At 41.6% G+C, this 56,757-nt stretch carries 63 protein-coding genes and 1 pseudogene (1 of these 64 only partly in view); 44 read left to right on the forward strand and 20 right to left on the reverse strand.

The features are described from left to right. The first annotated feature begins 587 nt into the window (after positions 1-587). A complete protein-coding gene (locus GJU40_RS05285; protein WP_154306843.1) occupies positions 588-2,018 on the forward strand; it encodes an MDR family MFS transporter in 1,431 nt (476 codons plus the stop codon). A gap of 60 nt (positions 2,019-2,078) precedes the next feature. Then, positions 2,079-2,300: a hypothetical protein gene (locus GJU40_RS05290; protein WP_154306716.1), complete on the forward strand. Its 222-nt coding sequence runs from the start codon at positions 2,079-2,081 to the stop codon at positions 2,298-2,300. A gap of 54 nt (positions 2,301-2,354) precedes the next feature. Here the strand turns inward: GJU40_RS05290 and GJU40_RS05295 are convergent, their stop codons facing one another. Beyond that, positions 2,355-3,080: a sulfite exporter TauE/SafE family protein gene (locus GJU40_RS05295; protein ID WP_170289335.1), complete on the reverse strand. Its 726-nt coding sequence runs from the start codon at positions 3,078-3,080 to the stop codon at positions 2,355-2,357. A gap of 129 nt (positions 3,081-3,209) precedes the next feature. On the opposite strand from GJU40_RS05295, the gene ccpC reads away from it, so the two are divergent. The 4 genes from ccpC to GJU40_RS05315 all read left to right on the forward strand — a co-directional run bounded on the left by ccpC (position 3,210) and on the right by GJU40_RS05315 (position 6,498). Then, a complete protein-coding gene (gene ccpC, locus GJU40_RS05300) occupies positions 3,210-4,085 on the forward strand; it encodes a transcriptional regulator CcpC (protein ID WP_154306718.1) in 876 nt (291 codons plus the stop codon). Positions 4,086-4,168: 83 nt separating this feature from the next. After that, positions 4,169-4,879: a 2,3,4,5-tetrahydropyridine-2,6-dicarboxylate N-acetyltransferase gene (dapD, locus tag GJU40_RS05305; RefSeq protein WP_154306719.1), complete on the forward strand. Its 711-nt coding sequence runs from the start codon at positions 4,169-4,171 to the stop codon at positions 4,877-4,879. Positions 4,880-5,074: 195 nt separating this feature from the next. Continuing rightward, positions 5,075-6,196, forward strand: coding sequence for an N-acetyldiaminopimelate deacetylase (locus tag GJU40_RS05310; protein ID WP_154306720.1), 1,122 nt, complete (start codon positions 5,075-5,077; stop codon positions 6,194-6,196). 56 nt (positions 6,197-6,252) lie between these two features. Further along, positions 6,253-6,498 (forward strand): YkuS family protein, encoded by a 246-nt coding sequence (locus GJU40_RS05315; RefSeq protein ID WP_154306721.1) that lies wholly within the window; start codon positions 6,253-6,255, stop codon positions 6,496-6,498. Between the two features lie 52 nt (positions 6,499-6,550). Here GJU40_RS05315 and GJU40_RS05320 read toward each other — a convergent pair whose 3' ends face one another. Then, entirely contained in the window at positions 6,551-7,396 is an 846-nt protein-coding gene (locus tag GJU40_RS05320; protein WP_425481201.1) for a mechanosensitive ion channel family protein, read from the reverse strand. 313 nt (positions 7,397-7,709) lie between these two features. Between GJU40_RS05320 and GJU40_RS05325 the strand changes: the two genes are divergently transcribed. Together GJU40_RS05325 and GJU40_RS05330 are read left to right on the forward strand one after the other, a co-directional pair. Further along, entirely contained in the window at positions 7,710-8,252 is a 543-nt protein-coding gene (locus GJU40_RS05325) for a peroxiredoxin (protein ID WP_154306723.1), read from the forward strand. Positions 8,253-8,450: 198 nt separating this feature from the next. Further along, complete coding sequence (locus GJU40_RS05330; RefSeq protein WP_154306724.1) at positions 8,451-8,906, forward strand: TlpA family protein disulfide reductase; 456 nt, start codon at positions 8,451-8,453, stop codon at positions 8,904-8,906. 151 nt (positions 8,907-9,057) lie between these two features. Here GJU40_RS05330 and GJU40_RS05335 read toward each other — a convergent pair whose 3' ends face one another. Together GJU40_RS05335 and GJU40_RS05340 are read right to left on the reverse strand one after the other, a co-directional pair. After that, positions 9,058-10,071 carry a sodium-dependent bicarbonate transport family permease gene (locus GJU40_RS05335; RefSeq protein WP_154306725.1) on the reverse strand — a complete coding sequence of 338 codons (1,014 nt, stop codon included), beginning with the start codon at positions 10,069-10,071 and terminating at the stop codon, positions 9,058-9,060. A 135-nt stretch (positions 10,072-10,206) separates the two neighbouring features. Further along, positions 10,207-10,572 (reverse strand): Na-translocating system protein MpsC family protein, encoded by a 366-nt coding sequence (locus tag GJU40_RS05340; protein WP_154306726.1) that lies wholly within the window; start codon positions 10,570-10,572, stop codon positions 10,207-10,209. A gap of 311 nt (positions 10,573-10,883) precedes the next feature. On the opposite strand from GJU40_RS05340, the gene GJU40_RS05345 reads away from it, so the two are divergent. The 5 genes from GJU40_RS05345 (at position 10,884) to GJU40_RS05365 (ending at position 14,842) form a co-directional block, all read left to right on the forward strand. Next, positions 10,884-11,654 carry a glucose 1-dehydrogenase gene (locus GJU40_RS05345; RefSeq protein WP_154306727.1) on the forward strand — a complete coding sequence of 257 codons (771 nt, stop codon included), beginning with the start codon at positions 10,884-10,886 and terminating at the stop codon, positions 11,652-11,654. 18 nt (positions 11,655-11,672) lie between these two features. Next, a complete protein-coding gene (locus GJU40_RS05350; protein WP_154306728.1) occupies positions 11,673-12,377 on the forward strand; it encodes a hypothetical protein in 705 nt (234 codons plus the stop codon). A 10-nt stretch (positions 12,378-12,387) separates the two neighbouring features. Beyond that, the gene (locus tag GJU40_RS05355; RefSeq protein ID WP_154306729.1) at positions 12,388-13,419 is read left to right on the forward strand and encodes an alpha/beta fold hydrolase; all 1,032 of its coding nucleotides are present in this window, start codon (positions 12,388-12,390) and stop codon (positions 13,417-13,419) included. A gap of 1 nt (position 13,420) precedes the next feature. After that, positions 13,421-14,191 carry a LysM peptidoglycan-binding domain-containing protein gene (locus GJU40_RS05360; protein WP_170289336.1) on the forward strand — a complete coding sequence of 257 codons (771 nt, stop codon included), beginning with the start codon at positions 13,421-13,423 and terminating at the stop codon, positions 14,189-14,191. A 450-nt stretch (positions 14,192-14,641) separates the two neighbouring features. Then, positions 14,642-14,842: a cold-shock protein gene (locus GJU40_RS05365; protein WP_154306731.1), complete on the forward strand. Its 201-nt coding sequence runs from the start codon at positions 14,642-14,644 to the stop codon at positions 14,840-14,842. A 91-nt stretch (positions 14,843-14,933) separates the two neighbouring features. Here the strand turns inward: GJU40_RS05365 and GJU40_RS05370 are convergent, their stop codons facing one another. Further along, the gene (locus tag GJU40_RS05370) at positions 14,934-15,113 is read right to left on the reverse strand and encodes an H-type small acid-soluble spore protein (RefSeq protein WP_154306732.1); all 180 of its coding nucleotides are present in this window, start codon (positions 15,111-15,113) and stop codon (positions 14,934-14,936) included. Positions 15,114-15,248: 135 nt separating this feature from the next. Between GJU40_RS05370 and GJU40_RS05375 the strand changes: the two genes are divergently transcribed. Beyond that, positions 15,249-15,647: a cytosolic protein gene (locus GJU40_RS05375; protein ID WP_154306733.1), complete on the forward strand. Its 399-nt coding sequence runs from the start codon at positions 15,249-15,251 to the stop codon at positions 15,645-15,647. Between the two features lie 111 nt (positions 15,648-15,758). Here GJU40_RS05375 and GJU40_RS05380 read toward each other — a convergent pair whose 3' ends face one another. After that, positions 15,759-16,049: a DUF6509 family protein gene (locus tag GJU40_RS05380; protein ID WP_154306734.1), complete on the reverse strand. Its 291-nt coding sequence runs from the start codon at positions 16,047-16,049 to the stop codon at positions 15,759-15,761. Between the two features lie 100 nt (positions 16,050-16,149). Here GJU40_RS05380 and GJU40_RS05385 point away from each other — a divergent pair, with 100 nt between their 5' ends. Next, positions 16,150-16,650: a metallophosphoesterase family protein gene (locus GJU40_RS05385; protein ID WP_154306735.1), complete on the forward strand. Its 501-nt coding sequence runs from the start codon at positions 16,150-16,152 to the stop codon at positions 16,648-16,650. A 44-nt stretch (positions 16,651-16,694) separates the two neighbouring features. Here the strand turns inward: GJU40_RS05385 and chbG are convergent, their stop codons facing one another. The 5 genes from chbG to GJU40_RS05410 are packed head-to-tail and all read right to left on the reverse strand — an operon-like array spanning position 16,695 to position 20,750. Then, positions 16,695-17,399 (reverse strand): chitin disaccharide deacetylase, encoded by a 705-nt coding sequence (gene chbG / locus GJU40_RS05390; RefSeq protein ID WP_154306736.1) that lies wholly within the window; start codon positions 17,397-17,399, stop codon positions 16,695-16,697. A gap of 38 nt (positions 17,400-17,437) precedes the next feature. After that, positions 17,438-18,769, reverse strand: a complete 1,332-nt coding sequence (locus GJU40_RS05395; protein ID WP_154306737.1) for a 6-phospho-beta-glucosidase — start codon at positions 18,767-18,769, stop codon at positions 17,438-17,440. Further along, entirely contained in the window at positions 18,769-19,101 is a 333-nt protein-coding gene (locus GJU40_RS05400) for a PTS sugar transporter subunit IIA (protein ID WP_154306738.1), read from the reverse strand. Before GJU40_RS05400 ends, GJU40_RS05395 begins: the two co-directional genes overlap by 1 nt. Before the next feature lie 9 nt (positions 19,102-19,110). Further along, positions 19,111-20,430, reverse strand: coding sequence for a PTS cellobiose transporter subunit IIC (gene celB / locus GJU40_RS05405; protein WP_154306739.1), 1,320 nt, complete (start codon positions 20,428-20,430; stop codon positions 19,111-19,113). 5 nt (positions 20,431-20,435) lie between these two features. Then, positions 20,436-20,750, reverse strand: a complete 315-nt coding sequence (locus GJU40_RS05410) for a PTS sugar transporter subunit IIB (RefSeq protein ID WP_343031413.1) — start codon at positions 20,748-20,750, stop codon at positions 20,436-20,438. A 169-nt stretch (positions 20,751-20,919) separates the two neighbouring features. Between GJU40_RS05410 and GJU40_RS05415 the strand changes: the two genes are divergently transcribed. The 3 genes from GJU40_RS05415 to GJU40_RS05425 all read left to right on the forward strand — a co-directional run bounded on the left by GJU40_RS05415 (position 20,920) and on the right by GJU40_RS05425 (position 22,855). After that, positions 20,920-21,708, forward strand: coding sequence for a type II toxin-antitoxin system SpoIISA family toxin (locus GJU40_RS05415; protein WP_170289337.1), 789 nt, complete (start codon positions 20,920-20,922; stop codon positions 21,706-21,708). Between the two features lie 48 nt (positions 21,709-21,756). Next, a complete protein-coding gene (locus GJU40_RS05420; protein WP_154306741.1) occupies positions 21,757-21,939 on the forward strand; it encodes a hypothetical protein in 183 nt (60 codons plus the stop codon). 769 nt (positions 21,940-22,708) lie between these two features. Beyond that, positions 22,709-22,855: a hypothetical protein gene (locus tag GJU40_RS05425; RefSeq protein WP_154306742.1), complete on the forward strand. Its 147-nt coding sequence runs from the start codon at positions 22,709-22,711 to the stop codon at positions 22,853-22,855. 81 nt (positions 22,856-22,936) lie between these two features. On the opposite strand, the gene GJU40_RS05430 is transcribed toward GJU40_RS05425, so the two are convergent. Next, positions 22,937-23,995, reverse strand: coding sequence for a DUF3900 domain-containing protein (locus tag GJU40_RS05430; RefSeq protein ID WP_154306845.1), 1,059 nt, complete (start codon positions 23,993-23,995; stop codon positions 22,937-22,939). Positions 23,996-24,154: 159 nt separating this feature from the next. On the opposite strand from GJU40_RS05430, the gene GJU40_RS05435 reads away from it, so the two are divergent. Continuing rightward, on the forward strand, positions 24,155-25,342 hold the full coding sequence (locus tag GJU40_RS05435) for a two-component system sensor histidine kinase NtrB (protein WP_154306743.1): 1,188 nt from the start codon (positions 24,155-24,157) through the stop codon (positions 25,340-25,342). Between the two features lie 267 nt (positions 25,343-25,609). Beyond that, positions 25,610-26,974: an amino acid permease gene (locus GJU40_RS05440; RefSeq protein ID WP_154306744.1), complete on the forward strand. Its 1,365-nt coding sequence runs from the start codon at positions 25,610-25,612 to the stop codon at positions 26,972-26,974. Here GJU40_RS05440 and GJU40_RS05445 read toward each other — a convergent pair. From GJU40_RS05445 to GJU40_RS05455, 3 genes are all read right to left on the reverse strand, one after another. Continuing rightward, positions 26,971-27,723, reverse strand: coding sequence for a YqcI/YcgG family protein (locus GJU40_RS05445; RefSeq protein ID WP_154306745.1), 753 nt, complete (start codon positions 27,721-27,723; stop codon positions 26,971-26,973). The two genes, GJU40_RS05440 and GJU40_RS05445, sit on opposite strands and share 4 nt — an antisense overlap. Before the next feature lie 63 nt (positions 27,724-27,786). Beyond that, a complete protein-coding gene (locus GJU40_RS05450) occupies positions 27,787-28,413 on the reverse strand; it encodes a LysE family transporter (protein WP_343031414.1) in 627 nt (208 codons plus the stop codon). A gap of 432 nt (positions 28,414-28,845) precedes the next feature. Then, positions 28,846-30,201, reverse strand: coding sequence for a M28 family metallopeptidase (locus GJU40_RS05455; protein WP_154306746.1), 1,356 nt, complete (start codon positions 30,199-30,201; stop codon positions 28,846-28,848). Positions 30,202-30,497: 296 nt separating this feature from the next. Between GJU40_RS05455 and GJU40_RS21195 the strand changes: the two are divergent. The 14 genes and pseudogenes from GJU40_RS21195 to GJU40_RS05525 all read left to right on the forward strand — a co-directional run. Continuing rightward, positions 30,498-31,715: pseudogene (locus GJU40_RS21195) on the forward strand (molybdopterin molybdotransferase MoeA); the annotation flags it as partial. Further along, on the forward strand, positions 31,695-32,219 hold the full coding sequence (locus GJU40_RS21490) for a molybdenum cofactor biosynthesis protein MoaE (protein ID WP_484502501.1): 525 nt from the start codon (positions 31,695-31,697) through the stop codon (positions 32,217-32,219). The pseudogene GJU40_RS21195 and the gene GJU40_RS21490, both read left to right, overlap by 21 nt. Continuing rightward, positions 32,212-32,445, forward strand: a complete 234-nt coding sequence (gene moaD / locus GJU40_RS05470) for a molybdopterin converting factor subunit 1 (protein WP_154306747.1) — start codon at positions 32,212-32,214, stop codon at positions 32,443-32,445. The genes GJU40_RS21490 and moaD overlap by 8 nt, the downstream gene beginning before the upstream one ends. Next, the gene (gene modA, locus GJU40_RS05475; protein WP_154306748.1) at positions 32,442-33,218 is read left to right on the forward strand and encodes a molybdate ABC transporter substrate-binding protein; all 777 of its coding nucleotides are present in this window, start codon (positions 32,442-32,444) and stop codon (positions 33,216-33,218) included. Before moaD ends, modA begins: the two co-directional genes overlap by 4 nt. Then, positions 33,211-33,846, forward strand: a complete 636-nt coding sequence (modB, locus tag GJU40_RS05480; RefSeq protein ID WP_343031415.1) for a molybdate ABC transporter permease subunit — start codon at positions 33,211-33,213, stop codon at positions 33,844-33,846. Before modA ends, modB begins: the two co-directional genes overlap by 8 nt. Before the next feature lie 22 nt (positions 33,847-33,868). Further along, positions 33,869-35,344 carry a glycoside hydrolase family 32 protein gene (locus tag GJU40_RS05485; protein WP_154306750.1) on the forward strand — a complete coding sequence of 492 codons (1,476 nt, stop codon included), beginning with the start codon at positions 33,869-33,871 and terminating at the stop codon, positions 35,342-35,344. Positions 35,345-35,397: 53 nt separating this feature from the next. Then, positions 35,398-35,979 carry a GrpB family protein gene (locus tag GJU40_RS05490; protein ID WP_154306751.1) on the forward strand — a complete coding sequence of 194 codons (582 nt, stop codon included), beginning with the start codon at positions 35,398-35,400 and terminating at the stop codon, positions 35,977-35,979. A gap of 1 nt (position 35,980) precedes the next feature. After that, complete coding sequence (locus tag GJU40_RS05495) at positions 35,981-36,514, forward strand: flavodoxin family protein (protein WP_343031424.1); 534 nt, start codon at positions 35,981-35,983, stop codon at positions 36,512-36,514. A gap of 141 nt (positions 36,515-36,655) precedes the next feature. Beyond that, positions 36,656-38,410, forward strand: coding sequence for an ABC transporter ATP-binding protein (locus GJU40_RS05500; protein WP_154306753.1), 1,755 nt, complete (start codon positions 36,656-36,658; stop codon positions 38,408-38,410). Then, complete coding sequence (locus GJU40_RS05505; protein WP_425481199.1) at positions 38,407-40,215, forward strand: ABC transporter ATP-binding protein; 1,809 nt, start codon at positions 38,407-38,409, stop codon at positions 40,213-40,215. Before GJU40_RS05500 ends, GJU40_RS05505 begins: the two co-directional genes overlap by 4 nt. A gap of 205 nt (positions 40,216-40,420) precedes the next feature. Next, entirely contained in the window at positions 40,421-41,107 is a 687-nt protein-coding gene (gene yknW / locus GJU40_RS05510) for a YknW family membrane protein (RefSeq protein ID WP_154306754.1), read from the forward strand. A 1-nt stretch (position 41,108) separates the two neighbouring features. Next, a complete protein-coding gene (locus GJU40_RS05515; RefSeq protein ID WP_154306755.1) occupies positions 41,109-42,236 on the forward strand; it encodes an efflux RND transporter periplasmic adaptor subunit in 1,128 nt (375 codons plus the stop codon). Further along, on the forward strand, positions 42,229-42,921 hold the full coding sequence (locus GJU40_RS05520) for an ABC transporter ATP-binding protein (RefSeq protein WP_154306756.1): 693 nt from the start codon (positions 42,229-42,231) through the stop codon (positions 42,919-42,921). Before GJU40_RS05515 ends, GJU40_RS05520 begins: the two co-directional genes overlap by 8 nt. Continuing rightward, entirely contained in the window at positions 42,918-44,111 is a 1,194-nt protein-coding gene (locus GJU40_RS05525) for an ABC transporter permease (RefSeq protein WP_154306757.1), read from the forward strand. Before GJU40_RS05520 ends, GJU40_RS05525 begins: the two co-directional genes overlap by 4 nt. 184 nt (positions 44,112-44,295) lie before the next feature. On the opposite strand, the gene rodA is transcribed toward GJU40_RS05525, so the two are convergent. Beyond that, the gene (gene rodA, locus GJU40_RS05530; protein WP_154306758.1) at positions 44,296-45,471 is read right to left on the reverse strand and encodes a rod shape-determining protein RodA; all 1,176 of its coding nucleotides are present in this window, start codon (positions 45,469-45,471) and stop codon (positions 44,296-44,298) included. A gap of 236 nt (positions 45,472-45,707) precedes the next feature. Here rodA and GJU40_RS05535 point away from each other — a divergent pair, with 236 nt between their 5' ends. Beyond that, positions 45,708-46,100 (forward strand): DUF2512 family protein, encoded by a 393-nt coding sequence (locus GJU40_RS05535; RefSeq protein WP_154306759.1) that lies wholly within the window; start codon positions 45,708-45,710, stop codon positions 46,098-46,100. A 146-nt stretch (positions 46,101-46,246) separates the two neighbouring features. Here GJU40_RS05535 and GJU40_RS05540 read toward each other — a convergent pair whose 3' ends face one another. Beyond that, the gene (locus GJU40_RS05540) at positions 46,247-47,023 is read right to left on the reverse strand and encodes an alpha/beta fold hydrolase (protein ID WP_154306760.1); all 777 of its coding nucleotides are present in this window, start codon (positions 47,021-47,023) and stop codon (positions 46,247-46,249) included. A 273-nt stretch (positions 47,024-47,296) separates the two neighbouring features. On the opposite strand from GJU40_RS05540, the gene lepB reads away from it, so the two are divergent. Continuing rightward, positions 47,297-47,851: a signal peptidase I gene (lepB, locus tag GJU40_RS05545; RefSeq protein ID WP_343031416.1), complete on the forward strand. Its 555-nt coding sequence runs from the start codon at positions 47,297-47,299 to the stop codon at positions 47,849-47,851. 88 nt (positions 47,852-47,939) lie between these two features. On the opposite strand, the gene GJU40_RS05550 is transcribed toward lepB, so the two are convergent. Further along, complete coding sequence (locus GJU40_RS05550; protein ID WP_154306761.1) at positions 47,940-48,818, reverse strand: ComEC/Rec2 family competence protein; 879 nt, start codon at positions 48,816-48,818, stop codon at positions 47,940-47,942. A 202-nt stretch (positions 48,819-49,020) separates the two neighbouring features. On the opposite strand from GJU40_RS05550, the gene GJU40_RS05555 reads away from it, so the two are divergent. From GJU40_RS05555 to GJU40_RS05575, 5 genes are all read left to right on the forward strand, one after another. Continuing rightward, the gene (locus GJU40_RS05555) at positions 49,021-49,242 is read left to right on the forward strand and encodes a DUF3006 domain-containing protein (protein ID WP_154306762.1); all 222 of its coding nucleotides are present in this window, start codon (positions 49,021-49,023) and stop codon (positions 49,240-49,242) included. A 72-nt stretch (positions 49,243-49,314) separates the two neighbouring features. Further along, positions 49,315-49,620, forward strand: a complete 306-nt coding sequence (locus GJU40_RS05560) for a hypothetical protein (RefSeq protein WP_212029796.1) — start codon at positions 49,315-49,317, stop codon at positions 49,618-49,620. Positions 49,621-49,750: 130 nt separating this feature from the next. Then, positions 49,751-50,146, forward strand: coding sequence for a hypothetical protein (locus GJU40_RS05565; RefSeq protein WP_154306763.1), 396 nt, complete (start codon positions 49,751-49,753; stop codon positions 50,144-50,146). Beyond that, a complete protein-coding gene (yidC, locus tag GJU40_RS05570; protein WP_154306764.1) occupies positions 50,068-50,892 on the forward strand; it encodes a membrane protein insertase YidC in 825 nt (274 codons plus the stop codon). Before GJU40_RS05565 ends, yidC begins: the two co-directional genes overlap by 79 nt. Before the next feature lie 186 nt (positions 50,893-51,078). After that, complete coding sequence (locus GJU40_RS05575) at positions 51,079-51,939, forward strand: DUF4349 domain-containing protein (protein ID WP_154306765.1); 861 nt, start codon at positions 51,079-51,081, stop codon at positions 51,937-51,939. 92 nt (positions 51,940-52,031) lie between these two features. Here the strand turns inward: GJU40_RS05575 and GJU40_RS05580 are convergent, their stop codons facing one another. Beyond that, positions 52,032-53,474: a carbon starvation CstA family protein gene (locus GJU40_RS05580; RefSeq protein WP_154306766.1), complete on the reverse strand. Its 1,443-nt coding sequence runs from the start codon at positions 53,472-53,474 to the stop codon at positions 52,032-52,034. Between the two features lie 218 nt (positions 53,475-53,692). Here GJU40_RS05580 and GJU40_RS05585 point away from each other — a divergent pair, with 218 nt between their 5' ends. After that, entirely contained in the window at positions 53,693-54,469 is a 777-nt protein-coding gene (locus GJU40_RS05585; protein ID WP_154306767.1) for an aminoglycoside adenylyltransferase domain-containing protein, read from the forward strand. Positions 54,470-54,490: 21 nt separating this feature from the next. On the opposite strand, the gene GJU40_RS05590 is transcribed toward GJU40_RS05585, so the two are convergent. Continuing rightward, on the reverse strand, positions 54,491-55,369 hold the full coding sequence (locus tag GJU40_RS05590; protein ID WP_170289338.1) for a glycine betaine ABC transporter substrate-binding protein: 879 nt from the start codon (positions 55,367-55,369) through the stop codon (positions 54,491-54,493). A 161-nt stretch (positions 55,370-55,530) separates the two neighbouring features. Here GJU40_RS05590 and GJU40_RS05595 point away from each other — a divergent pair, with 161 nt between their 5' ends. Next, the gene (locus GJU40_RS05595; protein WP_343031417.1) at positions 55,531-56,724 is read left to right on the forward strand and encodes a quaternary amine ABC transporter ATP-binding protein; all 1,194 of its coding nucleotides are present in this window, start codon (positions 55,531-55,533) and stop codon (positions 56,722-56,724) included. Continuing rightward, positions 56,717-56,757, forward strand: partial view of an ABC transporter permease gene (locus GJU40_RS05600; RefSeq protein WP_154306770.1) — the 5' portion only. 793 nt of this gene lie beyond the right edge of the window; 41 of the gene's 834 nt are visible here — the first part of the coding sequence; it begins with the start codon at positions 56,717-56,719; its stop codon lies off the right edge, out of view. The genes GJU40_RS05595 and GJU40_RS05600 overlap by 8 nt, the downstream gene beginning before the upstream one ends.

Below are 56,757 nucleotides of genomic sequence, written 5' to 3' on the forward strand. Positions count from 1 at the left end.
TCCTTTATTAGAAGTCACGGATAACGTGGGTTTAGCTTCTAGTTTAGGAGATTTTTTTGCATTCGTCCATAAAAAATCCCCCTATAATTTCAATTAATAGAGGGTAATTAAATTGATCTTTTGGCCTGTGGATACATATGCAATGATAGTGGAGAAACTCCGCTTATTCAGAAAAAACGATGAAAATGGATTGAATTAAACGGAGGGTTTCCGCCTATGCAGCCAAATAACCGCTAAATGCAGGATTTTCAGCAGCTTAAGCGGAATTCGCTCCCTTATTTCCCCTAAAAAACGGCATATTCTAGATTTAATCGAAATTCTTACGCTTATTTTTTCTATGATAGATAGGGTGGGGTTGCCCCTTATATATTCCACTATACATCCCATCAGCCCACTTCAAAAAATAGAGCCCAACAAAGCATGCAATTCAGAATGAAAGGGTAAGTCAATCTGTTTTACATATACTTTTCATAGAGCTAAACTATTCGAGAGGTGAGAAGAGCGTGGCTCAATTAACAGCAGATAAAGAAAAAGTGAACGAAATACGTGGAAATCGGACAAGGCGGCCCCTTGTCCTCGCTGCCGTCATGCTGGCAATGTTTATGGCTGCTATAGAGGCGACAATCGTATCTACAGCCATGCCTGCAATTGTCGCAGATCTTGGAGGCTTTTCATTGTACAGCTGGGTGTTTTCCTCCTACCTGCTGATGAATGCTGTAACAATCTTGATCTACGGAAAACTGTCTGATCTGTTTGGAAGAAAACCCGTTATTGTATTTGGAATCGTCATCTTTTTAATTGGATCAATACTGTGCGGGCTGGCAGACAGCATGACCATGTTGATTATATCAAGGTTTATACAAGGTTTCGGTGCAGGCGCGGTCATGCCGATTGCAACAACAATAGTAGGCGACATTTATACAAAAGAAGAAAGGGCCAAAGTTCAAGGTTATCTTTCAAGCGTCTGGGGAATCTCAGCTATCCTTGGTCCGGCCATAGGCGGTCTCCTGGTGCAGTACGTCAGCTGGAGAACTGTTTTTTTAATAAATGTGCCATTAGGTATTTTAGCTATTGCGGGGATTGTGAAGTATCTGGATGAGAATATCGAAAAGAAAAAGCAGAAAATTGATTATGCAGGCGCGATTCTGCTTACAATTGGAATCAGTGTATTTATGGTTTTGTTTGTGGAGGCAGGAACAAACTGGGCTTGGAACTCTCTGCCGGTAATTGGCCTTGCAGCCATTGGGACAGGCGTTCTTGCATTATTCTATTTTCAGGAAAAAACGGCAGAAGAACCAATGATGCCATTCGTCATTTGGAAGCAGCGTACCATTCTTATTGCTAATCTTGCGTCTTTCACCACTGGAATGATGCTGATTGGGCTTTCCTCATTCCTTCCTGCTTATGTGCAGGGAGTAATGGAGAGAACCCCGATTGTTGCTGGTTTTGCATTAACATCGATGTCAATCGGCTGGCCGATCGCAGCTACTGTGGCCGGCAGACTACTGTTAAAAATTGGCTACAGAACGACTTCTATTATGGGCGGCGGTTTTTTACTGGCGGGAAGCTCCATCTTGCTTACACTCTCACCGGAGGCCGGCCCTCTCTGGGCTGCACTGGGGTCATTTGTAATCGGCCTTGGAATGGGAATGATTACGACTTCTTTTATTGTCACAATTCAAAGTACTGTAAGCTGGGAAACAAGGGGTGCAGCAACTGCATCAAATATGTTTATGAGAACATTAGGGAATACAGTGGGAGCTGCTCTTTTAGGAGGTGTTCTAAACAGCAGGCTTCAAGCTTACTTTCAGGAGCAGGGGTATGCAGATAATCTGGATTTAAATTCAACAAATGAGCTTCTGGATCCCGCCAGGCGGGCGCAGCTTGACGAGCAGCTGAGGGTGACACTGCAGGAAGGACTGACTATCGGACTGCATTCAGTGTATTTAATTGTATTTGTGTTTGCAGTCATCAGCATGGCTTTAGTATTCTTTTTACCCCGAAAGGAAGAAAACTGATGTTTTGTCCTTCCAGCAAAAAGGTATATATAAGGAAAAGGATGAATGGGGTGAATGTTCATGTCAGATTATAAGAAACCATCTGTAAGAAAAGATCCGGAACAGCCTATGGACCATCCAGAACAGTATTTAACTGAAAATGAAAGTTTATTTGACAAGTTTGAAAGCCAGCAAAATGTTGACACAATTCCTATGGAAGATTTAAAACAGGAAAAGCGTGAGGAAAAAGATAAACACGCTACTAAAAAACAATCGTCCAGCGAGATGAAATATATTGATTGATTCCGCAAAAAACTTGGGGGGAGATCTCCAAGTTTTTTTGGTGTCACAATCATCCTATAGAGCATTGACATAAAGATAGCACAGCAGGCATAAGGCACTGATCCTCACAATCCAAATGCCCTGTTTCTTTGAAAGTTTATTTGCTGTACGCACGGCAAGCTGTGCTCCTGACAATGAACCTGCAGCCAGGTAAACAGCAATACTCCAGTCTATCAAGCCTCCTAAGCCATACAGAATTGCCGCGCCAAGACAGCTTGCAAAGGTTTGAAAACGGGTAAGGGCTATTGCCTTCATGTAAGGAAAACTGCGCGATAAATAAATTTGCATCAACATCACTGCTTGGCCTGGCCCGAATATACCGTCATATATGCCTGTACCGTAGAGGGCAGGGTATAGAGCAGGTGAGAGCTTCTGCTTATTTTCGAGATGCTTCGGCTGCTTCCAGAATAAAAGGGCACAAGCAAATGTAAGAAAAACAAGAGCCATTTTTTCTAAGTATTCCGGGGGAATCATCGCTGCCAGCCCTGCCCCTGTAATTCCTCCTGCAAATGCAACGGGCAATAGGGCAGCTGCTTCTCTAAACTCTACTTTTCTATCTTTTAACAGGATAAAAAAACTTGAAAAAGAACTGATCGTATTTGAAAATTTATTTACAGCGATAATTGTGTGAATTGGAATTCCGGCAAGCATCATCGCCGGCATATTAATCATACCGCCTCCTCCGCCAAGTGTGCCGAGGAAAGACGCAGCAAAGCCTATCAAAAACAAAATAAATTCCATCCTACTCACCTCCCTGAGAGAGTGATATGATACGGTCTGACATTCATATTGTATGTAAAGCTTGTTTATAATGAAATTAGAAAAAAAGTGACATATAATATAAGAAAAACTTATGGGAGGTGAAATAGCTTGCATATTACAGAACTAAGAATGCTGGTCATTCTTTCAGAAGAAATGAATATGAGAAAAGCAGCAGAACGTCTCTTTGTATCCCAGCCCGGATTATCTCAAAGGCTTCAGTCCATTGAAAAAGCATGGGGAACAAAAATTTTTATACGCTCACAAAAAGGTTTGGCACTAACACCTGCAGGTGAAAGGGTTATTGAGTATGCAAAGGAAATTGTAAAAAAAGAAGAGCGTGTGAAAGAGGAAATATCGGAGCTTGAAGGAGAGGTTCATGGCACGCTAAAACTTGCTGTTGCATCCATTATTGGCCAGCATTGGCTTCCTCCTATTTTAAAGAAATATGTAAACAAGCATCCGCATGCAAAAATTTCATTAGTCACAGGGTGGAGCAGTGAGATATTAAGAAGCCTCTATGAGGATCATGTTCATATAGGTATTATTAGAGGGAATCCGGATTGGAAAGGCTACAAGCAGCATCTTTTGACTGATTCCTTGTATCTGGTTGATACGGAAATCCAGGACATTGCACAACTGCAGAACACAGAACGGCCGTTTATACAATTCAAAAGCGACTCAACTTATTATCAGGAAATTCAGGATTGGTGGTACCGGCAGTTTAAGCAATCTCCTAAACGGACCATAATTGTAGATCAAATAGAAACCTGCAAACAAATGGCCTTCAACGGAATAGGATATGCGATACTTCCAGGTGTTACATTGCAAGATGAAGATGACCGCATATACAAGGTACCGCTTCTCGATGTTGATGGGCAGCCGCTGGCACGGGATACATGGCTGATCGGCTATGAAAATTTCTTTGAACTGAAGCAGGTCAGTGCCTTTCTTGATATGATTCAGGAAAATGTACAAACTAAATAAGCGAGAAGGAAATCGGTCTGCTTGTCAGAAGCTTTTTCCTTTGATAGAGTAAAGAGGTATCTGCACAAAAGGAGGAAATACATATGAAAATGATGGATGCAAATGAAATTATTTCATTTATACAAAACAGCACAAAATCCACACCCGTAAAAGTTTATGTTAAAGGGGATCTGGAAGGAATTCATTTTGGTGAAAATGCTAAAACGTTTCTTTCCGGCAGCACAGCTGTTGTTTTTGGAGAATGGTCTGAAATTCAAGAAGCAATTTCTGCAAATGAGTCAAAAATTGAGGACTACGTTGTAGAAAATGACCGACGCAACTCTGCTATCCCTTTGCTGGATCTTAAAGGAATCAAGGCGCGCATTGAGCCGGGCGCCATTATTCGCGATCAAGTAGAGATAGGCGATAATGCTGTTATTATGATGGGTTCTGTTATTAACATTGGTTCTGTAGTAGGAGAAGGAACAATGATTGATATGAACGTCGTTTTAGGCGGACGTGCAACTGTAGGTAAAAATTGCCATATTGGTGCAGGAGCTGTCCTTGCAGGTGTGATTGAGCCGCCATCTGCTAAGCCTGTTGTGGTAGAAGATGATGTGGTAATTGGTGCTAACGCTGTTGTTCTTGAAGGTGTAACAGTAGGAAAAGGAGCAGTTGTTGCAGCTGGAGCAGTTGTCGTTGACGATGTTGAGCCTAACACAGTAGTAGCTGGGACTCCTGCACGTAAAATCAAGGATATTGATGAAAAAACAAAATCTAAAACTGAGATTAAGCAAGAGCTTCGCCAGCTGTAAATATCAGGTGAAGGCAAATTTTTGATACTCCAGATAAAAAAACCATGCGTGGATGCTGAGCATCCACGTTTTCTTACTTGATAAGGGCTATCAATTTATCGCTGAAAATGCATATCAGTGAAGTTTGCAGCTTAAACCGGAGTATCATCGGACGCTAACGATTACAGTGTAAAGGAGTGAAGGGGAAAGGTGAATATGAAAACGCTGGTTAACATTAGAAGAGATTTGCACCGTATTCCTGAGCTTGGCTTTCAAGAATACAAAACGCAAGCATATTTGCTGTCGTATTTGCACTCACTTCCGCAGGAAAACATAGAAATCCGTAAATGGAAAACAGGATTGTTTGTAAAGCTGAACGGCACATCTTCTCAAAAAATGATTGGGTACAGGGCTGATATTGACGGTCTTCCAATTGAAGAGGAAACAGGCTATAGTTACAGGTCCGTTCATGAAGGTATGATGCACGCATGCGGCCATGATCTTCATATGACAATTGCTCTTGGCATTTTGACTCATTTTGTTCATCATAGAGTAAAAAATGACCTTTTGTTTATTTTTCAGCCCGCAGAAGAAGGGCCGGGCGGTGCGGAGCCTATGATGCACAGTGAGGCCATGAAGGAGTGGAAACCTGACCTCATCACAGCCCTTCACATTGCTCCAGAGCTTCCATCAGGTACTGTTGCAACCAAACCTGGTCTTCTCTTTGCAAATACATCTGAGCTGTTCATTGACTTAAAAGGAAAAGGGGGGCATGCTGCTTATCCTCATACAACCAATGATATGGTTGTTGCCGCATGCTCTTTGGTAAGCCAGCTTCAATCTATTGTAGCCAGAAACGTGGATCCTCTCGACAGCGCCGTTATCACAATCGGCAAAATTACAGGGGGAACGGTTCAAAATATCATTGCCGAAAACAGCAGGCTTGAAGGTACAATACGAACACTTTCCACTGAATCCATGCTGAAGGTGAAGGAGCGCATAGAAGCAATTGTGAAGGGATTAGAGATAGGTTATAGCTGCCAAGCATCCATTGATTACGGCGCCATGTATCACCAGGTTTACAATCATGAAGAAGTGACGCTTGAATTTATGAATTTTGTGCAAGAGCATACTGATGCTGATTTTGCACTTAGCAAAGAAGCGATGACCGGAGAGGATTTTGGTTATATGCTTGCTGACATTCCAGGGTTTATGTTCTGGCTGGGAGCTGGTTCTTCTTTTGGCCTTCACCACTCGAAGCTTTCACCGGATGAAAAATGTATGGAAACAGCTATTTCTGTCATGACAAAGTATCTTGCTTTTAAAGATGATAGGTGAAAAGAGGGAATAAACACCTCCTGATTGAGACACATTACTTGTAGGAGGTGGATATTATGCCGAAAATTGGTATAGAACAGTCCCTGTCAAATGTAGAAGAAGCTTTAAAGGCAAAGGGCTATGATGTTGTTCAGCTGAAAAACGAGGAAGATGCCAAAGGCTGTGACTGCTGTGTCATTACGGGTCTGGATTCGAATGTAATGGGAATCAGCAATACTGTGACTGCAGGACCGGTCATTGAAGCAAATGGACTAACTGCTGAGGAAGTCTGTCAGCACGTAGATTCTGCATTTAACCGATAAAAAAGAAGAGCGGCGGCTCTTCTTTTTTGTTTATCATCTCTAGCTGAATGGTCTACTCTGTCTTCTTTTCAAGATAAACTTGATGAGGAAACGGAATTTCTATACCATGTTCATCAAGCGTTTCTTTCAATGTTTTACGCAATTTGCGCTCTACACCCCATTGTTCTCCGTTTTCTGTTTTTGCAATAACCCTGAGTACAATGTCGGATGCACCAAGACTCTGAACGCCGACCACATTTGGTCCTTCAACAATTACAGGAGTTTCAGCAGCGACTTTGTCACACGCCGACTGCATAATTGTGATTGCTTTATCAATGTCATCATCATAGGATATACCAATATCAACCAGCGCCCTCATATTACCCCGTGAATGATTGCTTAGATTGGTAATCTCCCTGTTAGGTACAAAGTGAAGTGTCCCGTCAAAGCCTCTGATCTGCGTCGTGCGAAGGCCAACTTGCTCCACAATACCGTCAAAGCCTGCCGCAGTCACATAATCTCCTACGTCCATTTGCTTTTCCAGCAAAATAAAAAATCCTGTCACCACATCACCGACAAGACCCTGCGCTCCAAATCCTATTGCAAGGCCGACAACTCCTGCACCTGCCAGCAGTGCTGTTGCATCGTATTCAAATACCTGAAATACCATTACAACAAACACAAATATGAGTATGTAAGAGAAAACATTTAGAGACAAGCTCTGCAAAGTATTTGCACGTCCAGCAGAGATATTTTCTCTTTCAAGCACTTTGCTAAATGTTCTTTTAATAACATTGTTTCCAATGGCTTTAACAATTAAAAAAACGATGATAATCCCCAAAAGCCTTGCGCCAATCTCAACAGCGCTCAGTGCCAGGGAGGTCCAGGCGATATCATCCCAAAAGTTTACATTCAATATAAAACATTCCTTTCTGATATAAGAGCTAAATATTTGTTTACCCAATTTTACATATGTTACACTTAGTTTCAATAGAAATCTATAAGAAACGTTTTCCAACATCTTTTTTAAATAATCGGGATATAATGAAGAGGGACGGAACATAGTTCCAGGGAAATCTAATTTACATTCATTATTATTTAATATTGACTAAAAAAACTTATTCACGTATAATCATTAAGGTAAATGAAGATAGTCACTTGAGAAAATAATAAAATTTTCTCAATAAAATTTAACAGAAAATCTGTTTATTCTTTTATTGGAGGGATACATAATGGCAGAACGCATGGTAGGTAAACAAGCTCCACGTTTTGAAATGGAAGCAGTTTTATCAAACAAAGAATTTGGCAAGATCAGTTTAGAAGAAAATATGAAAAACGACAAATGGACTGTTCTTTTCTTCTACCCAATGGACTTCACTTTTGTATGTCCTACAGAAATCACAGCTATGTCAGATCGCTATGATGAGTTTGAAGATTTAGATGCAGAAGTAATTGGTGTGTCTACTGACACGATTCACACTCACTTAGCTTGGATCAATACTGACCGCAAAGACAACGGTTTAGGTGACTTAAGATACCCATTGGCTGCTGATACGAACCATCAGGTGTCACGTGACTATGGTGTGTTAATTGAAGAAGAAGGTATTGCTCTTCGCGGAATGTACATTATCAGCCCTGAAGGCGAATTAATGTACCAAGTAGTATTCCATAACAACATTGGCCGTGATGTAGAAGAAACCCTTCGTGTTCTCCAAGCGCTTCAAACAGGCGGACTATGTCCTGCCAACTGGAAACCTGGACAAGCTACACTTTAATCTCAATAGGAAAGGCCTAACTTTTGGTTAGGTCTTTTTTTACAAATTAAGCAGATTAGCTTCTGCTGGCATTCGCGGGCTTTCAGTGTTTTAGTCAGTCAGGTTTTCAGTATGGACAGAGTGTCAGCCTAATCTCTCACTTCACTTTTAAATATGATTTCATGAAAACAAGATATAATCCATTTAGGAGGTATACTTATGAAACTGCGTCAGCCTATGCCTGATTTAACAGGCGCAACAGAATGGTTAAATGGAGAACTGACAAAGAATGAGCTGATTGGAGAAAAACCTACTCTTATCCACTTTTGGTCAATCAGCTGCCATTTGTGTAAAGAGGCAATGCCTGATGTGAATAAGTTTAGAGATGAGTACGCCGATAAACTGAACGTGCTGGCAGTTCATATGCCGCGTTCTGAAGATGATTTGAATCTTGAAGAGATTAAGAAAGTTGCGGCTGAGCATGATATCGCACAGCCAATCTTTGTTGACAGTGAGCATAAACTCACGGAAGCTTTTGAAAATCAGTATGTACCTGCATATTATGTGTTTGACAAAAGTGGGAGCCTTCGCCACTTTCAGGCAGGCGGCAGCGGAATGAAAATGCTTGAAAAACGTGTAAACAGGGTGCTGAGCGAAACAGAATCTGCAGAATAAAAGGTTGGCACAGCCATCCGGCTGGTTTGAAGACGGTAAAACCGTGCTTCAGCCAGCCTTTTTTTGTATTTTTTTTCTGCTGTTACAGCAGGGAGTCAGAAATCCTGGCATTAGTCACCTCAGCCACTTGGAAAAGATTTCTTCTTGGAGCTTAGTATCCTGTTGAAAGCCATTTTGCTGCTTCATAATAGAGCGGAATGCCAAACAAAAGATTAAAAGGAAAGGTAATGCCAAGTGCCAGACCTAAATACAGAGAAGGATTTGCTTCCGGTACAGCTGTTTTTATAGCTGCCGGAGCTGCAATGTAAGAAGCACTTCCTGCAAGGACTCCCATCAAGGCAGCGCCCCCGATAGAAAGGCCTGAGATTGTGCCTACTCCTGTACCCAGAACACCCAATATGGCTGGTACGACAATGCCGAACAGCAAAAGCTTGCCCCCTGATTTCAGGGCTTCGGGCAGCCTTTTACCAGTAATAACTCCCATATTTAAAATAAATAAGATGAGCACACTGCTGTAAAGATCAATGAATAGCGGCTTTACAGCAGGCACTGCTCTTTCTCCTAGAATCAGGCCAATAAGGAGGCTGCCTGTTAACAGCAAGATGCTTTTACCAAAAAGGCTCTCTCTAAGGACTTTATGATCCAGCAGAGCTGAGCTCTCAGGCACTATGCCAAGAACTCCTGTGGAATGGGAATGAGTTTCTTTTTGGGACAGCTTATAAAGAAAAACGCTGATCAATATAGCAGGACTCTCGAGGAGTACTACCATTGCACTCATGTAGCCCTCATAGAAAACACTATTTTTCTCAAGAAATGCAGCAGCTGCTCCGTACGTTATGATGCTGACAGAGCCATAAGAAGCTGACAGAGCCGCTGCATTTTCAATTTCTAATTTCAGCACCCTCAGCAAAAATATAAATATACCTATCGGGATTAAAGTTCCTAACAACAGTGTTCCGGCTGCAGGCCGTATCATTTCTGAAACAGAATAATGTGACAGCTCTATCCCGCCTTTTAAGCCAATGGCAATGAGGAGGTATATGCTGAGAGCTTCACTGAGCCCTTTTGGAAAGGTTAAATCGGACTTGGTGAACGCAGCAAACAATCCTAACAGAAAAAACAGAAAAACGGGGGAGAGCATATTTTCAGTAAACAATTCAAACATGAGTAACAGCACCTCTTTCAATATCTATTGATTTTCAGCTATGAAAATGAAAAAGCCGGTGCCTAATCCTGTTTAGATACAGGGTTGGGCACCGGCTTATTTTCAACGAACGTGCGTTTTTTGAAAATCTTCCAGCTACAATTTAATTTCTAGATTGTCTTTCAGGGTGAAAATCATCATTCTTTCACCTGTTACGGTACTGAGATCTGTGTAAAAGCTTTTTACTTCTTCCCCTGTACATTTTTCGACGATGTTTTTGACATCCTCTGAGGCAGCTTCTACGAGTTCTGTGCGGGATCGTTTAATAGAAAGTGTGCCTTCCCTCGTTTCGCAGAGTCTGTACTCTGCAGCAGTAAGTATTCCTCTTAGGGAAACAATCACCATATGACGAAGGATGTCTGTTTTTACAGCTACAGATCCCCTGCCGAGATAATCCTTTTCCCACTGAGTGAATGAGCGGCTCAGTTCCGCTTCCAAATTTCCTTTTGTACGGTTTTCCATTTTTCCTCCTACAAAAAATCGGTATACTCCTGCCAGTGTGCTTTGCAGAAATATACCGATTTATTTACATTCCAGCCAGGCGCTCCAATTAACGCTTTTTCAGGTAATCAATTGTCATTGAATCAGCTGCTAAAGCAATAGGAAGGCGAGGAGTAATACAATCTCTCGGAAATCTTTAATTTTTCATATTATACAATTATAAATTCCCTTCTGTCAATTACACTATACAACTAGTGTTAATCTCTATTTTATTCACACTTTTCATCATGCTTGTTTATATTATATGGAACATAAAAAGGGAGGGAAAAGGTTTGCATCTATTAAAGCTGTTTGATCTTACAGGTAAAACTGCCATTGTAACTGGAGGCGGCCGCGGTCTTGGTGAGCAGATGTGTCTGTCATTAGCAGAAGCAGGCGCCAATGTGGTTGTTTGCTCCAGAAAAATTGAGGCATGCAGGGCAGTTGCCGACAAGGTAGAGGCCAAGGGAGTGAAGGCTCTGGCCCTTCAATGTGACATTACAAAAAAAGAAGAGATTGAAAATGTCATCTCCACAACAATTGACAAGTTCGGTACGTTGGATATTTTGGTAAATAACAGTGGAGTATCCTGGGCTGGTTCTTCATTGAAGATGCCTGAAGAAGCATGGCAGAAGGTCTTTGATGTGAATGTAAAGGGAATGTTTCTCTTTTCGCAGGCAGCCGCAGCAGTCATGATTTCCAAGGGCAGCGGCAAGATCATAAACATAGCGTCTATTGCAGGTTATGGCGGCACGATGATACTGGATACGGTTGCATATAACAGCAGCAAAGGAGCTGTCATGACTTTAACAAAGGATATGGCTGTCAAGCTTGCTGCTTACAACATTCAGGTAAATGCAATTGCACCGGGTTTTTTTGACACAAAAATTTCCAAACCGATCTTGGATCACTATGGAGACAAATTATTACATTCCATTCCAGCACGCCGAATAGGCTCTGAATGTGACTTGAAAGGTGCGGCTGTGTATCTTGCCTCTCATGCCTCTGATTACGTAACAGGACATATTTTAAATGTTGATGGAGGCATCTCGGCACTTGCTTAATTGGAAAGGGGAAATACGATGATTGACAAAGCTCTGTTAAAAAAGCTGATAAAGATGATTAATAAGAAAAAAACTTCCGGGATCAACGATGAAATGATACAGCTACTGAAAAAAGCCGGATTTCAGCAGGCGGACTCGCTGTCTTTGCTTGAAACCTTAACGGAACAGCTGGGGTCTCTTAGTAAGCAGGAAGGTGATAATGCTGATTTATTCGCTAAACTGAAAGACATCTTCCCTAAGGCTGCAATATTAGATGGGAAGAAGCAAAAGAACCCTTCTATTGATTATCAAAAATTGTATGACATGTTAAAGGTGCTTGGTTTTCAGGCTGAAAAAGGTGCAAATGACTGGCTGCAGCACATGATGAATTCTAAGGATTTTGCGAGCTGTCTGCATATGGCAACCCAGATTTATGACTATCTTCTCTCTAGAATAAAGGAATATCACGAAATCGCAGCAGCACAATTAAATATTCCTACAAAAAATGATATAGCAAATCTTGGTGAAATGATCATAGCCACTGAGGAAAAGGTGGACCAGCTTCAGGATGTAATAGAAGAGTTGAATAATCATATGATATCCGAAAAGAAATCTGCTGACATTCCTGCTTCCCGAGAAGCATCCGAAGGGGAAGAAGAACTGCTGAAGAGAATTCAAAAACTAGAAAATGATCTGGCCTATGTCAAACGAATGATGAAACTCAGCTTTATTAAAGGTTTCTAGGGGGAGAGGCATGAGCGAAGAACATTCAGAGCTTCATAGATGGCTGACTACTTTTCATGCTATTTTCAGTTCTCCTCCTGACACACCTGTTACACCTAGAAGTGAGGTGTGGAAAAAGAATAAAGCTGTTTTGTGGCACTATAAACCGCAAGTAAGAAAATACCGAACTCCACTTTTTCTCGTCTACTCGTTAGTGAATCAGCCGGTGATTCTTGATTTAATGCCTGGAGACAGCCTTATTGGTTCTTTTGTGAATGAAGGTTTTGATGTTTATTTACTGGATTTTGGCAAGCCGGGCTTTGAGGATAGAAACATATCATTCAGCGACTATATTGTGGATTATATTGAGCGCGGAATGAAAAGAGCTCTTTCCCATTCGGGCAGCGGGGAGTTAACAGTGATTGGCTATTGTCTGGGCGGAACGATGGCTGCCATTGCTGCAGCATATACAAAGCTTCCGGTTTCAAATCTGATTTTATCCTCGGCACCAATTGATTACCATGCTTTTCCGCTTTTCGATCAGTGGCTGGAGTACGTTCAGGAGAGCAATGCAGATACAAAAACAAAAGAGCTGTTTGGCACGATTCCTGCTTCTTTTATTGAGTTTGGAATGAGGCTTCTGGCTTCTCCACTCTACTTTACACATTATTTATCTTTGTTATCAAAAGCTCATCATCCTCAGTACGTAGAGAAGTGGCGGCGATTTAATTCATGGACTAAGGGGCATATTCCGTTTACTGGTGCCGCAAACGACCAAATATTCGAAGATCTTTTGAAAAACAATGCATTAATAAAAGATACTTTAATCATTAGAGGAAGGTCTGTAAAGCTGAGTGATATTACTTGCAGCCTTCTTGTTTCAGTTGTTCAGCATGACAAGCTGGTGCCGCAGGAAATTGCTGATGTTATTATGGAAAGAGTTAACAGCCCTGATAAACAGCTGGTTGAAATAAAGGGAGGACATGCAGCACACTCTTATAAAGCTGGAATTCCACCCTTTTTAAAGGACTGGCTTGAACCAAGGTCTAAAGGAGGAATGTGAATTGGCTATTTTTCATGGCAGTGCTATAATCGTCAGGGCAAATAAAAGTGATACTCTATATCATATTGCAAGAAAGCTAGGAAGCAATCCGGAATGGATAGAAAGGGTCAATCATCTGCATCGGCCGTTTCGCGAACCCGGCGTTATTTTCGGCGGCGACATTCTGGTAGTGCCGACGATTTTAAAACAGCAGGGCGTTTCTCTGGCTAACCCGTCCTTTCTCTCATTGGAACTGGCAGCGAGCATGTTTAACATGGAAAAGGAAGCTTTGAAGTCGATAAATTCCGGTAACTGGGAAGATAGAGATTTGAAAGTACCGGCACTTATTTATATGACTGAACTCTCAGATACTCTGGAAGGAATTGCGTTAAGATTTGGACTGAACAAGGAAGAAATTCTTTCTTTAAATAAGGATCGGCCGGGATTTTCGGCAGTAAATGCGGGATTGCCGGGCTATGCCGTTATTGTTCCTGTTCCTTGCGGGGAATTGGTTGTCCTGGAGAGCACCGTCATAGGAAGCAAACTCAGGGAGTATGCTGTTATTTACGGAAAAGCAAAAAGGGATGCCGGGAGACTAGTATACCGAATTACCGATGACAATGGAGAATTAATCACTTCTGACAGGGAACTGGTTACGGGACAGGAGAACGGAAACTGGCAAAGCTTCGGTGCTGAAATTTATTTTGACCGCAAGCCTTCGACTCATTCAGGTATACTTTCCATCTTAGCTGAAAACGGAAAGTCCCTTTCCCATAAAGTTTATTTTCTTTGAAGCTTCCTAAGAAGCTTTTTTTTCATTATTTTAGAAATATTTTCATAGGGTTGCAGAGTGCAAGCTGTAAAAACAAATTAAACTATAAAGAATTTCCCCTTGACTTTAGTAAATGAATTTAGTATTATTGAGAATGTTGATTATATTTTCGCCTTCCCAAAAACCATTTTTTAATGGATTTTTTGACAGTTTCAATTCGCATTTTTGCTTGGCGCGGCCTAGGAGCCGCATGGACGAATGAGAGGAAGGGCATTCGTTGTCTTGAGTTTTTTGAAAATCTGCATCCAGAAATATGTTTTATTATGCTTCATATAAATAATGCTGTTGCTATTCATGTATTATCCAGAGCATCTCACCCATTACTTTGAATGTTCTTGATAATATGTGAATGTTATTTACCGAAGTAAATATGTAGTAACATATTACAATAATAATTGGAGGTGCTTGTTAATGGAAACAGGTACAGTAAAATGGTTCAACGCTGAAAAAGGTTTCGGCTTTATCGAAGTTGAAGGTGGAGACGATGTATTCGTACACTTCAGCGCTATTCAAGGCGAAGGGTTTAAATCATTAGAAGAAGGCCAGCGTGTACAGTTCAACGTAGTTGAAGGTCAACGCGGAGCTCAAGCTGATAACGTAGTAAAACTTTAATAATCAACATAAAGCTGCCAGCGGGCAGCTTTTTTTATTTACCACACTTTGAACAGAATGAAGCAGTGCTAAGCCTGCATGACACAGAGAACTACTGCTCTTGCAGCTGATCTACAGGCACGTCTGTTTCCTGCTGAGGATTGTTCAGCGGATAAATCCGCGCAGTGCCGGCTGCTTCATCCACATGCTGAATGTAGACTCTTTCTCCGTTAAACGTAACAGGAATCATATCTCCCATCTCTGAAATCTCACTCGCTCTTCTAACATTCATGGTAATCCTCCTTAGGAGCTTTTAAAAATAGTTTTTGCATTCTCTGGAAGTTTTATACTCATGCAGAAAAGAGAGGTTTTTTTTATCCTTCTTAAGGAAATATAAACAAGAGTAACAGAAGAAGGAGTGATCTTGATGAAATCTTTTACAGTACAATTTCACAAAGAAGATCAAGCAGATTCAATGACCATTCAAAAGCTGATAGAGGAAGAGTTTCACCAGGTTACTGAAGGCGGAACAAGGCATTTATTTGAGCTGGATACCAATGTCGGGTTTTTTGTCTTTTTTGATTCAGAAGATGCAAATGGAAAAGAGCATTATCTCATTCTGCATTACGAGGAAGATTCTGAAGATCCAAGCGCTTGCTATTCCTTTGAATTGAAAGACTTTTATCAGTTTGCAGCTTTATTCCTGAATGATCTGGAATTTAACGATTCAGTTAACGAGGGAGAAGAGGAAGAGTACGGACCCCTTCATCATTTAGCTCATTTGCTGTTTCATATTGTGGAAGACGGGCAGGAAATAGAGGTCTGACAACAATTCTATCACTGCTGAAGTTTGGTTTAGACGGAAAACGGCATAAGAAACATTCTTATCTGATAAGCAGATACAAAAAAGAGCAGGGAGACACTTCCTGCTCTTTTCTCATTCTGGTTTTGATAGCTGTTTTTTGCAATATGTAAGAAGCTCTGTTAATTCCTCTTCATCCAGTTCAAAGTCGACATACTTGTTTGTGTTTTTTTCATAAAGCTGATATTGAGTGATTTTTTCTGAATCTTCTTCAATAACAAGAATTAGCTTTACATATAATCCATTTTCCTGAAACAATTCATCATCCTCAGGAATGTCCAATTCCAGGTAAAACTCGTAGCGTGTCCCGCTTAATATGTTGAAAGGGTCTTCCAATTTCTCTGCTTCATGATTTATAATGTTCATCACATTACCTCGCAATCTTTTTCAGCTGATTTTTTTTACCTGCAGCATTCTCTATTATACCCCAACTAGAGAGCTGCACAACCTAAAAAGGAGTGATTGTATGAGAGTCGTCGTATTATCAGATACACATATGCCAAGAATGGCTAAACAATTTCCTGCTATTCTCAGGGAGCATCTTCATACAGCAGATCTAATCATACATGCGGGTGATTTTCAAACAATGGAGGTAGTAAGAGAGCTGCAGAAATACGCAAAGATAGCGGGTGTGGCCGGCAATGTTGATTCGTCTGAGGTTGCCGAAGCTCTTGGGGATAAAAAGATTATAGAGTGTGAGGGGTACAGGATCGGAATTGTACATGGCCATGGAAAAGGGCGTACAACTGAGGAGAGGGTGCTGAATTCTTTTGAAGGAGAGGATTTAGACTGTATTATTTTTGGTCACTCCCATATACCTGTAAACAAGATGGTGAATAAAACTCTGCTCTTTAACCCTGGCTCTCCAACTGATAAAAGAAGGCAGAATCAGTATTCGTTCGGCGTGCTTGAGTTTCATCCAGCCTTATCTGCGCGCCTCATTATGTTTGACAGCAAGCAGCCCTGAAAACAAAAGCGTACAGCAATCTGCACGCTTTTGTATTCTCTTTGCTATATGAGTAGAATGTCTTCAGGAAGCACCACTTTAGTCAGTACATCCACTTCCTTGACTCTGTCTATCGTGTAAGAAGAACCTGTTAGAACATGATGATCAAGATAGCCGGGATGGCACATGATTTCTACACTGCTTCCCGCAGGTACTCTTTCTGCCAGACTTTTAAAATATGCTTCGCTGACACCCTCTGCGTAAAAATCATGAAAAAAATAGTCTGTAGTAGATTTTACGCCTTCGGAATATTCCCTCGTGCATCTAAACGGAAGATCATATTTTTCAGACAGCTCCTTGACAACCGGGTCAAGTTCAATGAGTCCGTGTACGTGATGATGGCTGTCCAGATGTGTTGGCAGAATTCCGCATGAAAAGGCCTTGTCAATCTGAGCTTTCCATTCCGTATACACTTCCTCGACATTCAAAGCTTGTTTCTCAAGGAGCTGCTGAAGGGAGTTAAATTCCCCTTCTGTATCTGTTAAACTTGTGTTTTTATGCAGTAATGGCCTTCCGCATGTCAGCACGAGATGAATACCTATTCTTAGTGATGGAAACTGCTTTGCGAGCGAGATGGCATGCGAGGTTCCGGGCATATTCATCATCATTGTCGCAGAATTGACTATACCATTTGTATGGCTGTCGATGATTCCGTAATTGACAGCCCGGCTGTAGCCGAAATCATCAGCGTTCACCAGCAATGTAATCATGGATAACCTCCTGAATAAAAAAAGCTTTCTTCCAGCATTTATCGTAAAGATGAAGGATAAAATTGAGGCAGATCATTTCTGTGTGCAATCAGCATTTCATCCAATATTTGCTTGCCGATTCTGTCAGAAGCAACAAGAGGGTTAATTGTCATTGCAAGCAGGGCAGTTTGATAGTCTCCGGTTACTGCAGCCTCTGCAGCCACTCTTTCAAATGACTTAATTTGCTGAACAAGCCCTCTAACTGCAATGGGAAGATCTCCGACTGCAATCGGTTTTGGTCCGTCTTTTGTAATAACAGCACTAATTTCTACAGCTGAATCAGCAGGAAGGCTGCTAATCGCACCGTTATTTACCGTATTAACAGGCTGTATGTCCCGTTTGTCATTATAAATAGAAGAGATCAGCCTGACTGCGGCATCACTGTAATAGGCGCCGCCGCGTTTTTCGAGCTGCGGAGGCTTTATCATCAGCTCTGGATCCCTGTATAGTTCAAATAATTGAGCTTCAAGTTCTTTTACAACCTCAGCGCGTGTTCCGACTGTTTCCGCATTTTTTATTTCTTTTTCAACCATATCGCGCGTTTTGTAATAATACTGATGATAAGGGCATGGAAGGACGTTTAATGCTTTTAAAAACTGAGGTTCCCATCCTAGTGCCACTATATTTTGGACGCTTGGAGAAGAGTCAGCGCCGGTAATCATCTCAATTAATTTTTCTTTCACACTGATGCCGTCAACAAATACATCCAGCCCGTAAACCATATGGTTCAAACCTGCAAAGGAGATAGACACCCGGGAGTGATCGACGTCAAGAAGCTTGCTGACACCCATTTCCATGCCAATCGGCACATTGCAAAGACCGACCACCTTTTTAATTGAACTGTAGCGCAGAACTGCCTCGGTTACCATTCCAGCAGGATTTGTAAAATTAATCAGCCAGGCATTCGGACACATCTGTTCCATCTCTGAACAGATGTCAAGGATCACCGGTATCGTGCGCAGTCCTTTAAATAAGCCCCCAGGGCCATTGGTTTCCTGTCCGAGAACGCCATATTTTAAAGGAATTCTCTCATCCTTAGCTCGTGCTTCCAGCAGTCCTACACGAAATTGTGTTGTCACAAAGTCAGCATCTCTCAAAGCCTGGCGCCGGTCCATAGTGAGGAATATCTGGATGGGCAGACCTGCTTTTTTCACCATCCTTTTTGCAAGCGCACCTACAATTTCGAGTTTTTCTTTGCCCTCCGGAATATCAACAAGCCAGAGCTCCCTTACAGGAAGCTCCTCATAACGCTTGATAAAGCCTTCAATCAATTCGGGTGTATAAGATGAACCGCCGCCGATTGTAGCGATTTTCAAACCTTGTTTGGTCATTATTTATGTTCCTCCGGTTTCTTTGAGCCGCTGTAGAGTTCTATGATTTCCTTTGCCAGATCCTTGACTGCCTGTGCAGTCATTAAATGATCCTGTGCATGAATCAAGATAATAGGTATGTGAAAGTCTGCTCCGCCAGCTTCCTTATGAATTAGTTCTGTTTGATATTTATGAGCTTTTGCAAATTCCTCATCAGCCTCGATAAGCTTATCTTCCGAACTCTTGAATTCTCCGGCCTTAGCATTTTGAATGGCTTCCATTGCAAGGCTTCTGGCATTTCCGCTATGTGCGATTAAATGGAAAGAGAGCTGATACAGATCTTCTTTGTTCATACTGACTCCTTATTTTGCAGAAGAAGAAGTTTCCTCGGCATATTTTTGACGATCCCATAAACAGAAGAAAGGATAATAGATGCTAAAAGCAATGATCATATTCACCAATTGCATCACTAGACCTGAAAGTTTTCCTCCCGTGGAAAGATAGCCTCCAAATAAAGGAGGCATCGTCCAGGGAACGGCTATTCCAGCCGGCTTTGCAACAAAGCCCGCTGCCATGCTAGAATAGGTGACAATTGTGATGACGACCGGTGTAAGAATAAATGGAATGATCAGCAGGGGATTCATCACGATAGGCATTCCGAAAGTGACAGGTTCGTTGATATTAAATAACCCGGGGCCTACCGAGAGACGGCCAAGCTGTTTCATTTGCTGGCTTTTTGCAAGAAACAGCATGCAGAATACCAGCGAAAGTGTTGCACCAGATCCCCCGACATATACAAAAATATCAAAAAATTGCTGTGTGAAAATGTTAGATACAGGTTCTCCTGCCTGATATGCCAGGCGGTTTTGGTCCATGGAAGTCAGCCAAATCGGGCCCATGACCCCTCCGACAATGCTTGCTCCGTGGAGACCGGATGACCAGAGAAGCTGAATAAGGATAACGGCAACGAGGCTTCCAATCAGGCTTCCACCTAAAACACCGAGCGGTTTGCCCAGCAACTCTCCGACGACATTATGAAGGCTCTCAAAAGAGGTAGTTTCAATAAACAGGCGTAGCAGCCAAACAGCTGTCAGAATAATAAATCCGGGAATGAGAGCTGTGAAGGAACGAGATACATTTGGGGGAACACCTGCAGGCATCTTGATGACCAGGTTTTTTTGAATAATGACCCTGAATAGCTCAGTAGAAAGAATTGCCAGTATCATGCTTACAAACAAACCTTTGCTTCCCATGAGCGCAGAAGGAATGACACCGCCGACAACTACAGCTTGAGAGGCACCTTCCGGCAGATAAGAAACATTAAATGGAGTTGCTAAAAGAAATGCAGCCACTGAAACAGCTCCTGCTGTTAGAGCGTCCACTTTATACGACTGTGCGAGCCTGTAAGCAATCCCGAAGGCAGCAATCAGTGCCATAATGTCAAAAGTAGCTCCAACAGGATAGAGCAGCTTTGTCAGCCACTGTTCACCGAACGTACCTGCCATAAATTCCTCATAGCCCGGTATAGGAAGAAAAGCGAGAATTAAAAAGACTGAGCCAATAATAATAAGAGGCATAGTCAATATGATGCCGTCACGTAGAGCTTGTAAATGGCGCTGTGCCGCAACTCTGGCAGCAGCAGCCATAAATTTCTCCTCAAAAAAATGTCTGAACCCGCTCATAGGTGTCACCCCTTGTTAGATGAAATTAACTTGCAGGCAAAGCTCAAGACTTCCTTTCCATTGCATGTGCCGTAGTGCACCATGTTGATACTGTCCACTGGTATTCCATACTGCTCTCCAGCTTTTTTAAGGTTTGAAAGAAGATAGCGGACCTGAGGGCCAAGCAGCAGAACATCTGCTTCTTCCATATGTTTGTCAACCTCACTTGCTCCGACAGCCCTAATACTGCAGTTCAGGCCTTGTTCTTTAGCGCTTTCTTCCATTTTCGCCACTAACAGACTCGTTGACATGCCGGCTGCGCAGCATAATAAAATATTCACCAAAAAACCCCTTTCATGTGTATTCGCTTACAGTTATATATTTATGGAGCAGTACATGGAGATATGTTTGGTTTGGACATGCAAAAAAAAAATCTCTAAATTGGAATATGATTCTAGTTTTGTTAATAGTAGAATAAGTAAGTATAGAAAGGGAAAGAGGAGGGGAATCTTGATTATCAAACTCTTCGCAGTAGTGCTGTTATCTTTTTGTATTGCAAATCTGGTATTCTTTCTTGCTGCACCAGCTAAGTATAACCTTTCGCTGCGTTCACTGAGAAAAGCTTTATATACCCTGTTCTTTGGATGTGTTTCTGCTGGCTTTTTACTTGATGAGCTCATTCCGGGTGACTGGGTGCTTTTGCTGACGTTGGCAGGCATCGTCGTTTTTCTTGATATTGCAGTACTATTAACACCAAGCATTATGAAAATATGGAATGCAGAGTTTCAATACAGCGATTATGTGGAAAATGTCATTAATAAGAATGAAAAAATCCATGAGGGTACTATGAGAAGGGTCGGAACAATGTCCGAAATGATTCAGAATGCGGGGAATTATTTTGACAATGTGCTGCCGCCTGAGTCAGAAGAAGAAGAAAAACAGCAGCTGCAGAACTATTTGTCTAAATACAGCAGCACATACGGTTTTTCTTTTCAGTTATGGGAACTGGAGGCAGATCCGGCAAGTGAAGAATATGAGTTCACTGAAGCAGTATACAGCGCACTCAGCCGGATAGAAACTTTAAATTCATTTACCTATGGTTCTGAACTGGATGCTTATGCCGCTTCACTTTCTCAGTCAGAAATCATCTCGCTCATTAAGGAAGACAGCATGATTGTTCCCGTATATATGGAACAGAGGAGCATCTTCGTCGTGCTGAAAAATGAAAAGGGAACACTGCTTGAAGTTGACGCTGTTCATATTACAAACTTAATCTATCTCTATTATTCCTTCGTATAAAATCTCTGCTATAATAATAGATAATAAGATTCTAAAGGAGGGGTTGTTATGCCAAACCCGTCAGCAGCTAAAAAGGATGGAGAACAAAGTATAGTCCGTACATCAGCAAGGACAAGCAGCATGCCCCGTCCTCAAAGAACAACTAAGTTATCCGAAAAATCCACCAGCAAACTGACCCATAATGTAAACGAGCTGAATAAAAAAGTTTTGCAATTTATCAATAATCAGTAGCAGGGACCTCAAAGGTTCCTGCTTTCTTTTTCTGTAACTTGTTGTGATATTTTGTTAAATATCACAATGAAGCAGCTGCCTTCGCTGTCTTTTTGCGTAAGGGAAGAAAGATCAGCAGTATGATGAAGAGCTTCTGAAAATCTCTTATGATAAAGAGAACATGGCGCGGGATATGCGCGCGTCTCCTTTAATACAAGGACGGAACATTTTCGCTTATTAATAAATTGCATAAAAGTAAGCAAGTAATAGCCGGAGACATTCCGCCTATGCGACTACAGCAGCTTAAAATAAGTGTTACAGCTAGTCAGTCAGTAAGATTGTTAAAATACTTAGTTACATGCATTGTACTTTACAAGAATAAGATAGTTCTTTTTGATTGGGTGGGGAGGTGCCATGTGAAAGCCGCTGTACATATATAAACGGAGCAACTCCGCCTATAGAGAAAAAACAATGAAATTAGACTGAAATACACGGAGGATTTCCGGCTATGCACCTAAAAAACCTTGTAATGGAGTATTTTCAGCAGCATAAGCGGAATTCATTCCCTTACCTTCTTTAAAAATCGGCCTATTCTGGATATAACCGGAATTCATACGCTTAATTTATTGTGACTTGGATGTTTCTTTTGCTGGTTATTATGAATGGGATCAAATGAATGCTGTAGCTGAGGGGGCCTGTAGTCAGAAGGTGTTTTCTATATGATTTAAGTATATTTTGCCATGATTCTGTATACGTTGTTAACAACAGTAAAAGGCAGAGGGTGGACATCATGGATCAATCTGACGAGAAAAAACCTAAAAAGCCCAAAAAGGTTCTTCAGAAAAAAGTAACAAAATTCAGCGGCCCGACAAAAATGTCAGCAGTCAATCAGCAGGCACTCAAGCTGGTAAAAAGTTTTAAAGGCATGTTCGGATGACAGGAATCATACATTCGCTGCATGATCCTTGGGTGGCTGCATAAATAAACAGAAGGCTGATCAGCCTTCTGCGTACCTTTTTTATTTGTTCCCAATCTTCTCGACAAGCTTCTCAAGTTCATCAGGACGGTGAAATTCGATAGGGGAGACACCTTTTTCAAACTGAATGGAGTCCCCTTCAATCATGAGAACATACCTGCCGTTGATTTTGCCGAGATGAACGCTTTCTCCAAAATCGGAAAGCAGGCCTTTAATCTGCGTTTGGCCAAGCTTCATTTTCAGCTCCGCATCCGGTGTGTGTTCGACAATTTGCGCAGCAGCTTCCACAACCTCCTGGGTTGACAGACGCTCCTGAATCTCGCGTTTTTCACTTGCTTCCCAGATCTCCAGATCCTGCTGAAATTGCTGCCGCTCCTGGCTGTTTTCCTCAAAGGCTTCCAATACATGCTCCTGCACCATATTCATCACCTGAGATTTCATGATCTGCGGCATGCTTTGTTCATACTCCACAAATTTCAAAAAATCTTCAAAATAGCGTGCGTGAGATGCTTGGTGTATTTTCAATTCGCCTTCTTCCACCAATCCCTCTTCAGGCATATAAGGAAATTGGATGGATTTCATGTTCTTGGTTGTAATGGCCATTTCTACATGCCGGATCAGCGTGGCCTCATCAGCTATAGATGCTACCTTTGGTTCAAAGTCACACTTCATAATAAATAAAAAGGGGTCGTCAAAGTATTTACGAAGCTTCGCTTGTGCGACAAGAAAAGCTCCTCCTCTTACTGCGCTTGTATCCACATATGCCCTTATCAGCTGTTCTGTTTGTTTTTGAAAGGATTGTGAATCCTCAGCGTTTCGTATTCGTGATAAAAGGTTATAGTTAGGATTAGAATCCAATCCGTGCCCTTCCTCTGCAATAAAAAACCCGATTTTAGTCGGGACAGAATCCGTTTTTGGATGCCTGTCTACTTTTCGTTTTGCAATTTTCTCAAGCTCCCCGTCCAGAAATTGTTTCAGAGAGCTTTGTTCATATTCTTGACTCGATAAAGTTTGGAAATGTTTATATCGCTTGTCGGCGCTCTCGCCTTTTCCTTCTATTGTTACTACATAAAATGATAGACAGTTTATTTCAAAATCCATTGTAATCACCTGTTCTTTTTGTTTGCTTTCCTCAGTATATGAGACGGGAGTGTTTCCGTCAATTTTCTCAGAGAGCAATTGAGGCCGAGCATTGTCAAACTGGTTTTTTTATCTTATAGTGAACGGAGAATATATGTCTGGAGAACAAGAGGTAATGATATGAGTGAAGAATTAGAACAACTCAAACAGGAGCTGGAACTTTACAAAAGAATAATAAACAGTCTCCCTGTTTCATTTACTTATACAGATCAACAATCGGGACTTTCCTTCCGAAAGAAAGAAAATCTTGATGTGGACAGCTCAGCTCAATTGGAAAACTTTCGGGTTTCTATGGAGTTTATAGAAAAGCAGTTAAAGCCTATCGCTGATTTAATACCTCATCACATTGTGTTTGTTAATGGAGCTGGCATCATTACGCTTTGTAACAGCAAAGCGGCAAGTGATCTGCGTGTCTGCGCTGAGGATATGATCGGCAAGCATATCAGAGAACTGTTAAAGCTTGAGGATGACAAAATACTGCTTCTTGAAACGCTGAAAACGAATAAAACAATTACAAACAGGGAAGTGCTCGACAAAAACTATGGCATCATGAGTACTCACATTATAGTCGACAGCGAGGGAAACCTTGAACGGGCAATTGGGCTCTTCCTATTTCTGAATGAAGTTAAGCAAGCGGAAAAGCAGGCTATGGCAGGGAGAATTGCTGCCGGAATTGCTCATGAGATACGCAATCCTTTGACAACCGTAAGAGGTTATTTGCAGCTATTACAGGGAAGGCTCGACTCTGAGACAGCCAATCTGCTGAATACACTTTTGATACCTGAAATAGACAGGGCAAATAAGATTATCAGTGATTTTTTACGTATTGCCAAACCCTCGCAAACACATATAGAAGAGATAGAAGCTCATTCATTTTTCACAGATTATCTCGCAAACTTTCTGTCCAGTGAAGCACTTCTTCACAATGCATCTATTTTTTATAGTATAGATCCCCAACTTCTAAACAGCCGCATTCTTGGGGACAAAGACGAGCTTTTACAGGTTTTCATCAATCTTTACAGAAATTCAGTACAAGCTGCAGAAAATAAACCGCTGCAGACAAGAATCTCCATAGAAATAAAAGGAGACAATATCAGCATTTCTTTTTCTGATAATGGAAAGGGAATACCAGCAAGTGAACTGCAATACATATTCGATCCCTTTTACTCAACAAAGGATGAAGGGACTGGGCTTGGCCTCTCCATTTCAAGAAAAATTATTGAGAATCATAAGGGAAGCATGTCAGTTGCCAGCAGTGAGAAGGGAACAACTTTCCTGATTGAGCTGCCCTATGTAAAAAAGCCTTAGCAGATATCTCTTCCAAGTTAGGAACCGTACGCATTTTACGAGCTCCGGCAGCACACCCCTTGTCCGGAGCTCGATTACTATCGAAATAAAGCCCCTGAAAGTCTCCTAAATGGTAAATGTTCTTTTTTATTTGTGTAACTGCTTCACAGCCCAACCCTGGTTATGTTTTTAGACAGAAAAATTCTGGAACTTTTTTCAATTTGCCGTAAACATACATAATTCATTCTCCCAAACCTCAAAATATGGAAAGATATGAGGAGGGAAAAGATGAAAGCCAGCTGTGTCAACCAAGAGGATAAACAGGAAAAAAAGCTGAAATGGTGGCAATTGTCCATTATCGGAGTAGGCTGCATAACAGGAACAGGTTTCTTTCTCGGTTCTGCTATAGCAATCAAGGCTACAGGACCTTCCGTTTTGTTAGTCTTTCTGCTGGCAGCTTACGGTACTTATGTAGTTTTTGAAATGCTCGCAAAAATGAGTGCGGATGACCCTCAAAAGGGATCTTTCAGAACCTATGCTAAGAAAGCATACGGCCACTGGGCGGGGTTTAGTTCTGGATGGGTTTACTGGTCGTCCGAAATGCTGATTATGGGCAGCCAGCTGACAGCACTGTCTTTATTTTCACGTTTCTGGTTTCCTCACGTACCATTATGGATTTTCGCTTCAATATTTGCTGTACTGGGTATCATCATTGTTTTAAGCGGAACAAAGACCTTTGAACGCATGGAAAACATTTTTGCAATTGTAAAAATAGCGGCTATCGTGATGTTTTTAATTATCGCAGGACTTGCTCTTGGGGGAGTGCTTGACGGAGGGGTAAAAGAAACCAATGTGCCCCGCACGGTTGGTGAATTTTTCCCGAGGGGAGCGATGGGATTATGGGCTGCGCTAATTTACGCCTTTTATGCATATGGAGGAATAGAGATCATGGGCATTATGTCCATGCGGCTTGAAAATAAAGAAGACGCGCCAAAGTCAGGAAAAATTATGCTGCTGGTACTTGCTGCGCTTTACATTTCTTCTCTTGCTTTAGCAGTCATTATGCTGTCATGGGATAAATTCACAACGAAAGAAAGTCCTTTTGTTCATGCATTGGACAGCTATCATCTCGCATTTGTGCCGCATGTATTTAATGCTGCTTTAATTATTGCAGGTTTCTCTACAATGGCTGCTTCCCTGTATGCAGTCACCAGCATGCTTGTTACACTGTCAAAAGATGGAGACGCACCGAAGCTGTTTTCAAAAAAAGGAAGATTTAAAAAACTTAAAGTTCCGCTTCCTGCCCTGGCCCTAACATCGGCAGGCCTTCTTACATCCATTATCTTAGGGCTTGTTATGCCTGACAGCATATATGAATACATTACAACGGCTGCCGGATTAATGCTGCTGTATAACTGGTTTTTTATACTGATGTCTTCGCATAAGCTCTTAAAGTCAAAGCTAATGGACCATATAAAGAGGGTTTCGGGCATGATCCTGATCCTGCTTGCTGTCAGCGGGACGCTTCTTGAAAAAGCATCAAGGCCAGGGCTGTTTGTCAGTTTGGCTTTTCTGGCAGTCATAGGAGCAGTTGTTCTATTTTTACGGCCGCGCTGGAAAAGAGAAGAGAGGGAAAATCCCCGCCAAGCCTAGTGTTTGCGGGAATTTTCATCCTTATTTAGTGCCCTGAGAAACGGGCATTTTGATGGCGAAGTAGCGTCATCTCTAAGGAAGTACTGCTTCCATTCAAAGTTATCTTCCTGGCCGTACCATTTTAATTCCGGGTGAGGGAGCACTTCATCGTATTTCTGAAGCCTTTCCCTGATTGCCATCTTGATTTTTTCACTTTTGTCACCTGAGGACTGAAATTCCTGAAGAACCCAGCGTGGAGTAAGGGCGAGGGTAAGGTATTTTCCTTTGCGGCTGAGTCTGTTTTCATGTGCAGGTGTACCGCAATAAACAAAATAGGGTTCCCCGTGAAAAGCAAATTCCCATGAATTATCTTCCGGGTTGTCTGAAAGGTGTAAAGGCCATTCCTTTTTATCATGTGAACATGCATCGGATAGCAGCCTCCAAAAGAGCCTTTCATAATCTAATATGCTTGCATCATGAAGAGAGCTGCTGTCAAAAAAAATAACTAGCGAAGAATATTGCCCTGTTCTGTCTAATTCAGCAAATGCCTCCATTACCATTCCCAGTTCCCGTGAAGCACCCTCTTCAGCAGGATTTCCTATAAAAGCATACCTAAAGTGGTCCTTTGCATAGCCCAGCTGAGCTGGAATGCAAGGGAATTTACTGCTTTTGTTCTCCATTTTTTCACAAAAGGCATAATAAGCATCAAGCTTCCATTCTTCAAGAGCAGCAGAATAATGTTCCAGCTCTTCTTTATTGTAAAGTTGCATTCTCCCAACTCCCCTTTCACTACAGACTATTTAGGGGAAGGAGAATAGGTGAATGTCAATTTGCTAACTTAGCAATGCTTTCGCAGCTTGAAATCCAAAATACAAGCCGAACCCGATCAGGGAAAGGCCGGATAATACAGACACCCCAACCAGTATGGTATTGGTTAGAAACTTTCGGAAAGAACTTGCAATCAGGGCCATGGTTACATCCCAAAGGAGCAACCCGATGAAAATGGCACCGCTGTATAAAATAAGTTCCCCCGTGCCATAAGAGGATGCAGTTTTTGCAAGAACAGATCCATAGATCCCAAGCCAAAACAAAATGGTCAGTGGATTAGATATGGACATAAGAAAGCCAGATAAAAAGGAAATAAGCGGCGGTTCGGTCCCTTTCGTGGAACGGGCATCCAATTTTCCTGCACCCATAATGCTTTCCACTCCTGTATAAACTAATACAAAAAATCCAAATAGCCATAGGAATGTTTGCATAAAAGGAGTACTAAGAAAGTTGACAGTGCCTATATAGACTAAAACCATATAAATAGCATCAGCCGTCATAGCCCCAAGGCCGACCATCCAGGAGCTCAAAAATCCTCCTTTAATCCCCCTGTCAAGCTGTGCAGCATTAACCGGCCCAATAGGTGCTGCCAGAGAGAGCCCCAATATGATATAACTGATAAAAATACTCACATTTCTACCTCCTGCTCCGTCTCTTAACCTGCTCGTACATATTCTATTCAGAGCAGTACGCTTGTACGACAGGAGGTTTAAAATATTTAAGGATATGAAGGACAAAACTCAGTGGATGATTAAGTGAAATGTCTTTCATAAGGCTGATGAAGGACAAAACTCAGTGGAAAAGCTGGAGAAATGTCCTTCATAAGGGGGATGAAGGACAAAACCTCAGTGAAAAAGCTGGTGAAATGTCCTTCATAACGCCAATGAAGGACAAAACTCAGTGAAAAACCAATAGAAATGTCCTTCATAAAGAGTCTCGCCTTCTTCACGAGAGTCGTTTAACCCTTCAGTAGATAAAGTGTCTCCTTAGAATCTAAAAACATAAAAAGACGAAATCAGATAGATTTCGTCTAACAGGCCAGATAATTTGGTGTGTAATGCCATTTATTTTTTCCTTACGACATCAAATAACCCTGAGCCGATAATGTCCAGTGCAGACTGCATTCTTTCGTGGGACACATTGTCCGCAATGGTATCCTGAGGTGTATGGTACACCTTTTCAATGTGATAGACCAGCGGATTCCAGCTGTCTACGCCCATCCAAATGAATAGAGCAGCAGGTATGCCTGCATTATGGAAAGGAACATGATCACTTGATCCAAAAGTGCCTGGCAAGATATCAGAGTTGCCGAGACGGGTTCCGGCAGCAACTGCGGAATCTGTCACAATGTTTCTGCTTCCATCAGGTGTCATTGCGTATAAATTTTTTGCTTTTTCATAGCTTGTTGCTACCATGTCAGGCACAAATACAGCTTCTATAGCATCGCGCTGCTTTTGATTCAGCTGATCCACATAATAGCGTGCACCTAAAAGTCCTCTTTCCTCAGAGCCAAAGGCAATAAATTTTAAATCTTTATCTGTATTATACCCTTTATAAACTCTTGCAAGCTCCAGCATGAGTCCGACGCCTGAAGCGTTATCATTTGCTCCGGGAGCACCGACGACACTGTCATGATGGGCGCCAAGTATGACTTCTTTTCCCTCAGGATTCTTAGATTTTGCTTTTTTAACAGCAATCACATTGACAGACTGCAAATTGGTAAAGTGTTGTCCAGTTAGTGAAATTTGTTTTCGTCCCGCTGAAATTTCATCTTTAAGCCATTCTCCATGAATATAGGAAGCTCCAAAAACCGGAATATCATATTTAACTGGAAGCGATGGGTTAAAGGCTTGTCCATAATTTCCTCTGCTGCCCACTAAGCTTTGCAGAATTACTCCTGCTGCTTTTGCTTCTGCTAAAGCTTTCACTTGAGCCTGATAACTAGCGGTTGTGTTTCCTCTAGGCACCACCACAATTTTGCCTTGAACGTTCTTCAGGCTTTCCGGATCCGTATTCTCTAAATAAACTACCTCCGCTTTAACGGGGGTGGAACTGATTTTACCGTTTGGTGCAGCACCCATCTCCCACACACTTCCATTCGACAGGGTTACATGAGCTATGTACTGATCAGCTACTGGGAAGTACTGATATTCTACGGAATAACCATAGCTTTTCAGTGTTTTTGCAATATACTCCGCTGATTTCTTCTCTCCTTGGAGTCCGCCGGGCCTGCTTCCAATATTCTCAGAAAGATATCTTACATGTTCAATTGCTCTGGCGGCATCAACCCTGGCAACAACTTTTTGATCCTGCGGAGAAACGGCAGGAGGTGCTGCATAAACGAAAGTGTAACCTGCAGATCCAAATAGTAGAGAAGCGGACAAGACAGAAACTAAGAGTTTATTTTTTTTCACTGGCATAAAGGCCTCCTTAGGGCTATCTAGTATGCTGAAAGATTACAATGTAATTTTCTGCATCTCTATCTTTATCATAATCTATGGATTCTTTTACCAAAAGGTAGAATATTCTCAAAATTACGACAAATAATTGGAGGTGTTTTGACCCTCAAGCACCAGTGGGAGACTGTGCCATTTGTACTGGATGTCTCTTCAACTCTTGCTGGAAGAGTGAAAGCGCTAAAATCATGTAAAAACTGTTTTCTGCATCTTGCAGTTTCGCTACAATAGGGATAAGACAAAAGCTGGAGTGAGTAAATATGAAAACAAGAGTCCCCATATCCCCAAATGATGCACTGAGCAAAATCATGAACTTCAGCTGTACAGGAGAAGTTGAGGAGGTTTCCCTAAGTCATTGTCTTGGCAGGTTTCTTGCAGAAGACATACATGCTGATGAAGATATTCCGCGGTTTCATAAATCGCAGTATGATGGTTTTGCGATTAGAGCGGAAGATACAGCCTGTGCTTCCTTTGAAAACCCAATTACTTTTAAAGTCATTGACCATATCGGTGCAAGTTCAGTTTCTTCGAGTGTGGTAGGGGAAAAGACAGCGGTTAGAATCATGACGGGAGCCAAAATTCCGGAAGGCGCCAATGCTGTAGTCATGCTGGAGCATACAGTCATCTCCGGGCAATCTTTTTCATTACAACATCCAGTAACATCCGGCTCTGCGATTATATGGCAGGGTGAAGAAACAAAAAAGGGCAGCCTGCTGCTGCAAAAAGGTAGAAAAATCAATTCAGGGTGCGCAGCGTTGCTGGCAACGTTTGGGTTTCATGTAGTACGCGTGGCCAAAAAGCCGCTTGTAGCCTTTGCTGCAACAGGGAGTGAGCTAACAGAAGTCCATGAGAAAATGCAGCCGGGTAAAATTCGCAACAGCAATGCAAGCATGATTGAAGCTCAAATCCTGGAAGCGGGGGGAATCCCTCTCTATCTCGGTATATTGGAAGATAATGTTTCCCTCAGTGTAGATGCAATAAAAAAAGCATTGCAAAAAGCAGACATCGTTATTACAACTGGAGGTGTTTCTGTCGGGGATTTTGACTATCTTCCGGAAATTTATCATCAGCTTGGGGCGGAAGTTCTATTTAATAAAATCTCAATGAGGCCGGGCAGCGTGACCACCGCAGCAGTACTGAATGGCAAACTGCTGTATGGGCTTTCTGGAAATCCTGCTGCATGTTATATCGGATTTGAGTTTTTTGTTCGGCCTCTGTTGATGAAGCGCCAGCATGCTTCAGACATATATTTAAAAAGAATTTCAGCGCGTTTAATGGGGAAAAGTTTTGAAAGCAATTCTTTTACACGATACATAAGGGGCAGACTGGTTTATCAAAATGGTACTGTTTTTGTTGAACCTGCCGGAATGGAAGGGTCTCATGCAGTCACCTCCCTTACTGATGCTGACTGTTTAATAGAACTTCCAGGAGGAAGGGAGAAGCATCTGCAAGGTACATTGGTAACTGCTGTTCTGCTCGGAAAGATGGCGGAAAATAATGAAAAAGCAGCAGCTCCTATTAAACAATATGAGGTTACCGACCAACCCATTTCTGTTGAGGAAACAGTGAGCAAGGTCATGTCAAGAAATGCAGGAGCCATCACGACATTTATCGGTACAGTCAGAGAGCTGACAAACGGAAAGAAAACACTGTACCTTCAATATGAAGCCTATCAATCTATGGCAGAAAAGCTGCTGCAAGACATCGGCAGGGATATCAGCGAAAGGTGGCCGGGAGCCAGGGCAGCAATTTCTCACAGAACCGGCATCCTGCAGATCAGCGACATCGCTGTTGTAATTGCTGTGTCCACACCTCATAGAAAAGAAGCTTATGAAGCTAATGCCTATGCAATAGAAAAAATAAAAGAGCTGGTTCCGATATGGAAAAAGGAGTACTGGGAAAACGGTGAGTCATGGATCGGTGATCAGCAGGAACAGGTATCCTATCCAGAAGGAGAACCTCCGGGAGGCAATCATGGTTAAAATTTTATTATTCGCTGAGCTTCAGGAATTTGCAGACACGCAGGAAATCATTCTGAATGAAGAGAGTATCACGGTAAAAGAGGTTAAGCAGCTGCTCGTTGAATACTATCAAATAAAACAGCTGGATGCCTGCATGGCTGCCATAGATGAAGAATTTGCAGGAGAAGATGATATTGTCCAGTCAGGTCAAACACTGGCGTTTTTGCCGCCGGTCAGCGGGGGATGAGGCATACAGTAATCATCCTTCATGTTATTCTGGTTTTTTTTCTATGCAGCTGCAGGGGTGCTGATGGGGAGGATGAGATTCTTGTTTCTGCTGCAGTCAGCTTGTCTCAGCCTCTCCAAGAGATAGGAGAAGCTTTTAAGGAGAAGTATCAGCAATATAGCTTAACTTATCATTTTGGCGGATCTGGAAGTTTAAAATTTCAAATTGAACAAGGTGCTCCTGTTGACATTTTTATACCTGCAGCAGAAAGTGATTTAATGGACTTGGTAAGGAGTCATAAGGCAGACTGCAGGAATATCAGAAAGCTGGTATCAAATTCGCTTGTTCTGGCAGTGCCTAAAAACAGCAGCAATATTCATTCTTTTGAAGATCTTGCAGATGAAGCAGCCGGTAGAGTGGCGGCCGCTTCTCCTGACACAGCCCCGGCAGGAAGATATGCAGTACAAGTACTCGCTCATTTTGGCATCAGCGAAACAGCAGGAGATAAGATTCTTTGGGCAAAAGATGCCAGACAGGCACTTTTATATGTGGAAGAGGGACAGGTAGACGCCGGGATCGTTTATCGAACGGATGCTCTTTCCTCTAACAGAGTTACAATAGCCGAAGATGCGCCCTCGAACTCACACTCCCCAATTGTGTATGCAGCCGGGTTAATGGAGATTTCAAAGGATAAATTAGCAGCAAAAGATTTTCTGGCATTTCTTGGCACGGAAGAAGCTAAGAAAATCTTTTGCAAACATGGCTTTCAAGGGGAGTGTACAGAAGGTGACTAATGATTTTTGGGCGCCGGTATTGCTAACTCTCCAAATCTCATTAGCTGCGGCTGTCATTGCAGGGTGTACAGGCATTGCGGCTGCAGCTGCTATGCACAAAACATCATTCAAGGGAAAGCTATTAGCCGAAACAGCTTTCATGCTGCCCTTGTTCCTGCCTCCTACTGTAGTAGGATTTTTGCTGCTGATCCTATTGGGTAAAGGAAAAAATTTCGGGCTTCATGTTCTGTTTACAAAGGAAGCCGCTGTGTGCGCTTCAGTCGTAGTGGCATTTCCTTTAATGTATATGGCAGCTAAAACAGGTTTTTCTGCCGTGAGTGAAGATGTGCAGGAAGCTGCAAGAATAGATGGTGCAAGGGAACTTCAAGTGTTTTCGAGAATTCTTCTTCCTCTTGCTGCAAAAGCGCTGACAGCCGGTCTGGTTCTTAGTTTTTTAAGGGCAATGGGAGAATTCGGGGCAACCCTTATGGTAGCAGGCAATATTCCTGGAAAAACCCAAACCGTTGCAACAGCAGTGTATACAGCAATGGAGACAGGAAACACCGGGATGGCTGCTCTATGGGCATCCACCCTGATTCTAGTTTCTTTTCTGTTATTTTTAATTGTAAGAATGCTGGAAAAAAGTTAACTAAGTAAAGAGAGGGAGCCTAATGAATCAAGACTACCAGGAAAAGCTGAAAAAAGCACAATACTTTGTGAATGAAAGGGCCAAGGACATTCAAGGAACACAGTGGAGACAAGCTTATCATATTTCTGCACCGGCAGGCTGGATAAACGATCCGAACGGCCTTGTACAATTTAAAGGAGAATACCATGTTTTTTATCAATTCCATCCTTTTGATCCCAATTGGGGCCCTATGTATTGGGGGCATGTGAAAAGCAGCGATCTTGTCCATTGGGAACACCTTCCAATCGCGCTCGCCCCTTTTGAAGCTTATGATAAGGACGGCTGCTTTTCTGGAAGTGCTGTGGTGGATCAAGACATGCTCAAACTCATCTACACAGGTAATCAGTGGCTGCAAAGCGATCACAGTGAGTTGAAACAGGTACAATGTCTGGCAGAAAGCAGCGATGCTGTTACATTTAAAAAGTATCAAAGCAACCCAGTACTCTCCGAAGTGCCAAAGGACGGCTGCAGCCACTTTAGAGACCCAAAAGTCTGGAAGTATAAAGAAAAATGGTACATGGTGCTTGGAAGCAAAAAAGAGGAAAAAGGAAATGCTTTGCTGTATTCCTCTAAGAATCTTATAGACTGGGACTACCTGGGAGTTCTTGCTGCAAATTCAGGGGGAAATCTCGGATACATGTGGGAATGCCCTGACTTCTTTCCTTTGAAAGACAAGCACATTCTTCTTCTTTCTCCTGAAGGAATTCAACAAGAAGGAAATCAATTCGTAAATCTCAAGCAAACCGGATTCTACATCGGTGATTTTGATTATGAAACCTTGAATTATACTCAGGAATCATTCAAAGAACTGGATAGCGGCCACGACTTATATGCAGCACAAACGTTTGAAGACAGCAAAGGGAGAAGAATTCTGATTGCCTGGATGGATATGTGGGAGTCTGAGATGCCTACAAAAAAAGATGGATGGGCAGGAGCACTTACATTGCCTAGAGAGCTGTCACTCAACGAGAAGGGCACCCTGCTGATGAATCCAGTTGAAGAGCTGACTGCACTAAGAGAAGAAAGAATACTTCAGCGAAAGCATTTGTGGGTGGAGAAAGCAGAAAAGCTTGCAAGCGGACTGTTGATGGAGATAGAAGCAGAATTGAATTTGTCAGCTTCTTCATTTAGTGAAGTGGGCTTTGAGTTTCGTGCATCAGGGAAACAAAAGACCATCCTCTCTTATTCCAGCAGTAATGGTGCACTGTCACTGGACCGCAGTCAGTCGGGAGAAGGACCTGGAGGGAAGAGAGTGGTCTACCTGGATAACAGGCAAACTCTCAAACTAAGGATATTTCTTGATAGATCGTCAATTGAAGTTTTCATTAACGAGGGAGAACATACACTTACTTCACGGATTTATCCCGATGCGGAAAGTGATGGAACAATTGTTTTTGCTGAAAACGGAAAGGCTATGTTCAGCCATCTGTCTCTCTGGAGGTTAAAGGATATTTGGTGAGTATAGATGAATAATAGACCCTGCACAAAAAGTATGAAAAGGAAAGTGAAGAAATGAAAGTGAAATTGCAAGAAAGCAGCAAAGAATGGCCAGCACATTTTCAACTGCTCAAACAAGAGATTGAGAGCCTCACAGAGCCCTTGCTGCCTGCTATTGAGCATATAGGCAGCACATCGGTGCCTGGACTGAAAGCAAAACCTATTATAGATATTATGGCAGGAACAGCAGAGGAACAGCATTTGAACCTTATTCCGAAATTGCTGATGCCTCATGGTTTCTCTTATATGGAACTTTATAACAATGAACTGCCTTTTCGCCGCTTCTTTATTCTGCCAAGGAAGAAATTCCGGAGCTTATACCCGGAGATCATGACGGAGAGCAATGCTTTTGCAATACCACATAAGCACCGTTTATGCCATCTGCATGTGGTACGTTATAACTCAGGCTGGTGGAAGAATCACCTCCTATTCAGGAATTATCTCAGAATGCATCCTGAAGACCGCGCTGCTTATGAGCAGCTGAAAGTTGAGTTGTCAGCCAGAGACTGGAGGCATGGAAATGAGTATGCTGCAGCCAAATCAAGCTTTATAGAAGGTGTTCTTGTGAAAGCAGGAAGGGGAAAAGAATATGGATAAAATTTTTGTTCTTTATGGAAGCTCTCGGGAGAATGGAAATTCAGAACAGCTTGCTTCAATTGTATTAGAGAATGTACCTCACACAGCAAAATATTTAAGAAACCTGACTGTATTTCCAATAACCGACCTGCGACACGACAGCTCAGGCTTTCAAGACCAACATGATGACTATGATGAGCTGATAAGGGAATTTATGGAGCATGACACGTTTATATTTGTTACGCCGCTTTACTGGTATGGAATGTCAGGCAGTATGAAAGACTTCTTTGACAGGTGGTCTCAGGCTATGAGAAGCAGCAATTATTCACTCAAGGAAAACCTGAAAGGGAAGCGGGCATTTGTGCTGATAACAGGCGGCGATAACCCAAGGGTGAAAGCATTGCCGCTTGTTCAGCAATTTCAATATATTTTTGATTTTGTTTCTATATCATTTGAAGGCTATGTAATTGGGAAAGCTAATCAGCCCGGCGATATACTGAATGATGATCGTGCCATAACCGAGGCGAAGCTGTTACGTTCGCTTTTTTCACCTTAATTGTTTGTTAAAGGACCTCCGGAATAGCCGGGGGTCCTTTTTCATGCCTCTGTTTTCCGAAATTTCTTAAAAACTTTGGTCAATTTTCCTTTAAAGAAGTCATAGTGTTAAAGATGGAAAAGCTAAAGGGGGAAAATAGCTTTGGAAACTTTCAGGAAGTTAAAAGTATTCTATTATCCGTTCAGAAGAGATTTTTTTCTATCACTGTTTTTCTTGCTGCTGTTAACGTGCATGACTGTCATGTATCCCATCATTCTTCAGCAAACAATCGATGAAGTGATGATTTCCGGTCGGTATGAGTTTATTCCGTGGATTGCAGGAGGCTTTTTTCTTATTATGCTGCTGAAAGGAGCAGCCACTTACGGTCATCAATATTTAGGGGATATGTTTGGAATCAGGACTGTGTTTCACTTAAGAAATAAATTGTATGAAAAGCTGCAAATTCTTTCTTTTAAATATTATGACAATGCAAAAACCGGAGATCTAATGTCAAGACTCACAGCTGATGTTGAAGGTTTTCGATTCTTTTTATCTTTTGGTTTTGCCGAGCTGCTGAGATTTTTCCTTTTAATCGGCATCAGCCTGGTTGTGATGTTTTACTATTCAGCGCCACTTACATTGATAACTGTTGCAGCCCTGCCATTCTTGGCAGCTGCAGTCTACAGGTTTGATAAGCGCGTTCATCCTGCCTTCAGGGGAATACGAAAATCGTTTGGAGAGCTGAACACGAAAGTTCAGGAAAACATCAGCGGAATTCAAACAGTTAAATCACTATCCAGAGAAGATTTCCAGACTTCCAGATTTTCAGATTCAAATGAAGACTATAAAGAAAAAAATATGCAGACCGCGAATGTATGGAGCACCTACTTTCCCTTGATGGAATTTATCGGGAACCTGACAGTCATCGCATTGCTTTTTTATGGCGGGTATTTAGTGATTCAAGGAAATTTAAGGCCTGGCGAGCTTGTTGCTTTTTTCAGCCTGGTTTGGTATATTCTCTGGCCGATTATGAATCTGGGATTTGTCATCAACTTGTTTTCTCAATCAAAAGCGTCGGGGGAAAGACTGCTGGAAGTACTGGAAGCAGATGAAGAAATATCCGACGTAAAATGCCAGGAAAAACTCATAAAAGGGCATGTTGCATTCCGTCATGTGTCCCTGTCTTATAGTGAAGGGAATGAGGAAGCTTTACATGATATTAGTTTTGAGGCAGTCTCAGGCCAAACTATAGGCTTAATCGGTGCAACAGGCTCAGGGAAGACCTCTATAACTCAGCTATTGAGTCGTTTTTACGAACCGTCAGCCGGAACGATAATGATAGATGGGAAAGATATTAAGGAATATTCCTTACATACTTTACGCTCCAGCATCGGAGTTGTTCTGCAGGAATCTTTTTTGTTTTCCTCAAGTATTAAAGCAAATATAGCCTATGGCAGACCAGAAGCTCCCATGGAAGACATCATATCAGCTGCAAAAATTGCCAAGGCACATGATTTTATTATGAAGCTTCCGGATGGGTATGATACCTTGCTCGGTGAAAGAGGAATGGGGCTGTCAGGAGGTCAAAAACAACGAATTGCAATTGCCCGTTCCATTTGCATCAATCCTTCTATACTGATTTTGGATGATGCTACAAGTGCAGTTGACATGAAAACAGAAATGAACATACAAGAAGGCTTTCGACATATGCTGAATAACTCAACGACGTTTATTGTTGCACACCGTATCTCTTCCTTAAAGCATGCTGATCAGATTCTCTTCATTAAAGATGGCAGAGTGGCTGAACGAGGCACACATGATGAGCTTCTAAGAAAAAAGGGTGCTTACAAACGAATATATGATCTTCAGTACAAAGACCATGTTATGCAGAAAAATGCAGCAGGGCAGGTGCTATGATGAAGCATAAAAAATTCATTTTGGAACGATTTCAGTATTCTACTGAATCTGTCATTGATAAACCTTTTAACTGGAAACAAATGGGCAGGCTGCTGAAATACTTAGTACCTTATTCCAACAGTCTGCTTCCTTTAGCCTTTTTCACGGTGATTCTTACTACTGCAGTCAGACTGCTGATTCCAATATTTATCGGTGTGTACACATTAGATCATGCCATTCAAAACAAGGATATGCGTCTTCTCACTATGCTGGCAGGAGTGATTGCTGGGCTGTATTTAATTTCTTATATCGCCAACGTTTATAGAATACGCTGGATGAATAAGCTTGGACAGCATGTGATATTTGATATCAGACGCCATCTGTTTACCCACGTACAGTCCTTGTCACATCGTTTTTTTGACCAGCGCTCTGCAGGCTCCATCCTGGTCAGAATCATGAATGACGTGAACTCCTTACAAGAGCTGTTTACAAGCGGCGTGATTAATTTGCTCATGGATATTCTTCTTTTGGCTGGGGTATGTGTAATTTTGTTTACTCTTAGCCCGGAACTGACGGCGGCGATTATGCTGATTCTGCCGATCATGTTTTTTATCTCTACAAGCCTGCGGAAAAGTATACGGAGGTCCTGGCAGGAAGTAAGAGTAAAGCAATCTAAGCTGAACTCCCATTTAAATGAAAGCATTCAAGGAATTCGAGTGACTCAAGCTTTTACACAGGAAAAAGAAAATAATACTTTTTTTAAAGGCATCAACAAAGAAAACCTGCAAAGCTGGAGAGAGGCTACTCAGAAAAATGCATTATTCAGACCGCTTGTTGAAATGACGAATGCAGCGGGCACTGTTATATTGCTGTGGTATGGAACACATTTAATCAGCACAGATGCGATTACAATAGGTGTTTTTGTATCTTTTGCTTTTTACCTGGGAATGTTCTGGGAACCCATTTCTAGACTTGGCCAGGTCTATAATCAATTATTGATGGGTATGGCATCATCTGAAAGAATTTTTGAGTTCCTTGATGAAAAGCCGCTTGTGGCAGAAAGAAGAAATGCCCGCAGGCTGGAAGATATAAAGGGGGATATTGAGTTTAAAGAAGTCTCCTTTTCATACAGTGCAGACAGACCTGCGCTTAACAATGTTTCCCTAAAAATATGGGCAGGGCAGACTGTTGCTCTGGTAGGCCATACAGGCTCAGGCAAAACAACCATTGCAAACCTTGTAGGCAGATTTTATGATGCTGATGAAGGAAGCATTAAAATAGACGGCAGGGATATCAGAGACATTAAAATCAACAGTATACGCAGCAGAATCAGCGTTGTGCTGCAGGATACATTTATTTTCTCGGGAAGTATCATGGAAAATATCAGATTCGGCAAGCCGGATGCCAGTGATGAAGATGTGAAAGCTGCCGCTATTGCGATTGGTGCTGATGATTTTATCTGCAAGCTTCCCGACAAATATGATACTCAGGTAGAGGAGCGGGGAAATGTTCTCTCAGTCGGCGAACGGCAGCTGCTGTCATTTGCACGAGCACTCCTGGCAGATCCCCGTATCCTCATCCTGGATGAAGCAACCGCAAGCATAGACACTGAAACGGAGCTGAAAATACAGCATGCGCTCAGGAGGCTGCTGCAAGGGAGAACATCAATCATGATTGCCCACCGGCTTTCAACCATAAGAGAAGCAGATAAGATTTTTGTTTTGGAAAACGGATTTCTTATGGAAGAGGGAAATCATGAAGAACTTATGAAAACAGCAGGAATTTATCATGGGCTGGTGACGGCCCAATTTGTAACTTCAGAATAACAATAGATCGCAGGATGTACTAAATACATCCTGCTTTTTGTCTAGAAAGCGACAAAAACTCTGTTAATCTCTCAAATTTTTATGGTTTTTCCCAATTTTTTGTTAGATAATAAGAAATGTAAAATACAATATTTTTCTATTTTATGAAACTTTTTTTACAAGAGAGCGTATGTAAAAGTGCAAACTAAAATTGGGGGAGTTAAAAATGGAACAACAGACAGTTACAACTGAAACAGAACAGGTGAGAAAGCCTTCACTGCTTGGGATGATTTTCAGCCCGGGTGAACAATTCGACAGAATCAGAATGAAGCCAATTGTGCTTGTGCCGCTTTTGATTGTGGTGATCCTGGGTACTTTGATAGCCTTTTTGGTGGTTAGCAGCACCGATTATTCGGCAGTCCTTACAGAACAGGGACTACCTGCTGAAGGAGAAGAAGCTGCAGCATTTCAATTAATTACCCAGCTAACGGGAGTTATCGGAGGAATAATTATTGTCCCTCTCGTCATTTTAATTTCGGCAGCTATTTATTTTGCAGTCACTAAGATTGCAGGATCTGACGTTAGCTTCAAGCAGATTTTCTCTCTCAGTATTTTTCTCTCATTCATCAGTACGCTGGGAGGCGTGTTGAATACCTTACTTGCAGCTGCGCTTAACCTGGACCCGGAAGTATACTTGACAAGTCTGCAAAGCCTTGTGGGAGCTGAGGGAGCTTTAGGGGGTATTCTTAGTGGAATAGAGGTATTCAGCATCTGGGTAACTGTCCTGTCTGCACTGGGTCTTCAAAAAGTGGCAGGACTGTCAAAAACAGCATCTTGGGTTATCGCGATTATCTTATTTATCGGCGGACTGATTTTAGCAGCAGCAGGTGGAGCATTTGAAGGAGCATTATAATATGAAAAAAATACTGATTTCGCTTGGATTGGCAGCAATCATCGGAACATTGATCGGCATCAATGTTTATAAGGCATACAATCCCGATGAATATATTGTTCAGACCGGGACACTGCAGGAAAATGAAGTAGCAGGAACTATTTTGCTTCCTGCTACACTTTCCTTTGCGCAGGAGCAATTTATTTTTGCAAATCCCGAGAAGGGACGTATTGCAGAAATTTTGGTTTCTGTAGGAGATACAGTTACAGCGGGAACAGAAATTGTAAGATATGAAAGTGAGCAGCTGAATCTTGAAGCTGAGCAAAACAGACTGGCTCTTCAGTCTAATGATTTGAGAATTCAGCAAATCCAAAACCAGCTGAGCACACTTGACGATAAAGAAGATGATCTTGCTCTCCAGGTTGGCGGTTCGCAAGCTGAAGAGCAAATTGAAGCAGAAAGAAACTCACTGGAACTGGAGCTTAATTTGGCAGAGATTGAGCGTGAGCAAACAGAACTGCAAAGACAGACGATTGACAGGCATCTATCGGAACTGGTTGTAACAAGCGAATTTGACGGTCAGATTGTTTCAGTGGACCGAACAGCGGTTTCGGGCAATTCACAGGGAACTCCCGCGGTACATATTGGTTCTGGGAATCAGCTTGTTGTGAAGGGGCAGCTTTCAGAATATGATTCTACAAAAGTGCTTCCGGGTCAGCCCGTATCACTGCGTTCCGATGCATTGCCTGACATGAAGCTGGAAGGAAGTGTATCTACTATTGGAATCATTCCAGTTTCTGCTGAAACAGCAGGAATGCCTGCAGATCCAAATGCTGCTGTTCAATATCCGATTGAAGCTGCCGTAACTTCGGAAGAGATAACAGCCAAACCGGGCTTCCGGCTGATCATGGAAATTGAAACAGAGAGAAGGACTGCTCAGACTGTTCCTCAAAGTGCCATAAGAAAAGTGGACAGCAAGGATATGATTTATATCGTGGAAGAAGGAAAGGCCGTTGCGAAAGTAGTTGAACTTGGTCTATCAGCTGAAGAATACATTGAAGTGACAAAAGGTTTAACAGCTGAAGATTTGATTGTTCTAAATCCTGGAGATGATTTGAAAGCAGGTATGGAAGTGACGGCAAATGATTAGCCTGGAAGGCATTACAAAAAGCTATTCAATCGGCAAAGAAACTTTTGATGTACTAAAGCATGTCAGCGTTGTGATCGAAGAGGGAGAATTTGTTGCCATTATGGGGCCGTCCGGGTCCGGAAAATCTACTTTAATGAACATCATTGGCTGTCTGGACAGGCCGACTGCAGGAACTTATCAGCTTGACGGAGAGGATATTTCTTCTTTTAAAGATCAGCAGCTTGCAAAGGTGAGAAACATTTCTATTGGGTTTGTTTTTCAGCAGTTTCAGCTGCTGCCCCGCCTCAATGCTTTGAAAAACGTTGAGCTTCCAATGATTTATGCAGGGATTGGCAAAAAAGAAAGAGAAGAAAAAGCAAAAATTGCTCTGCAAAAGGTAGGGCTGGAGGAAAGAATGCTGCATCTGCCCAATGAATTGTCCGGCGGACAAAAGCAAAGGGTAGCCATTGCAAGGGCGATTGTTAATCAACCTAAAATTATTCTTGCCGATGAACCTACCGGGGCACTTGATACTAAGACCAGCATTGCGATCATGGATCAGTTTTTAAAGTTGAATCAAGAAGGAACCACAGTCGTCATTGTCACTCATGAGCAGGAAGTGGCAGACTTTACCCGCCGAACCATCATGGTGCGGGATGGAGAGGTTCACTCTCAAAGCAGTATGGAAAGGGGGCTTGCAGAATGAAGCTCCTTGAAAATATTCAAATGGCGTTTGCCTCTGTTCTCGCCCATAAGATGCGCAGTATGCTGACCATGCTTGGAATCATTATTGGAGTAGGAGCAGTCATCGTTGTTGTTGCTATCGGTCAGGGCGGAGAACAAATGCTGAAATCACAGATTGTCGGTCCTGGAAACACAATTGAAGTGTATTACGAACCAAGTGAAGAAGAGATGAGATCAGATCCGAATGCATTTACTGCTGCCAGATTCACTCAGGCGGATATCAATATGCTGCAGGACATTCCTGAAGTGAAGCAGGTCGTTGCTTCGGTGATGGAGCCTTTAACAATGAGAGTGGAAGCCGAAACTTTTGACACTACTGCTCTCGGAATTAATCAGGCTTATCTGGAAGTGAACAGCCTTGATCTGGGTGAGGGCAGGGGCTTTACGGATTCAGATTTTCTTGGCGGGCGCCGTGTAGCTGTCATCAGCCAGAAATTGAAGGAAGAGGCTTTTAAGGAAAGTGCTGCAGTCGGCTCTGTTATTTGGCTCGGGGGCCAGCCTGCTGAAGTTGTAGGGGTACTGAGGAAGCCGACGGGTCTTTTATCTTTTTCATCAAATGAAGTGTATCTACCATTTCCTACATACAGAAATGCATACGGAAAAAGCAATTACACACAGGTAACGCTTCAGGCAAATTCTGCTGACGATATTCAGGAAGCAGGAGAAAGCGCAACTGATATGCTGAATGATGTCCACGGGACGGAAGAATCCTACAAAGTAATTAACTTTGAAGAATTAGCTGACGGAATCGGACAGATTACAAGCATTATGACCCTCATTATCAGCTCAATTGCCGGCATATCACTTCTGGTGGGCGGTATAGGGGTGATGAATATTATGCTGGTATCTGTAACGGAACGAACAAGAGAAATAGGCATTCGAAAAGCCCTTGGAGCTACCCGGAACCAAATTCTTACACAATTTTTGATCGAAGCGGTCACATTAACTTTCATAGGAGGCGTACTGGGGGTTCTCTTGGGAGTAGGTGTTTCATCTATTGTATCAGCAGCAGCGGGGTGGCCGTCGCTCATCTCCTGGCAAGTTGTCACAGGAGCTCTGCTCTTTTCCATGCTGATCGGGATCGTTTTTGGCATGCTGCCTGCGAACAAAGCCGCCAAGCTCAACCCGATAGAAGCATTAAGATACGAATAATGCTGTAAAAACATTTAAGTTCATATTGCTTACAAGCTGCACCCAATTGTTCAAACAAGGGTGCAGCTTTTTTTAAATGGTGAGGTATCTACGTACAGGTTCATTAGAACTTGAATTATGTTAGATTCTGTTTTAAAATAAAACTTATATAAATAAATGGTCAAAAAAACACCCAATTTGGGTGTTAGTCGTTTGAAAACATATAAACACGGTGATGATAGCGGATTCCAAAAACAAGCCCCATCGCCAGCATCATGCCAATAAGCGAGCTGCCTCCATAGCTGACAAATGGCAGGGGAATTCCTGTAATAGGCAGGAGTCCGATCGTCATGCCTGCATTTTGGAAAACATGAAATACAATCATGCTGATTATACCAGTACATATATAGCTGTTAAAAGGTTCGTTTGTTTCCATAGCGACTTTGACTAGATGATATACAAGCAGAAAGAAGACACTCAGCACAATGCTGGTTCCCAAAAAACCAAATTGCTCCCCTATAACACTAAAGATAAAATCTGTATGATTTTCAGGAATATATACATCCGTTTTTCCAAAACCTTTTCCAAAAACCTGTCCTGATCCAATTGCTTTTAACGAATTAACTAAATGATAGCCCTCATCGCTTTTGTGATCTTCAGGACTCAGCCATGCATAAATTCTTCCAAATTGATATTGTTTAACACCAAGATATTTGGTTAGAACTTGAGGAGCCTGTAGAATAAAATAGAAGATGACTCCCGCCGCAGTACCAATAACCGTAAAAATGGCAGTAATGATTTTCCAGGATATTCCTGAAACAAAAATCATGCCAGTCATAATTGCCAAAATAACAAGAGAAGTGCCCAAATCCGGCTGCTTCATGATCAGGAGTATAGGGACGAAGCAGGTTACACACATCTTAATAAGGAGGAGCATGTCGCTTCCTAATGTTTTTTCCTGATAAATTGTATTATGTTTTGCAATCAATGAACTTAGTGCAAGGATAATAAACGTTTTCATAAATTCCGAAGGCTGAAGATTTCCTATAAGAGGAAACTTAAACCAGCTTTTAGCACCGTTAATTTCAGGTGCGATAGGTTCAGGCGCAAAAATAAGCAAGCTCAGCAGCAGCAATCCAAAACCATAAAAATACCAGGTAAGGCGCTGAAGCTGCTCAGAATCAAAATACATAATCGCGGCAACAATCAAAGTACCCAGGCTGTAAAAAACAATCTGTTTAAAAACAAAGTTTGCACTATATTGACCTGACGATGTTTGTGCTGAATAAATTGCGATGCAGCTGGTACAAAAAAGCAGAAACAAAATAAATGCTAACTGAAAATCAATGCGAGAGCTTAATAGTTGTTTGTCGTTTTCCATTGCTTTCACCACTCAATAAGTTTAAAAATATCCCTGAACAAGTCTTTTTGCCAAGACTTTATTATCGTATGAAATACCTGAAATGTCTACAAAATTAGACGCTTTCCGCTAGAGAAAATTTTCGTTAAAAACTGCTGTTTTTATATTGACTTTTTACTCCTTTTGGTTTATTAAAAAATGCCGTGGGTATATAACAACCATCACGGAAAAAAGATCACCAATAAGGAGGAGTTTACATGAACCACGGAAAAGCTTTAGCAATTAAGGCATTGTTAGTATTGCCGGTTCTGCTGATTGTATTGACTGGAATTTATGACGTACCTATTGGCAGCACTATACTGCTTGGAGTTGTGTTAATTGTCGCTGCATATTTGCTTGGTGACATGATGGTTCTTCCTAAGATGGGTAATGTAGCAGCAACGATTGCAGATTTTGGTTTGGCATTTTTGGTCCTTTGGATTGGACTGAGCATGATGGGCGTTGAGCAGGGCGGCAATGGAGCTCTTCCCGCATTGATTGCATCTATCCTGCTTGCAGCGGGGGAATGGTTTTATCACAAATGGCTGCTAAAAGGAGATCATTCACCGCGAACGACTTCAGCATCTGGCAAACATAAAGAAGTTTATTAATATAAAAGGGGCATTCCGGATCTGTTCGGAAGCCCTTTTTCTTTTGAGATAATGAAGGTGAGGATAGCAAAAAACAGAAGCTGCCAAGAGCTTCCGTTTTTATTTACATCTGCTATCTCTGACCGGTACTGCAAAACAGCTGAAAGTTACATGAAAGAATCTTCTTGAAGCGATCTCATAAATTGAAGGATAATCGCGTTTACCTCATGATAAGCAGTGACTGGGATTTGATGTGCGGCAGGGGAGATCTCCGCTATTTTCAAGTCTTTAACAAACTGAAGATAGGGCTTATGATGGCCTAGGATGTGTAAATCTGCAGAGCCGTAAATAAGCAGAAGCGGCATCGAAAATTCGTCAAGCCTGTCTGCACAGCTGTAATTTTTCATCTCACCATACATCATTTTTACAGTAATAGGATCACTTAGCTTCATATACTCACTCAGTTCTTTACGAACTTTATAATGTGCGGCCCCAAGTCCTTCTGCTATGACAGGGTAGGCTCCCGTTTTGATAAGCCCCAGCCCCCCGGAGAAAAAGCTTTTGAAAAAGGGGGTGGTTGAGTCGGCAAACCCGCCAATTAAAATAAGTCCCCGCACCATTTCCGGATATTGAAGTGAAAACTCCTGTGCAGGCAGCCCTCCATTTGAATAGCCGCAAATTATAGCAGAATCTATTTCCAGCTCTGCTAGGAGAGTATGTATATCTTTCGCCAGCTTTTGAACAGAGGCATCCTCTCCCCAATTAAAGCTTCGGCCATTCCCTCTTAAATCGAAGGTAATCACCTTCATATGTTCTTGAAGCAGTTTTTTTTGAAAGTGAAAGGTTTTCAAACCCATTCCAGCGGGATGTATAAATACAATGGGATTTCCTTCGCCTTCACACTCATAATAAATTTCACCCATATCTACTTTCACAATTGGCATGCTGTACTCCTATGTCTTTATTTCTTACTAATACAATACACCTCTTGTTCAGTTTGTAAACCCCTTTCAAGAAAGGAGTTTAGAAACATAGCAAAAGTGGAATATCTATCATTTGTAGCAGTCATATTTATAAAGACAATTTTTTTTTAATAGTGTATTCTTAAAAAAGATAAATATATTGAAAAAAAGCACTGCAACAACCAGATCGTTGTACTTTCTGTCAGTTGCTATACAGCTCAGCGGACAGGAAGAAAGCCAGAGGAGGAACAAACTGTGTCTGAGAAAAAATCTAAAAAAAGTTCTGCATTTGAATGGATTAAAGCTATCATCATCGCTGTAGGACTGGCACTTGTCATCAGAATATTCTTATTTGAACCCTATTTAGTAGAAGGGGCTTCTATGAATCCTACTCTCCATGATGGTGAAAGGCTGTTCGTGAATAAAACAATTGGGTTTACTAACCATTTTAACAGAGGAGATATTGTGATTATCAATGGGGAGGAAAATGGTCTTCATTACGTGAAGCGGATTGTGGGCCTTCCAGGTGATACCATTGAAATGAATGATGATGTACTAACAATTAATGGAGAAGAAGTGGAAGAGGAATATTTGGACGAAAACAGGCAGGAGGCAGAGCAGATTGGATTGCTCCTCACAGATAATTTTGGTCCCCAAGAAATCCCGGAAGGCAATTATTTCGTAATGGGAGACAACCGCCTGAACAGTATGGACAGCCGAAATGGCCTTGGATTTATAGATGAAGCTAGAATCATTGGGAGATCTGAGTTCGTATTTTTCCCTATAGGAGAAATCAGAAGAACAAACTAAAGAACATAACAAAAGCCTGATCTGGACTCTTCCAGTTCAGGCTTTTTGCAACAAATTCTTCAGAAAAAGCAATATTCCTGGATTTTCTTTATCTCCATGCAGACTTATTCACCAGCCAGCCGCTTCCGCTCGTAGTGATAATGACAGTTCCATTCATATCTGTCCGATAGATTTTGCTTCCCATATTGAGAAGCCTGTTGATTGTTGATGAAGTAGGATGCCCGTAGCTGTTTGAACCTACTGATATGACTGAAGCAGACGGATTGACTTTGTTCAGAAATGCTGTAGACGTAGAGGTATCGCTGCCATGATGGCCAACTTTTAATATGTTGGCTCTTAAATCATAACCTGCATTGATCATATCAGTTTCTGCTGCATGCTCAGCATCTCCGGTAAAAAGGAATGAAGTGGATCCGTACACTGCTTTAATAACGGCAGAATTGTCATTGGTGTTACTGTAATTCTTAACAGGGCCGGTCATAAACATTTGAAAAGTTTTCCCGCTTACTGTTGTGTTAATAATTGACACGCCGGCCGCTGCACGAGTAATGGTCAGTTTTTTTGCATTGATTGCGTTAATGACATCTAAATAAGTTTGTGAAGTAGAAGTCTGGCTGGGCATATAGATTTTACCGATGGAAAACGATTTTATTACATCGTCAAGGCCGCCGATATGATCAGCATGCGGGTGGGTACCTACAACATAGTCTATATGGGAAACTCCTTGATTTTTTATGTAATTGACTACTGACTGCCCATATTGATTATCGCCTGCATCTATTACCATGTTTTGGCCATTGGGAAGCTTTAAAAGCATAGCATCACCTTGTCCAACATCTATGTAATGAACTTGCAGGTTTGCAGATGCACTTGTACGATTTTCTCCATAGTAAGAGAAAAAAGATAGAATAAAAACTGTTAACACTAAAATGCTGCCAAACTTTTTGAAAAACTGATTGCTCATCATGATTGCCTCCTAGTATAGTAAAATTTGAAGAAAAATTTACCTCAATTACCAACTTATCATGAAAATGTTAATCTTACTCCCGAATTCTGTTAAAATAGATCAATATATACATTAAAAATTTAATATTCCTTAACAAAAATACCGTAATCTATAGTAAAGCCTAAGATTTTAAATGTTGGGGGCTAAGAAAGGTTGTTACTAGATGGATAAAGAAAGAAAATTATTTATCGTAGATCGACTGGAAGGAGATTACGCTGTTATTGAGTTTGGCAGAGAGACTTTTCCTTTTCCAAAAGAAAAGCTCCCTCCAGAGATGAAAGAAGGAGACGTTCTCGATATTGCTATTACAATTAACGCAGCAGCAACACAGGAAAGAAAGCAGCATATAGAAGCACTGACGAACTCTTTATTCAGAGACGAATAAATCCTGGATAAATGGTAAAATTTTCACGCATTCCTCCGATATAAGAATTGAAGGTAAGATTCTTGGAGGGTTATGATGGAAAAGGCAGAGAAAACTTGTTCAGTGGAAGGCTGTGAAGGCAAGATAAAGGCAAAGATGCTTTGCGAAAAACATTATGCCAGGCAGAGGAGAAACGGAAGTCCCACCGCCTTGAAAAACATTGGTTACGGTGTGGAAATGCTGTGCAGTATTGAGGGGTGCAATGGAGAGCATTATTCAAAAGGACTTTGCAAACACCATTATCGAAGCGAATACGAATACCCTAAGCGGAAATTTAAAAGGCTGATTAAAGGGAAAAGTTTATTGGAGCTTTTTGGAGAACAACCGTCAAAAAAATAACTATTACAAAAGCATGCTGTCAAAGCATGCTTTTTTATATCACCTAATATAATAGAATCTAAAACAACTTCAGCGCATGTTACTATGAAAAAGAGTTATAATATAGGTAGATAAAGGGGGTGAATGCAGAGTGATAGATTTTCTGGAGTTAACCAACGAAGTAGGGCCGTATATGCTGCTGATGAGCATGCTGTTTACTGCAGCTGCCGTCTATGCTTTTGGATATCTTTTTCAGAATGGTTTTAAGCTGAATCAAGTCGTGAAGCAGGAAAGAAATGCCGATTTGCAATGCGGCAATCCCGTTTTTGATATTTGCCGTTCTATAGACAGTATACAAAGCTGGATTACAAAAAAAATGAAACGGAAAGATTCTCCTGATGATAACCCGGCGCATAGCCTTCTTGTTTTTGACCATAATGGGAAGATGAAAAAACAAGGAGGATTACGATGGAAAAGAAAATCAGCAGCTCTGCATTCAAGACGGGTGCAGTTTTATTTGCTGTCACTGCGGCAGCAGTTTTGTTAGGAGGATGCCAGCAGGCAGGTGCAGGGGGAATTACTTCAGAAACCCCCGGGTTGTTTAATCATTATGTTGTTTATCCTTTTTCATATTTAATAAAAGCTTTTGCAGGTTTGTTTGGGGGCAGTTACGGTTTATCCATAATCGTCATTACGTTATTGATTCGGTTTTGTCTTATGCCCCTTATGGTGAGGCAGACAAAAATGTCGATGAATTTAAAAGAACAAATGGCTGTTATACAGCCTGAGATGAAAGTGATACAAGAAAAGATGAAGCGGGCGAAAGATACTGATGCAAAAACCAAGCTTCAGCAGGAAATGATGCAGCTGTATCAGGCAAAGGGCATCAACCCCCTTGCTTCATTGGGCGGCTGCCTTCCAATGCTGCTGCAGCTTCCGATACTGATGGGATTTTATTATGCCATTCAGCAAACACCTGATATTGCAGCACATTCTTTCCTTTGGTTTAATCTTGGGTCAGCTGATCGTATTCTGCCGCTCCTTGCCGGAGTAATTTACTATATTCAATTCAAAGTTTCACTGATTACTATGGACGCAGAACAAAGAAAACAGATGGCGGTGCTTGGCTACTTGTCACCTGTTATGATGGCAGTATTTTCATTTTCTGTACCAGCTGCCATTCCGCTGTACTGGTGTGTTGGAGGTATATTCATTATAGCCCAGACCTGGTTTATACAAAAAATGTACAGTAAAAAGCCGGCTGCGGCATCAGTGCCGCTGGACCAAAGCTAATTGTATGCAGGGGCTGTCCTGAGGGGGTGTAAACTTCTTGCAGGGCAGCTTTTTTTGTGGTTAGGAAATCCTCCAAGGGTTAGAAACTGTAAAGCTTAATTGATTTATTCTCCAGCCCATAAATTTCCTCTCATTGTAACTTTCTTACTGACTTCATCGTCCAGATGTAACAAAGGGGTGAACAACATGAAGAGAAGTATAGCTTTTTTATATATACTGTTGCTTTTGCTGACAGCTTGTTCTCAAAGTGAAGGGGACAGCAGTTCCGTTGGAGAGGAAAAAAATTTTTCTTCTGAGGACAGTATACAGAATGAAGAAGAGAGTGGAGAAAGCTCAAATAATGCTGCTTTTGCTAATGAGCATACACGAAAAATTGTTTACCAGGCTTCCCTGCAGCTGGAAGTTGACAATTATGAAGCATCCGCCGCGACAATAGAAGATGAAACCGCTAAACTAAATGGATACATAGTGAGCGCAGCGGATTATGCCCGGGAAGAAGAGGAGAACAGGGCAGGAGTGATAGTGGTCAAAATTCCACAGGAGCATTTTCAGGATTTTATCACTTCTTTATCAACAGCGGGGAACAGGGTTAGAGAAAAGGAATTGCAGGCACAGGATGTGACTGAGGAATTTGTAGACACAGAAGCAAGGATTCGTTCCAAGAAAGCTGTTGAAGCAAGATTGCTTGCATTCATGGAAGATGCTCAAAAAACAGAAGAACTCTTGGCGATTTCCAAGGATTTATCAACGGTACAGGAAGAAATTGAACAGCTGACAGGAAGATTAAATCTCTTGAAAAATCAGGTGAACTATGCTTCCATTACTATCTCGCTTCAAGAAGAAGGGGTAAAGATTCCGGCTGTAAAGCAGGAGCTGAATACATGGGGGAAAACAAAGGAACAATTTATGAAAAGTGTGAATACTGTATTGCAGGGTATTTCATCAACGATCGTATTTTTTGCAGGAAATTCTCCAATCATTGTTCCAGCAGCTGCGATATGCTTCCTTTTCTTCTTTTTCCGCAGAAAAAGAAACAAGGAAAAATAAACATCAGTTAAAGCCCCTCTCAAATTGAGAAGGGCTAATTCCAGTAGTATAAGTTCAAACTCAATACCAAGTAGCCGCATATCCTTTTTCCATTACGCTACTGAATCCAATTGATCGTCCAACTCAATCATGTTTGCTCTCTGATGTCGGGCGGCTGCGAAGAAAATAAGCACCGTACATATAGTGATGAAAGCAGAGGCAATATATGAAACTGACATGGAAAGCCCTAAGCCAATAGGAGCGTTAATAATATAAGTAGTGGTAGCCATTAGCATAAACGTCCCCGGAATCAAAGCAATCCAGTAGTTTTTCCTAGCTATGAACAAATACATTGCCCCGACAAACAGTGCGATAACAGCCGTTGACTGATTTGCCCAGGAAAAGTACCTCCATAAAAGAGTGAAATCTATTCTTGTTAAACCAAAAGATATCACAAAAAGCGGCAGGGCAATCCACAATCGGCTTAATAGTTTCTTTTGAGGAAAACGAATATAATCAGCAATAATCATTCTGGCACTTCTAAAAGCAGTGTCTCCTGAAGTAATTGGAAGTATGATAACGCCAAGGACTGCAAGCGTTCCTCCAACGGCACCCAGCATCACTGTAGAAACTTCTCTGACTACTGCTCCCGGGCCCCCTGCAGCAAGAACATCATTCAGCCCATTATATCCGTTAAACAGACTCATGGCTGCTGCTGCCCATATCATAGCAATGATCCCTTCAGCAATCATCATGCCATAGAAAATCGAGCGTCCCTGCTTTTCATTCTGCGTTGTTCTTGAAATAATTGGCGTTTGTGTAGCATGAAACCCTGATAATGCACCGCAGGAAATTGTCAAAAACAGCAGCGGGAAGATTGGGGCAGAATCAGGATGCATATTAGAAAAAGACAGTTCTGGAATTGGTGCACCCGTGAAAATTAGAGCCAAACCTACACCTGCTGCACTTATCAGCAGCAGTGCGCCGAAAAGAGGATATAATCTTCCGATAATCTTATCAATTGGCAGCAATGTAGCGAGAATATAATATATAAAGATTGCACTGATAATTAGACTAAAAGACACCCAGTCCGGTGTAATACTGGAAAGAAGATCTGCAGGTGCTGATACAAATACTGTACCGACAAGCAGCAGGAGTAAAATAGCAAATGCATTTACCACATGCTTCATGACTTTTCCGAGGAATTTACCGGCAAGTTCAGGCAAATGGGCTCCACGGTTTCTAATAGATATCATCCCTGTTAGGTAATCATGAACGGCACCTGCAAAAATACATCCAAAGACAATCCATATAAATGCTGCAGGTCCATAAAGCGCACCCATAATGGGACCAAAGATAGGACCCACTCCTGCAATGTTCAGCAATTGGATAAGTGAGTTTCTCTTTTTTCCCATAGGTAAATAATCTACATTGTCCTTGTAAGCAAATGCAGGTGTTTTTCTGGTTTCTTTTACTCCAAATACTTTTTCAACATACTTGCCATAGGTAAAATAGCCGATAATAAGCAGAATAATAGAAAATATAAATGTGAACATTGGTATCAACTCCCCTTTGTATACGCTTACATACATTGTAATCCTTAACAGCGGTGAAAGGAAATAAAAATGCTTTCGAATTGCCAACATGTCATGTATACAGTGGGCGCTCTGGAGCGCATATTTCCAACGGAAATATGTATTCCTGAAAGCTTTTTGGCATAAATTTGTATGAGTAAGCCAAACTGCTAATAAAAACATTAAGGGAGCTGTCCATTTTGGCAGATACAAACGTTTCAGCACTTTCTGCTGAAATCAGGTATTTTTTAAATAGTTACTGCAAATCAGTACAAAAAACTTTGGAAACCCCGGCAAAGTCTATTCTTTTATCAGGTTCACTTCCACTGCAGTGCTATGATGATGAAAAAAGTGATATTGATATAGCTGTACTTTTGGAAAAGCCGCTGACCAGGGTAGAAATCAGCAGATTGAAAAAACTGCATGAACAGATGGATAGAACTGTGAATTACCGTATGGACATTCTGTTTTTGCTGAAAATCAAAAGCGAAATTTACAACTGCATACAGTTTCAGTATAGCAGCGGTAATATTTCTTGTGAAAGAAAGGAATTGAGAATTTTTGAGTGGCTGACAATTTGTCATAATCACATTCTTATGACAGGAGAAATTGTAGACGTTGACAGCTCTAATACAGTTTTGTTAAAAGACTTTGCAGGCAGGGAGCTTAACAGGCAGCTGAAAAAGTACAGTGAAGCCAGCATTCGGAATTCCGATTTCTTCTTTTCAGAGAGCATATCACAGCTGGCGAGAACACTTTATACAATGGAAACGGGAAAAATAGAATCAAAACTGAGAGCCTGCCTTTGGCTTTGTGATCGTGAGCCTGCTTGGAAAAAGACAGTACTGGAGGCCATTCGGCTGAGAGAAGGAAGTATAAAGAAGAGTTTTTATTCATCCACACTGCAATGGAAAAAGGATATCTTCCAATTTTATCATGATATCCTTGCCAAGTTGAACCATAGAGAAAGCTGCTGAAAATCTCAGCAGCTTGGTACATTACTTATTCAACCAGCCGTCCACCAGCTCACGGTTGTTTTCTACCCATTGCTGGGCACCTTCTTGGTGGCTGGATGCGTTCTCTACTTCTTTAATCAATGAACCGAGCTGGTCATCGTTCATTTCCCAGTTGGTCATCCATTCATATACTTCAGGATGATCTTCACTAAAGCCCTGTCTTGCCATGAATTGAATGTTATCCGGATCTCCATAGGTGTTTTCAGGGTCCTCGAGATATTTTAAATCCATTTCGGCAAAAATCCAGTGAGGATTCCAAAGTGTGACCACCACAGGCTGTTCTGCATCATAAGCTTTCTTAAGCTCAGTCAGCATAGCCGCTTCAGAAGATTCTACAAGGTTTAAGTTCGTCAGCCCATACCTTTCTATTGTTTGTGATGTAAGTTCCATAAGACTTGATCCCGGATCAATTCCCACAATCTCGCTGTTAAATGTATCAGCCTGTGCAGAAAGATCTTCAATACTGTTCATATCAGTCATATATTCAGGTACGACAAGCCCCAATTTTGTGCCTTCATACCATGTTTCACCAAAGTCAATAGTGTCTTGATATTCCTGATAAAGAGACTGATCGGAAAGGGGGAGCCAGGCCTGACTGGATAAATCAATATCTCCTCTGCTGAGCCCGGTCCACATTGCAGCCTTGTCCAATTCAAGCATTTCGACTTCATAGCCTTCCTGTTCAAGAATCTCTTTCCACAAATAAGCTGTTGAAATATTATCAATCCAGCTCATCATTGCCATGCTGACTTTTTTATTTTGTTCTTCGCCTTCCCCACTGCCTTCATTGTTGTTCCCATTTCCGCAGGCTGCCAGAAATAGTGTCAAAATCAGTGACAGTATAAAGAATGGTTTTTTCATAGTAGTTTTGCTCCTTTTTATGTATTTGCACCAACTTTCTTCTTTCCCTTTCTTATGATAAACAAAACCTAAAATCATAAAAAAACGTTTATTTTATTTTGAAACAGGGTAAAAGAATTTAGTACTGCTATACATATTTCAGTTGAATTTGAGGTGTTTTGGTGAGTCATAAAAAAATTGAAGTAAGAAATGTATCAAAAATATTTGGAAAGCATGAAAGGGATGGGCTTTCTCTTATAAAGGAAGGACAAAGCAAATCGGAAATATTAAAGAAAACAGGCCTGGCTGTTGGTGTCAGCGATGTAAGTTTTAGTGTCAGGGAGGGTGAAATTTTTGTCATCATGGGGTTATCGGGAAGCGGAAAGTCAACCCTGGTCAGGCTTCTGAACTTATTGATTAAGCCCACTGCCGGGGATATTGCGGTAGATGGAGAAAACCTCATCAATATGAAGGCGGAGTCCTTACTGAATGTAAGAAGAAAAAAGATGAGCATGGTGTTTCAAAGTTTTGCTTTATTTCCGCATAAAAACCTGGCAGAAAATGCCGCTTTCGGTCTGGATGTTCAGGGGATTGGCAAAAAGGAACGCATTGAAAAAGCGGTAAACGCTTTAAGACTTGTCGGACTTGAAGAATATGCTAAAAGCTATCCGCATCAGCTAAGCGGGGGAATGAAGCAAAGGGTCGGACTTGCCAGGGCACTTGCAAATAATCCTGACGTGCTCCTAATGGATGAAGCTTTCAGCGCTCTTGATCCTTTAATCAGAAAAGATATGCAGGATGAACTGCTCTCACTTCAGGCCAAAATGAAAAAAACAATTGTATTTATTACTCATGATCTTGATGAGGCATTAAGAATTGGAGACAGAATTGCTTTAATGAAAGACGGAGCAATTGTTCAGATTGGAACGCCTGAAGAAATAATGACAAATCCAGCGAATGACTATGTAGAAAAGTTCGTTGAAGATGTAAATCTTGGAAAAGTAATCACAGCAAAATCCATAGCCGAGGTTACTCACACAATCGTCGCTGACTGTGAACCAAAGGAAGCCCTGAGGATGATCAACGAGGCACATAGAAGCTATATGATTGCGGTAGATAAGCAGCAGCTGTACAAGGGAGTACTTACATATGAAAATGCTCGAAAAGCTGTGTTTGAAGATAAGCCCATTTTGCATCACTTAATACATACTCATGCTGTATCTGAAGAAACGGTGCTTGAGGATCTTTATAAGGACATCGCGCACGCAGTATATCCTCTTCCGGTCGTCAGCACTTCGGGACAATTCAAGGGTGTTATAAAAAAAGACAGTGTGCTGCAGGCCCTTGCCGGAACAGGGGGAAGGAATCATGATTGAAATTCCTAAAATCCCTGTCGGCGAATGGGTTGA

It is taken from the genome of Metabacillus lacus (assembly GCF_009674805.1).
GTDB lineage: Bacteria > Bacillota > Bacilli > Bacillales > Bacillaceae > Metabacillus_C > Metabacillus_C lacus.

Excerpts from the sequence above, each read along its gene's own strand:
- GJU40_RS05285 (WP_154306843.1), top strand. The coding sequence starts at position 588 with ATGCTGGCAATGTTTATGGCTGCTATAGAGGCGACAATCGTATCTACA.
- GJU40_RS05290 (WP_154306716.1), top strand. The coding sequence starts at position 2,079 with ATGTCAGATTATAAGAAACCATCTGTAAGAAAAGATCCGGAACAGCCT.
- GJU40_RS05295 (WP_170289335.1), bottom strand. The coding sequence starts at position 3,080 with ATGGAATTTATTTTGTTTTTGATAGGCTTTGCTGCGTCTTTCCTCGGC.
- dapD (WP_154306719.1), top strand. The coding sequence starts at position 4,169 with ATGAAAATGATGGATGCAAATGAAATTATTTCATTTATACAAAACAGC.
- GJU40_RS05310 (WP_154306720.1), top strand. The coding sequence starts at position 5,075 with ATGAAAACGCTGGTTAACATTAGAAGAGATTTGCACCGTATTCCTGAG.
- GJU40_RS05315 (WP_154306721.1), top strand. The coding sequence starts at position 6,253 with ATGCCGAAAATTGGTATAGAACAGTCCCTGTCAAATGTAGAAGAAGCT.
- GJU40_RS05325 (WP_154306723.1), top strand. The coding sequence starts at position 7,710 with ATGGCAGAACGCATGGTAGGTAAACAAGCTCCACGTTTTGAAATGGAA.
- GJU40_RS05330 (WP_154306724.1), top strand. The coding sequence starts at position 8,451 with ATGAAACTGCGTCAGCCTATGCCTGATTTAACAGGCGCAACAGAATGG.
- GJU40_RS05335 (WP_154306725.1), bottom strand. The coding sequence starts at position 10,071 with ATGTTTGAATTGTTTACTGAAAATATGCTCTCCCCCGTTTTTCTGTTT.
- GJU40_RS05340 (WP_154306726.1), bottom strand. The coding sequence starts at position 10,572 with ATGGAAAACCGTACAAAAGGAAATTTGGAAGCGGAACTGAGCCGCTCA.
- GJU40_RS05350 (WP_154306728.1), top strand. The coding sequence starts at position 11,673 with ATGATTGACAAAGCTCTGTTAAAAAAGCTGATAAAGATGATTAATAAG.
- GJU40_RS05355 (WP_154306729.1), top strand. The coding sequence starts at position 12,388 with ATGAGCGAAGAACATTCAGAGCTTCATAGATGGCTGACTACTTTTCAT.
- GJU40_RS05365 (WP_154306731.1), top strand. The coding sequence starts at position 14,642 with ATGGAAACAGGTACAGTAAAATGGTTCAACGCTGAAAAAGGTTTCGGC.
- GJU40_RS05370 (WP_154306732.1), bottom strand. The coding sequence starts at position 15,113 with ATGAATGTTAGAAGAGCGAGTGAGATTTCAGAGATGGGAGATATGATT.
- GJU40_RS05375 (WP_154306733.1), top strand. The coding sequence starts at position 15,249 with ATGAAATCTTTTACAGTACAATTTCACAAAGAAGATCAAGCAGATTCA.
- GJU40_RS05380 (WP_154306734.1), bottom strand. The coding sequence starts at position 16,049 with ATGAACATTATAAATCATGAAGCAGAGAAATTGGAAGACCCTTTCAAC.
- GJU40_RS05385 (WP_154306735.1), top strand. The coding sequence starts at position 16,150 with ATGAGAGTCGTCGTATTATCAGATACACATATGCCAAGAATGGCTAAA.
- chbG (WP_154306736.1), bottom strand. The coding sequence starts at position 17,399 with ATGATTACATTGCTGGTGAACGCTGATGATTTCGGCTACAGCCGGGCT.
- GJU40_RS05395 (WP_154306737.1), bottom strand. The coding sequence starts at position 18,769 with ATGACCAAACAAGGTTTGAAAATCGCTACAATCGGCGGCGGTTCATCT.
- GJU40_RS05400 (WP_154306738.1), bottom strand. The coding sequence starts at position 19,101 with ATGAACAAAGAAGATCTGTATCAGCTCTCTTTCCATTTAATCGCACAT.
- celB (WP_154306739.1), bottom strand. The coding sequence starts at position 20,430 with ATGAGCGGGTTCAGACATTTTTTTGAGGAGAAATTTATGGCTGCTGCT.
- GJU40_RS05420 (WP_154306741.1), top strand. The coding sequence starts at position 21,757 with ATGCCAAACCCGTCAGCAGCTAAAAAGGATGGAGAACAAAGTATAGTC.
- GJU40_RS05425 (WP_154306742.1), top strand. The coding sequence starts at position 22,709 with ATGGATCAATCTGACGAGAAAAAACCTAAAAAGCCCAAAAAGGTTCTT.
- GJU40_RS05430 (WP_154306845.1), bottom strand. The coding sequence starts at position 23,995 with ATGGATTTTGAAATAAACTGTCTATCATTTTATGTAGTAACAATAGAA.
- GJU40_RS05435 (WP_154306743.1), top strand. The coding sequence starts at position 24,155 with ATGAGTGAAGAATTAGAACAACTCAAACAGGAGCTGGAACTTTACAAA.
- GJU40_RS05440 (WP_154306744.1), top strand. The coding sequence starts at position 25,610 with ATGAAAGCCAGCTGTGTCAACCAAGAGGATAAACAGGAAAAAAAGCTG.
- GJU40_RS05445 (WP_154306745.1), bottom strand. The coding sequence starts at position 27,723 with ATGCAACTTTACAATAAAGAAGAGCTGGAACATTATTCTGCTGCTCTT.
- GJU40_RS05455 (WP_154306746.1), bottom strand. The coding sequence starts at position 30,201 with ATGCCAGTGAAAAAAAATAAACTCTTAGTTTCTGTCTTGTCCGCTTCT.
- moaD (WP_154306747.1), top strand. The coding sequence starts at position 32,212 with ATGGTTAAAATTTTATTATTCGCTGAGCTTCAGGAATTTGCAGACACG.
- modA (WP_154306748.1), top strand. The coding sequence starts at position 32,442 with ATGAGGCATACAGTAATCATCCTTCATGTTATTCTGGTTTTTTTTCTA.
- GJU40_RS05485 (WP_154306750.1), top strand. The coding sequence starts at position 33,869 with ATGAATCAAGACTACCAGGAAAAGCTGAAAAAAGCACAATACTTTGTG.
- GJU40_RS05490 (WP_154306751.1), top strand. The coding sequence starts at position 35,398 with ATGAAAGTGAAATTGCAAGAAAGCAGCAAAGAATGGCCAGCACATTTT.
- GJU40_RS05505 (WP_425481199.1), top strand. The coding sequence starts at position 38,407 with ATGATGAAGCATAAAAAATTCATTTTGGAACGATTTCAGTATTCTACT.
- yknW (WP_154306754.1), top strand. The coding sequence starts at position 40,421 with ATGGAACAACAGACAGTTACAACTGAAACAGAACAGGTGAGAAAGCCT.
- GJU40_RS05515 (WP_154306755.1), top strand. The coding sequence starts at position 41,109 with ATGAAAAAAATACTGATTTCGCTTGGATTGGCAGCAATCATCGGAACA.
- GJU40_RS05520 (WP_154306756.1), top strand. The coding sequence starts at position 42,229 with ATGATTAGCCTGGAAGGCATTACAAAAAGCTATTCAATCGGCAAAGAA.
- GJU40_RS05525 (WP_154306757.1), top strand. The coding sequence starts at position 42,918 with ATGAAGCTCCTTGAAAATATTCAAATGGCGTTTGCCTCTGTTCTCGCC.
- rodA (WP_154306758.1), bottom strand. The coding sequence starts at position 45,471 with ATGGAAAACGACAAACAACTATTAAGCTCTCGCATTGATTTTCAGTTA.
- GJU40_RS05535 (WP_154306759.1), top strand. The coding sequence starts at position 45,708 with ATGAACCACGGAAAAGCTTTAGCAATTAAGGCATTGTTAGTATTGCCG.
- GJU40_RS05540 (WP_154306760.1), bottom strand. The coding sequence starts at position 47,023 with ATGCCAATTGTGAAAGTAGATATGGGTGAAATTTATTATGAGTGTGAA.
- GJU40_RS05550 (WP_154306761.1), bottom strand. The coding sequence starts at position 48,818 with ATGATGAGCAATCAGTTTTTCAAAAAGTTTGGCAGCATTTTAGTGTTA.
- GJU40_RS05555 (WP_154306762.1), top strand. The coding sequence starts at position 49,021 with ATGGATAAAGAAAGAAAATTATTTATCGTAGATCGACTGGAAGGAGAT.
- GJU40_RS05560 (WP_212029796.1), top strand. The coding sequence starts at position 49,315 with ATGATGGAAAAGGCAGAGAAAACTTGTTCAGTGGAAGGCTGTGAAGGC.
- yidC (WP_154306764.1), top strand. The coding sequence starts at position 50,068 with ATGGAAAAGAAAATCAGCAGCTCTGCATTCAAGACGGGTGCAGTTTTA.
- GJU40_RS05575 (WP_154306765.1), top strand. The coding sequence starts at position 51,079 with ATGAAGAGAAGTATAGCTTTTTTATATATACTGTTGCTTTTGCTGACA.
- GJU40_RS05580 (WP_154306766.1), bottom strand. The coding sequence starts at position 53,474 with ATGTTCACATTTATATTTTCTATTATTCTGCTTATTATCGGCTATTTT.
- GJU40_RS05590 (WP_170289338.1), bottom strand. The coding sequence starts at position 55,369 with ATGAAAAAACCATTCTTTATACTGTCACTGATTTTGACACTATTTCTG.